Here is a 56,503-nt window from a genome sequence, read left to right on the forward strand (position 1 = left end):
GCAGCTCGGAGAGCACGAGCCAGGCGACGAGCACGGAGAACGGCACCTCGGTGAGGTTGACGAAGCTCGACACGGTCGCCCCGATCATCCGCAGGCCCATGACGCCGGTGAGGTAGGCCCCGGCGGTCGCGGCCGCGAGCAGCCCCACAGCGACCCACCACGGCACCTCGGCCCCGCCGAGGTCGACCGGGACGGAGGTGAAGGAGTACTCGAGGATCCCCGTGGGCCACAGCGCGAGCATGACACCGGCACCCACACCCATGCCGAGCCCGGTCAGGGCGACGGGCGGGATGTCGATGTCGGCCTTCGCCCCGATGAGGAAGTAGGCGCACAGGCACACCGCGGCGCCGAGCGCCAGGAGCACCGCGCCGAGGTGGAGCTCGGCCCCGCGCGGGTCGAGGATGAGCACGAGCCCGAGCATCGCGGTGACCATGCCGGCGAAGGTCGCCGGTGCCGGGCGGCTGCCGGTGCGCATCCACACCCAGAACACGATCATCAGCGGTGCGGTCATCTCGAGCAGCAGCGCGACGGCCACGGTGAGGTGCTCGACGGCGAGGAAGTAGAGGAGCTGCACGCCGACGATCGCGACGACGCCGTAGACGACGACGATGCGCCAGTGCGCGCGCACCGCGCCCCAGCGTCCGCGCATCGCGACGACGGTGGGAACGGCGAGCACGATCGCGCAGCCGAGCAGGCGGAGGAGCACCACCGCGCCGGGCGTCCAGCCGACCGCGTACATCGCCTTGGCCACGGGGCCGGATGCGGCGAACAGGAACGACGACAGGAGGGTCAGGGCGAGACCCAGCGCGACCTGCTGCTTCATGGTGTCCTCCTCACGGGATGATGGGGAGTGATCTGCATCACTCATGAGTGTTCGACATTTGACTCATGACAGAGCCCCGCCGGATCTCAGTAGACACGATCCCTGGCTCATGAGTCAAATGCGTGATGCGCCTGACATCTGCTGCGCCCGGGAAGGCCCGCCCGGTAGACTGGTCCGACCATGACCTTCACCTACGAGGCGCGCTCCAACCTGCTCATGCTCGTCGACCTGGTCAACAGCGGCCGCCGGGACGTCGAGGACCTCCCCGACCCCGCATCGCTCACCGAATTCGTGCGCACCCACGGCTTCTCCGGCCCGCTCACCGGGACCGCGACGGAACTCGAGCGGGTGCACGCGGTCCGCTCGGAGTTCGCCACGGTGTTCGGCGCGGACTCCGTCGAATCGGTCGTCGCCCTCGTCAACGCCACCCTGCTGCGATGCAATGCGCTCCCCCAGCTCGTCGACCACGACGACTGGGGCTGGCACCTCCACGCGGTGGCGCAGACCGCGCCGCTCGCCGACCGGATCGCGATCGACATCGCTCTCGTGCTCGTCGACGTCGTCCGCGACGGGGAGCTCTCCCGCCTCCAGCACTGCGCCGCCGAGGACTGCGACGCAGTGTTCGTCGACTTCTCCCGCAACCGCTCGAAGCGGTACTGCGACGTCGGCAACTGCGGCAACCGGGCCCACGTCGCGGCCTACCGCAGACGGCAGGAGGCCGCCGAGGCCGGTTGAACCGGACGGGCAGGGCGCCTTGTGCCGCACGGTCGGCACCGGCGCGGACCCGGCCCGGTGACCGCGCCGGAGCACCGGCGTAGGCTGGTCCCATGGTCGCCATCGCCGTGTTCGTCGCACTCCTCGCCCTGGTCGCCGCCTCCGTCCTGCTGGCGGTGGTCGTCTCCGCCTGGTGGTGGCTGCTCGCCGGCCCCGCGATCCTCCTCCTCGTCCTCGGCATCATCGACATCACCCAGCGCGAGCGCGCGATCCTGCGGAACTTCCCGGTGATCGGCCGCGGCCGGTACCTCATGGAGACGATCCGGCCGATGATCCAGCAGTACTTCGTCGAGCGGAACTACGACGGCAAGCCCTTCGACCGCGATGTCCGGCTCCTCGTCTACGAGCGCGCCGCCGGCACCCACTCGGTCAAGTCCTTCGGCACCGAGCTCGAGGTGCGCTCCCCGGGATACGAGTACCTCGTCCACTCGGTCCAGCCCGGCCGGATACCCGAGGGCGAGCATCGCGTGCGCCTCGGCGGTCCCCAGTGCACCCTGCCCTACGACGCCTCGCTGCTGAACATCTCCGCGATGAGCTTCGGCTCCCTGTCGAAGAACGCCGTGCTCGCGATGAACCGGGGCGCGGCCAAGGGCGGCTTCCTCCACGACACCGGGGAGGGCGGCCTGACGAAATACCACCTCGGCGCGGGCGCCGATCTCCTGTGGGAGTTCGGCAGCGGCTATTTCGGCTGCCGCGACGCGGACGGGAACTTCTCCCCCGAGGAGTTCGCCGCCAAGGCCCGGCTCGACGAGGTCAGCGCCGTCTCCATCAAGCTCTCGCAGGGCGCCAAGCCCGGCCTCGGCGGGGTGCTGCCCGGCGACAAGGTCACCCCGGAGATCGCCGAGGCGCGCGGTGTGCCCGTGGGCATGGACTGCATCTCCCCACCCGGGCACTCGGCGTTCGGCACCCCGACGGAGATGATGGAGTTCATCGCGCAGCTGCGCGAGCTCTCCGGCGGCAAGCCGATCGGCTTCAAGCTCTGCGTCGGCATGCGTCGGGACTTCCTCGCCCTGTGCAAGGCGATGCTCGCCACCGGCATCCTGCCCGACTTCATCATCGTCGACGGCGCGGAGGGCGGCACCGGGGCGGCCCCGCTCGAGTACGAGGACCACATGGGCACGCCGCTCGCCGAGGGCCTCCACATCGTCCACAACGCGCTCATGGGCTGCGGCCTGCGGGAGCACATCCGGATCGGCGCGGCCGGCAAGATCGCGAGCGGCCACGACATCGTGCGGCTGCTCATCCAGGGCGCCGACTTCTGCATGTCGGCGCGCGCGATGATGATGGCCGTCGGCTGCATCCAGGCCCAGAAGTGCCACACCAACCACTGCCCCACGGGCGTGGCCACGCAGGACCCCAAGCTCGCCCGCGGGCTCGACGTCCCCTCGAAGTCCGAGCAGGTCTACAACTACCACCGGGCGACGATCGAGGAGACCAAGCAGATGCTCTCCACGCTCGGGGTGTCCGGCCCCGAGGAGCTCGACCTGCGGATGCTGCGCCGCCGCATCTCGCAGACCGAGGTGGTGACCTATCAGACGCTCTACAACTGGCTGCGCCACGGCGAGCTCCTCAGCGACCCGCCGCGCGGCTGGGCGGCGGACTGGAACGCCGCCTCGGCCGACCGGTTCGGCCCGGACCCCCGCCTCCGCGGCGCCCGCTACTCCCCCGACCGGAACCGCGACGGGATCCCCGATGTCGGCCTCGACGACGCGCCCGTCGGGACCTCCGGATCGCCGATCGAGGGCCGCGACATCATCCAGGACTCACCGGACGACGGGAGCTACCATGCGTGAATCCCACCCCCGGGTCGCGCATCGTCCTAGATATGACTCACATCACATTCATGCTCAGTCGACATCCAGCCGACTACCAGATTCGGGGAGCATACTCGGACCATGAACACGACTCACCATGAAGCCCAGGACGTCGAGGCGACCCTCCTCGTCGTCGACGACGAGCCCAACATCCGCGAGCTGCTCTCCACCAGCCTCCGCTTCGCCGGATTCGACGTGGTGTCCGCGGCCAACGGCACCGAGGCCCTGCGCCTGGCCGAGCAGACCGAACCGGACCTCCTCGTCCTCGACGTCATGCTCCCGGACATGGACGGCTTCACCGTCACGCGCCGCCTGCGCCAGGCCGGGCGCCACATCCCGGTCGTCTTCCTCACCGCACGCGACGACACCTCCGACAAGATCACCGGCCTCACGGTGGGCGGCGACGACTACGTCACCAAGCCGTTCTCCCTCGAGGAGGTCGTCGCCCGCATCCGCGCGGTGCTGCGCCGCACCCACAGCCTCGAGGAGGAGGAGACCGCCGTCATCGAGGTCGGCGAGCTCGAGCTCGACGACGACACCCACGAGGTGCGCCGCGGGGGCATCCTCATCGACCTCTCCCCGACCGAGTTCAAGCTCCTGCGCTACCTCATGCTCAACGCGAACCGCGTGCTGTCGAAGGCGCAGATCCTCGATCACGTGTGGGAGTACGACTTCGGCGGCGACACCGGCATCGTCGAGTCCTACATCTCCTACCTGCGCCGCAAGATCGACACCGCGCCCACCACGGACGAGGCCGGCAATCCCGTCGAGCTCGCGTGGACGCCGATGATCCAGACCAAGCGCGGCGTCGGATACATGCTCCGCACGCCCGAGCAGAAGTAGGCGACCGAGCCATCTCCGCCCCCGTCAGACACAGCCGCAGGGACCGGACGGTCATCTGGGAGGAGTGGTCGCTCACGACCAAGCTCCTCTCGATCATGATGACCCTCATGGTGCTCGTCCTGTCCGGCACGAGCGCCTGGGTCCTCGAGAACCTCCGCGCGAGCCTCATCGAGCGCACCGACCAGCGGCTCATCCAGGCCTCCGAGGCGCTCGCGATCCAGGCCGCCGACCAGGTGCTCGTGCCCTCCCCGCTGCGCACCCCGGAGTCCACCACGCCCTCGGAGGACTCGCTGCGCAACCTGCTCCCCGGCTCGTACTACGTGCAGTTCTACACCACCGACGGCGAACGGATCTACGAACCGGTGGCCCCGGAGCCGGACAACACCCCGCGCCTGCCGACGATCGACACCGACACGGTCACGACGATGCAGGGACGGCCGTTCACCGTCAACGGCACCGGCTCCCAGTGGCGGGTGCGGGCGCTCACCGTGAGCAACTCCGACCTCCTCGTCGCGATCGCGGTGCCCTTCGACCGCGAGGTCGACGCGATCAGCGAGCGCGCCCGCAACACCATGGTCGGGATCGGCCTGCTCGCGCTCGCGCTCGTCGCCGGGGTCGGGTACTTCGCCATCACCAACACCTTCCGCCCGCTCAAGGCGATCGAGGAGACCGCCTCCCGGATCGCCGCCGGGGACCTCAGCCAGCGCGTGTCGACGTACCCGCCGGGCACGGAGCTCGGCCGGCTGTCCGCGGCGCTCAACACCATGCTCGGCCGGATCGAGGACTCCTTCGACGGGCAGACCCGCTCGGAGAAGCGGATCCGCCAGTTCGTGTCCGACGCATCCCACGAGCTGCGCACCCCGCTCGTGACGATCCGCGGCTACGCCGAGCTCTACCGGCAGGGTGCGGTCACCGACCCGGAGCACATCGCCCAGGCGATGAGCCGGATCGAGGCCGAGGCGAAGCGCATGGGGGTGCTCGTCGAGGACCTCGTGCTGCTCGCCCGGATGGACGAGCTGCGGCAGACTGAGACCGGTCCGGTGGACCTCGGGGCAATCGTCCGCGACGCCGCCGCGGACGCCGCCGCGCAGGACCCCGACCGGGACATCGCCTTCATCGGGCTCGACGGCGAGGACGCCCGCCCGGTGCCGTCGGTCATCGGCTCCGACGCCAAGCTCCGGCAGGTCATCGTCAACCTCGTCGGCAACGCCGTGCGGCACACGCCGCCGCAGACCGCGATCGAGTTCGCCGTCGGCGTCGTCGGCCTGCCCGAGCCCGCCGCCGAGCCCGAGGAGTCCAAGCCGGAGCGCGGCTTCGTCACCGGGCCGGTGCGGATCTTCCGCCGCGAGTCGAGCGAGGAGCGCAAGCAGAGCGCGGAGAAGAAGAAGGCCGCCCGGGCCGAGGAGCGCGCCCGCACCCGCACCGGCGAGCAGGCCATCGTGCCCGATGTGTCGGCCACCGGCGGGGTGAGCGTGAGCGAGAACCTCCGCGGGTTCCCCGCCGGCCGCGTCCGCTTCGAGGTGCGCGACCACGGCGAGGGCATCGACCCGGGCCTCGCGCCGCGGATCTTCGAGCGGTTCTACCGCCTCGACTCCTCGCGCAACCGCGACACCGGCGGCTCCGGCCTGGGCCTGTCGATCGTCAAGGCGATCGTCGAGTCCCACCGCGGAGAGATCTCCGTGCACCCGACCCCGGGAGGCGGTGCGACGTTCCGCGTCGACCTCCCCATCCCCCCGCAGGACACCCCCGATGAGGACAGCGAGCCGATGAGAAAGGACCACCCATGAGCGACGATCCCCAGCGCCCCGGACCCGGAGACCCCCGACAGTCCGGATACGGGCAGCACACCCCCGGGTACGCCTCCGGTCCCGGCCGGCATGCCGAACCGCAGCGCCCGACCTTCGGGTCTCCCACTGCTCCTGCCGGGCCCTCGGGTCAGCAGGGCTACAGTCAGCAGTCCCCGGGTCAGGAGTCCCCGGGTCAGCAGGGTCAGCCCGGCCGGCAGGGCTACGGCCGACCCGGTTCGGGACAGTCCGCACCGGCCGGACAGCCGGGCTACGGACAGCAGGGCGGGGCGCCGGGATACGGCCAGCAGTACAAACAGCAGGGCGGCACCCGGCCGGGCTACGGCTCCGCGGGAGCCCCCGCCGCCGGCACGACCTCCACCGGCACTGCGGTCGGCACCACAGCACACGCCGGACCGGCCGGCTCCGGCCCGGCGTCGCCGGCTCCCGCCTCGGGACCGGGGCGCGGCCGCCGCGGACCGGGCTGGCTCCCGCTCCTCGCCCTCACCCTCGTCGCCGCGCTCATCGGCGGAGCGATCGGCGTCGGCACCGCGTTCTTCCTCGATGCGCAGAACGATCGGCAGTCGCAGGAGGAGGTGACGATCGAGACCCCGGACTGGACCGCGATCTCCGCCGAGGCCACGCAGAGTGTCGTCGCGATCCAGGTGGGCACCAACGGTCAGATGTCCGGTGTGGGCTCCGGGTTCGTCTACGGCGACCAGGGCTACATCATCACCAACAACCACGTCGTCGCCCCCGCCGACACCGCCGGCGGCGAGGTGCAGGTGGTGACGAACTCCGGTGCGATGGTGAGCGCCTCGATCGTCGGCCGTGATCCGGAGACGGACATCGCCGTGCTCCAACTCGACCAGCAGCCCGAGGGACTCACCCCGCTTCCGGTGGGTGATTCCGCGGCGATGCAGGTGGGCGACCCGGTGATGGCGCTCGGCAACCCGCTCGGGCTCGCCGACACCGTGACCACCGGCATCGTCTCCGCGCTCAATCGACCGGTGACCACCTCGAACATCGGGGAGAACCCCTCGGAGGAGGACATCGCGCTGACGATCACCAACGCGATCCAGACCGATGCCGCGATCAACCCCGGCAACTCCGGCGGTCCGCTCGTCAACGGGCAGGGCGAGGTCATCGGCGTGAACTCCTCGACGGCGACCCTGCAGCAGCCGGGCTCCGGCGGGCAGAGCGGCTCGATCGGCATCGGATTCGCGATCCCGATCTCGCAGGCGACGAACATCGCCGACCAGCTCATCTCCACCGGTGAGGCCAAGCACCCGCACCTCGGGGTGAGCATCACCTCCGGCGAGGTCGAGAGCGGCGGCATCTCCCGCGGTTCCGCGGTCGTCTCCGCTGTGGAGGGCGGCTCCGCGGCCGACCAGGCCGGCATCCAGCAGGGCGATCACATCATCGCGGTCAACGACACCCCGGTGAACTCGAGTGTGTCGCTCCAGGCGATCATCCGTGCGCAGGCGGTCGGCGACACCGTCACGCTCACGATCGTGCGCGGCGGCTCGGAGACGAACGTGCAGACGACGCTCGGCGAGGGCTGACGCCGGGACCGGAGGTCACAGGCGCACCCACGCGTGCGAGCCGGGGGCTGTGGACGATATCGCGTCATCCACAGCCCCCGTCCGTGCCTGGCGCGGCGGACCGGTGGGGGACGAACCTGGGAGCACCAGCCCGTCACCCCAGGAGGATCCCATGTCCCTGTTCGAAGTCGATTCCGAGCGCGTCCTCGCCACCGCCGCCACCGCATCCCGGTCGGTGACCGTGCTCGGCGGCGAGGTCGACCAGCTGCTCCATCATCTGCGCACCCTCAACGAGTGCTGGCGCGGCAGCGCGGCGCAGAACTTCACCGCGGTCGTCGACGACTGGGAGGCCGTGCAGCGCCGCGTCCACGAGTCGCTCGCCTCGATCAAGGAGGCGCTCCAGCTCGCCGGCCGGCAGTACAGCGAGGTCGAGGAGGCGAACACCCGGCTCTTCATGCGCTGAGCGCCGGGAGACCCGCGCGGTGGGCGCCGCCGCCTGGTGCCGCGCAGCGCGGGCCCGGCGCGGATCTCGGCGGAAATTTCCAGACTCACGCAGTAGTGTGGACCGGGACAGCACGCGCGACCGAGCGTCGTGGCCGCCGGTGTTCCCCGGCCCGCGCCCACGGCTCTCCGACCGGCTCCGAAGGAGACTCCCTGAGCATGAGCATTTTCAAACGCATCGCCATGATTTTCGGCGCCAAGGCGAACTCGGCCCTCGACAAGGCCGAGAACCCCAACGAGACCCTCGACTACTCGTACCAGAAGCAGCTCGAGCTCCTGCAGAAGGTGCGCCGCGGGGTCGCGGACGTGGCGACGAGCCGCAAGCGCCTCGAGCTCCAGATCGGCCAGCTCGAGCAGCAGCAGTCGAAGCTCCAGTCGCAGGCGCAGAAGGCCCTCGAGGTCAACCGCGAGGACCTCGCCCGCGAGGCGCTCACCCGGAAGTCCGGCCTGTCCCAGCAGATCGCCGACCTCCAGACGCAGCACCAGAACCTCCAGGCCGAGGAGCAGAAGCTCACCACCGCCTCGCAGCGCCTGCAGGCCAAGGTCGACGCCTTCCGCACCCGCAAGGAGACGATCAAGGCGACGTACACCGCCGCGGAGGCGCAGACGAAGATCGGCGAGGCCTTCACCGGCATCTCCGAGGAGTTCGGCGACGTCGGCCTGGCGATCCAGCGGGCCGAGGACAAGACCGCGCAGCTGCAGGCCCGCGCCGGCGCCGTCGACGAGCTCATCGCCTCCGGCGCGCTCGACGACATGACCGGCACCGCGAAGGACGACATCTCCGCCCAGCTCGACGCGCTGTCGAGCGACAACGACGTGGAGATGGAGCTCGCCCGGATGCGCGACTCGCTGCCGAGCGGCAGCGGCGGCGCCCGCCGTCCCGCCCTCGAGGCCGAGGACGCGGAGATCGCCGACCCGGCCCAGGGCACCGCGGAGGGCACCGTCGACGGCCGCGGAGGTGCGCAGTGATCGTCCGCATCATGGGTGAGGGCCAGTTCGACGTCGCCGACGTCGAGCAGGACACCCTGCAGAAGTACGACGCCGAGGTCGAGGAGGCCGTCGAGTCCGGCGATGCCGACCACGTCCACCGGGCGCTCGAGACGCTCCGCCAGTACATCTACGACCACGCGCAGCCGGTCTCCGAGGACTTCCTCGGCGGGTCCGACATCGTCATCCCCTACCCGGATGCCGAGATCGACGACATCCGCCGGCTGCTCACCGGCGAGGGCTTCCTCCCCGACCCCGCCTGAGCCCGCGGCGCGCGGGTCCCTGCGCGCCACCGTCCGCCGCCCCGGCACCGGCCGGGGCGGACCGCAACCACAGGAAGCAGGCCGCTCGTCTCCATGGCCACCTCGCGATTCATCAAGGACCGCGGACTGTCGTTCCGCATGGGCGTCACCGTGTTCCTCAACGGGCTGATCTACGTCGTCCTCATCCTCGCGATCTGGTGGATCCTGGGGCGGAGCACGGCCGGGGCGATCCTGGCGCTCCTCATCAGCGTCGGGATCTTCTTCTTCCAGTGGTACTTCTCCGACTCGATCGCGCTCAAGTCGATGCGGGCGCGCGTCGTCACGCCGGAGGAGGCGCCCGAGCTCCACGTCATGGTCGACCGGCTGTGCCAGCTCGCCGACTCGACGAAGCCGCGGGTGGCGTACTCCGACTCCCCCGTGCCCAACGCCTTCGCCACCGGGCGCTCGCCCCAGCACTCCGTGGTGTGCGTGACGCGCGGCCTGCTCGAGCAGCTCGAGCCCGCGGAGGTCGAATCGGTGCTCGCCCACGAGCTCTCCCACGTCGCGCACCGCGACGTCACGGTGATGACGGTCGCCGGGGTCACCGGTGTGGTCGCCGGGCTGATGATGCGCAGCTTCCTCTACTCCGGCGGGCGCGGCCGGGGAAACTCGAACACCGGCGGCATCCCGATCCAGCTCGCCATGATGCTCGTCGGCGTCGTCGTCTACGCCCTGAGCTTCGTCCTCATCCGGGTGCTCTCCCGCTACCGGGAGCTCGCCGCGGACCGTGCGGCCGCCTACCTCACCGGCAGCCCCTCGACGCTCGCCTCGGCACTGACGAAGATCAGCGGTGAGATGGGCCGGATCCCCGCGCAGGATCTCCGCGCCGCCTCCGGCGCGAACCACCTGGCGCTCGTCCCGGCGATCAACGGCCGCGACGTCGTGCAGCTGCTGAGCACGCACCCCAGCCTGGAGCAGCGCCTCGCCCAGCTCCAGCGGATCTCCGAGGACCTCTCCCGCCCGATGTGAAAGGGGTCCCGATGGGATTCTTCGACGCCCTGCTCGGCCGCAGCACGCCCAAGAAGGCCAATCTCGACGACCTGTTCGCGCTGCCGCCGGCGGTCCTCACGCTCGAGGCGGCGACGGGCATGCGTCCCACCGGCACCGCGGCCGTGGCGTTCCGCGAGGTCGAGGGCGGCGCGTTCGCGCAGGTCGAGCAGGAGAGCCGGGCGCTCATCGCCAAGGACCCCGACTGCACGGTGCGGCAGGAGAACGACGGCTTCGGGTACACGTGGCAGGTCATCAGCGAGGCGCAGGCGAACACCTCGAACCTCGTCACCAACGTCCACGCGGTGAATTCCTCGCTGGAGAACCAGGGGTTCGGGCCGATGCTCCTGTGCTCGGCGCTCTACCTCGCCGATGCCGAGGGCACCCGCGCCGCACTCATCTACCTCTACAAGCGCGGCACCTTCTACCCGTTCGTGCAGACCGGGCCGCACCGGCGCGACACCGCGCTCGAGATCCAGATCCGCGGCATCGTGTCCGGCGAGCTCACCGTCGAGCCCGACCTCTCGAAGTGGTCGCCGGTGTGGGACGCCCCCGGGATGACCGGGCAGTAGCTATTCCGCGCGGACCACGGTGAAGGAGATGCCGAGGACGGACACGGTGTCGCCGGGCGTGATGCTCCGGCCGCGCCGGGTGTCGACCTCGCCGTTGACGCTGACCTCGCCGCCGGCGATGAGCTGCTTGGCGAGCGCTCCGTTCTCGGCCACTCCGTGGAGCTTGAGGACCTGACCGAGGGTGATGCTATCGTCCCGGATCTCGACTGACTCCATGCGGGTGCTGACCTTCCGGACTCGGGTCCGCCGGTGCAGGATGCGTGCGGCGGGGACATGCATGCGGTGCTTCCAGGGTAGCGCCCGCCACGTCTGCGCGCCCGGGGGCTCAGAACCCGAAGTCGAATCCGCCGCCCATGTCGCCCATGTCCTCGCCGAAGCCGCCGCCCATGTCCTCGCCGCCGCCCTCGCCGGCACCGAGGCCGTCCTGGTAGCCCTCGCCGTAGGAGCCGTCCCAGCCGCCGCCGAAGCCGCCGAACATCATCGCGCCCATGAGGACGCCGGGCAGCAGGCCGGAGCCGGCGTAGGAGTTGAAGTAGCCGCGGTTGTACTCGGCGTAGGCCGGACCGGCCTCCCAGTAGGCGCGGCGGGTGCGCCCGTCACCGGTGACGACCTTGCGGACCGCGGGCTCCGCGCCCACGGCGACGCGCTCGGCGTCGGCCGCGCACACGGGCACGGGACGGGGCCGGCCGCCGACGGGCGCCCAGTCGATGTCCTGCATCGAGGGGCCGTGCTGGGGGTTGAAGAAGCAGGGCGGGCGGCGCACCGGAAGGGGCTTGCCCTCGACGCGGGCGCGCACGCACTTGGCGGCGTAGCGGCCGTCCTCGATCGCCTCGGTGACGTGGCGGATGTCCTCCGGGTCGTCGACCCTGTCGAGGGTCTCCTTGGCGGTGTCGTAGGCGTCGATCGCCCGCTGGTAGTCCTGGCGGCCGCCCTCGTCGAGCTCGACCCCGGCGGTGACGATGTCGAGGTCGGCGACCTCCTCGCCGTAGGCGGTGACGTCCTCGGCGGCGGTGCCCCTGACGAGCTCGAGCTCCGCCCTGCGCTGTTCGAGTGCCCGGTTCCGCTCCCGTCGCGAGCCGACGTAGAAGGCCACGCCGACGATGACGAGCAGGGCCACGAACACGTATCCCATTGCGTACCTCTCCATGGTGTTGACGGATCGAGCGGACTGCCTCGATTATCCGTGGTCAACCTGGCAGCGATCTGTGCCCCACCTGCACTGCGGCCCGGTATCGAGCCCCGGGCGGCTCAGCGGCCGGCGAGCTCGGTGAGTCCGATGACGAGCGTGAGGATGCCGCCGCCGAACGCGAGGGCGATCATGATGATCCGGGCGATGTGCACCGGCATGACGCGGGACAGGAACTCCCCGGCCACCTGGCCGAGCACGAGGGCGGCGATGATCGCGGCCCAGATCCCGATCTCGAGCTGCGGCACCGCGTGCGCCCCGTCGAACAGGATCTTCGCCGCGATCGCGCCGATCCCGGCGATGATGAAGTACGGCTGCAGGGTCGCCGCGAAGCTGCGCTGGTCCCAGCGCGTCATGATCGCGTAGACGCTCACGGCCGGGCCGCCGACCCCGGCGGAGCCGCTCATGAAGCCGGAGAAGAACCCGGCCGTCGCGGTCCGCGCGGTGGTGGGCTCGATCGGCGGGGCGTAGCGGCTGCCGAGGAGCGAGGCGGACAGCGCGGCGACGATGAGCAGGCCGATGAACACGTGGACCGCCCAGCCGGGCATCACCGTGGTGAGGAGCGCTCCCGGCACGGTCCCCAGCAGCGCGCCGACGGCGAGCACCCACACTCGCGGCCATCGGATCTCCCGGAAGGTCCGGGCCATGACGATCGAGGAGGACACGACGCCGCAGAAATTGACGAGCACGACGCCGGGCACGGGTTCGAGGAGGACGACGAGGAACGGCCCGGCGACGAGCGCGAAGCCCATCCCGGTGGTCCGCTGCATGAGCGCTCCGACGAACACGAAGAGCACGATGAGCACGACGACGGGATCCACGCTCTCGATGGTAGCCGGGGACGGGGGTAGTCTGGGCGCATGGCTCTCGACAGCTCCGCCTGGTCGTCCTTCAGCGCGGACCCGCGCGCCGAGGGCGGCCTGCGGGCGTCCGACGCGGACCGCAATGCGGTGTTCGAGATCCTCAACGCCGCGCTCGCCGAAGGACTCCTCGACATCGCCGAGCACGGCGAGCGGCTCGACGCCGCCGCCGGCCTGCGCCGGCTGGGCGAGGCCGTGCCGCTCGTCGAGGACCTCATCCGGCCCGACGGCGGACCGCCCGGCAGCGGCACCCTGGTGCGCCCGGAGCTCGAGGCGCTCGACGAGTACTCCGGCACCCCGACCACGCCCGAGGCGATCGACGCCGCGGCGGTCGAGCTGTACCGGGAGGACGTGCGGAAGGCGATCGTCGGAGCGGCCACCCCGTCCCTCATCACCGTGCTCATCTGGGCGGTGACGTGCTTCGTCGCCGGCAGTCTGATCTTCTTCTGGCCGGCCTTCGTCATCCTCGGCACCGGGATCAGCGTCATCACCACCGTGTCCTCGCGGAGCTCGATCATCCGCAGGCGGCGGGAGATGCTCACCACCCGGGCGCGCGCCCGGCTGGGCGATCCCCGTGCGCAGGCCGAGATCGAATCGAACCCGAGCGCGTTCCGCTACGAGCCGCGCTCCACCCGCGCCGACCGCCGCGCGCGCCGCCGGGAGATCGACCGCCGGCTCGAGTGAGCGCGGCCGGTGCAGGTACCGCACCGATGAATGCAGTGGGGGCGAGGTCGCGTGCGACCTCGCCCCCGTGCCGACCGGAGTCAGCGCTGCTGTGCGTGCTGGATCAGAAGTCCATGCCGCCCATGCCGCCGTCGGCTCCCGGCATCGCCGGAGCGGGCTCCGGCTTGTCGGCGACGACGGCCTCGGTGGTGAGGAACAGCCCGGCGATCGAGGCGGCGTTCTCCAGCGCGGAGCGCGTCACCTTGACCGGGTCGTTGATGCCTGCGGCGAGCAGGTCCTCGTACTCACCGGTGGCCGCGTTGAGTCCGTGACCGGGCTCGAGGTGGCGCACCTTCTCGGCCACCACGCCCGGCTCGAGGCCGGCGTTCGTGGCGATCTGCTTGAGCGGGGCGTCGATGGCGACCTTGACGATCTGCGCACCGGTCGCCTCGTCGCCGGTCAGCTCGAGGGTCTCGAACGCGGTCTTGCCCGCCTGGATGAGGGCCACGCCGCCACCGGCGACGATGCCCTCCTCGACGGCCGCCTTCGCGTTGCGCACGGCGTCCTCGATGCGGTGCTTGCGCTCCTTGAGCTCGACCTCGGTCGCGGCTCCGGCCTTGATGACTGCGACGCCGCCGGCCAGCTTGGCCAGGCGCTCCTGCAGCTTCTCGCGGTCGTAGTCGGAGTCCGAGTTCTCGATCTCGGCGCGGATCTGGGCCACGCGGCCGGCGATCTCGTCCGAGTCGCCCGCACCTTCGACGATGGTGGTCTCGTCCTTGGTGACGACGACCTTGCGGGCGGTGCCCAGCAGGTCGAGGGTGGCGTTCTCGAGCTTGAGGCCGACCTCCTCGGCGATGACCTGTCCGCCGGTGAGGATCGCGATGTCGGCGAGCTGCGCCTTGCGGCGGTCGCCGAATCCCGGGGCCTTGACGGCGACGGACTTGAAGGTGCCGCGGATCTTGTTGACCACGAGCACCGCCAGGGCCTCGCCCTCGACGTCCTCGGCGATGATGACCAGCGGCTTGCCCGACTGCTGCACCTTCTCGAGGACGGGGAGGAGATCCTTGACGTTCGAGACCTTCGAGTTGACGATGAGGATGTAGGGGTCCTCGAGCACCGTCTCCTGGCGCTCCGTGTCGGTGACGAAGTAGCCGGAGATGTAGCCCTTGTCGAAGCGCATGCCCTCGGTGAGCTCGAGCTCGAGGCCGAAGGTGTTCGACTCCTCGACGGTGACGACGCCCTCCTTGCCGACCTTGTCGATCGCCTCGGCGATGAGCTCGCCGATCGCGGGATCACCGGCGGAGATGCCGGCGGTCGCAGCGATCTGCTCCTTGGAGTCCACGTCGACCGCGGACTCGAGGAGCTTCTCCGTCACCGCGGCGACAGCCTTCTCGATGCCGCGCTTGAGGCTGAGCGGATCGGCACCGGCCGCGACGTTGCGCAGGCCCTCGCGGACGAGCGCCTGGGCGAGCACCGTGGCGGTGGTGGTGCCGTCGCCGGCGACATCATCGGTCTTCTTGGCGACTTCCTTGACGAGTTCCGCACCGATCTTCTCGTACGGGTCCTCGAGCTCGATCTCCTTGGCGATGGAGACGCCGTCATTCGTGATGGTCGGCGCTCCCCACTTCTTTTCGAGCACGACGTTGCGACCGCGCGGTCCGAGCGTGACCTTGACGGCATCGGCCAGGGTGTTGAGCCCGGTCTCGAGTCCGCGACGTGCTTCTTCGTCGAATGCAATGAGCTTTGCCATAGTGGCTGGGGTCCTCCCTGTAACGGGGTGGATTGTCGATCTCGTCTCCGCAGCGCCCGCGACGGCCGGGCTTCGCTCCGCTGATTCCCTTCCACAGCGGCGCTGGGCCCTCTTCGCGGAGCCGAGTCACACCAGTACTAGATTTAGCACTCTCCCCCACCGAGTGCAAATGCCCCGGTGCGGTTCCCTCCCGGCAGCGTGCGCCGGGAGGGAACCGCACCGGGGCAACAGAAAACCGGAGGTCGAAACCCCCGGTTCACCGTCTGTCGGCCGATCAGGCCAGAGTCACGGACTCCGCCTGCGGACCCTTGTCGCCCTGGCCGACCTCGAACTCGACCTGCTGGCCCTCTTCCAGCGAACGGTATCCGTCCATCTGGATCGCGGACCAGTGGACGAAGACGTCCTGCTCGCTGCCGTCAACGGTGATGAAACCGTATCCCTTTTCGGCATTGAACCACTTGACAGTACCTTGCGCCATTATTTCTCCAAAACAGCTGTGAGCGCGCGTGATGCGCATTGAATCAGCCCCTGAAACTTCGAGATGACGCCGATACTTCATTCACCGCCGGTGCTGTGCACGCGGCTGAAAACTTCTACCGGAAGCCACGACGGGCCTCAGTTGACTGCTCCCCATCCTAGACGCGCACCCGGAGGAACACAAGCCGCCTTGATGAACATTCGGAGAACCGCCGCATCCGGACCCACTTCAGGACAAGCGGGCTTGCCGCGAAACGGACGGAGTCGGCCCAGGTCAGGGCTATGAGCGCGGGGATCCGCGGCTCAGGCGCCGGGGTCCTCCGCGGCCCCATCGGCAGTCGGCGGATCGTTCGCGATGTCCGAGCAGACGACGACGGTGATGTCGTCCGTGAACTCCTCGGACTCCTCGACATCGGTGACCCCGAGCAGCTCGGCGAGCGCCTGCGCCTCGGCCTCGAACTCCGGATCGGAGTAGTGGATCGAGGACACGGTGTCCGCCGTCGTGTGGTTGCCGACCTGCGCCACGGTCCAGCCGGCGCCCTCGGCGGCCTCGCCGAAAGCGGAGCCCGCGCCGGACACGCCCGAGGCGTTGAGGACGGCGACCGCGGCCGTCTTCTCCACCGCGTCGATGTCGACGGAGGGCTCCTCAGTCGTTTCCTCGCTCGTGGGCTCGGCGGTAGCGGTGGGCTCGGCGATCTTCTCCTCCGGGTCGCCGGCCGAGGTGCGGATGATGTTGATCGCACCGAACACGAGGAGCAGCGCGGCGATCGCGAGGATCGCGATGAGCGCGAGCGCCCCGGCCTGCGAGGTAGGGCCGCCGTCGCGCCGATGCGCGCCCTTCCTGCCGGTCGCCGGCAGGTCGTCGAACTCGTCCTTGGGGTAGTCGGCCACGGTTACCTCGCGATCCGGGCCTGTGCGCGGTGGCGCTGTCGACTGTCACGGATCCGCCGCAGTCGCTTGATGAGGATCGGGTCCGCGACGTAGGCCGCGGGGTTCTCGAGCAGGGAGTTCAGCACCTGGAAGTACGACGCGGCGGACATGTCGAAGCGCTCGCGGATCGCGTGGTCCTTCGCTCCGCCGTAGGTGTACCAGCGGCGCTCGAACTCGAGAACCGCGACTTCGAGCGTGCTGAGCTCGCCGTGCGGTGCATCACCGCCGCCGTGCGCGCCCGACTCCACGTGCGCCATGCCACCTGCCTTCTGTTCGGATGCGGCCATTCTACCCGGAATCACATCGATGTGGTTCGCTCCACCGGTGCCCGTGTGCCCGGGTGACCGGGTGACCGGGATGAGCGGCGGTCGCTCGCACACCGCCCGACTCGGGACGAGCGTGCGAGCGGCCCTCGGCTCAGCGGATCTTGACGTTGATCTGCTTGATCTGGGTGAAGCCCTCGAGCATGCCCTCGAGCGAGGCCTCGCGGCCGAACCCGGAGGTCTTGTACCCGCCGTAGGACTGGCCGACGACCTGCCCGCCGCCCTGGTTGATCTGCACCCAGCCGGACTCGATCCGGTCCGCCATCCGCAGCGCCTTGTCGATGTCGCGGCAGAACACGAAGGCTGCGAGCCCGAAGTCGCTGTCGTTGGCCATCTCCACGACCTCGTCCTCGGTGGTCCACGGGATCACCGAGAGGACGGGGCCGAAGATCTCCTCCTGGCTCGTCTTCCACTCGTTCTTCGCCTTCGAGAACACGACCGGCGCGTGGTAGAAGCCGGGCTCGCCGACCTCGAGGTCGTCCGCGCCGTCGTAGGCGATCTCGACACCGTCCATCGACTTGCCGAGCTCGATGTAGTCCGCGATCTGCCGGTGCTGCTTCTCATTGATGACGCAGCCGATGTCGCTCGCCTCGTCGCGCGGGTCGCCGACCTTCATCCCCTTGATCCGCTCGACGAGCCTGCCGAGGAAGTCGTCGTAGATCTCGGTATGGAGGAACAGGCGCGAGCCCATGGTGCACGACTGGCCCTGGCGGGCGAACCGGGTGGCGAGGAGCACCTGGTCGAGCACGTCATCGGTGTTCGAGTCCGGGAAGATGATGTTCGGGCTCTTGCCGCCGAGCTCCATCGAGGAGTGGGCGAGGCGCTTGCCGGCGACCTCCGCGACGTGGCGGCCGACCCCGGTGGACCCGGTGAAGGACACCTTGTCGACGTCCGGATGCTGGACGAGCGCCTCACCGATCACCGAGCCCTTGCCGGTGACGACGTTGAAGACGCCGGGGGGCAGGATGTCGCCGATGATCTCGGCCATCTTGACGATCGTCAGGGGCGCGTCCTCGGCGCTCTTGAGCACGAGGGTGTTGCCGGCGGTGAGTGCGGCCGGGGTCTTGAACGCCGCGATCATCAGCGGTGAGTTCCACGGCAGGATGCCAGCGACCACACCGAGCGGTTCGCGCTTGGTGTAGTGGAGGTCGCCGTCGCCGGCCGGCAGGGTGACGCCCTTGACCTCGCCGGCGACGCCGCCCATGTAGCGGAACAGGTCGACGAGCACGCCGGTCTCCGGGCGGGCCTGGGTGCGGATCGCGTTGCCGGTGTCGAGCGCGGTGAGCTGGGCGAGCTCCTCGGTGGCCGACTCGAGCGCGTCGGCGCAGCGGAGGATGAGCTTCTGGCGCTCCTTGAAGTGGAGGCCGGCCCATGCGGGGAAGGCCGCGCGGGCGGCGGCGACGGCGCGGTCGGCGTCCTCGGCCTTGCCGTCGGGCACGGTGGCGACGACCTGGTTGCGGTCGATCGGGGTGATGACCTCGGTGCGGGAGCCGTCGGCGGCATCGACCCATTCGCCGCCGATGTACATCTTCCAGTCCTTCGGTGCTGGGAAGTCGGTCACAGTGTTCCTCTCGTAGCGTGCGGGCCCGGAGCGCTTCCGGGTGCGGGGCGCGGGTTCAGGACGGGAAGGTCCCGTCGACGATCTTCTTGACGATGGAGCAGTCGCGGTCGCCGGCGCCGGCGTCGGACACCTGCTGGAGCATCTCCTGCACGATGGTGCCGAGGACGAGCGGGGTGTCCGTCTCCTCGGCCGCGGCGAGGGCGAGCGTGATGTCCTTGTTCGCGAGGTCGGCGGTGAAGGTGGGGGCGAAGTCGTTGTTCGCCGGGGAGGAGTCGACGACGCCGGGGTACGGGTACCAGGTGCGCAGCGGCCAGGAGTCGCCCGAGGACACGCTGGCGATCGAGTGGAACACCCGGTGGTCGAGGCCCAGGCGGTCGGCGAGCACCGCCGCCTCCGAGGTCGACACCATGTTGATGAAGAGCATGAGGTTGTTGCAGATCTTCGCCGCCTGGCCGGTCGTCGCCTCGCCGGTGGCGATGATGTTGCCGGCCATCGGCTCGATGAACGGCCGGGCCTTCTCCACCACGTCCGGCTCGCCGCCGACCATGAAGGCGAGCGTTCCCTTCTGCGCCCCGGCGATGCCGCCGGACACGGGGGCGTCGAGGAACTCGAAGCCGGCCGCGGCCGCCTCGTCGTGCAGCGTGCGGGCCGAGGCGACATCGATCGTCGAGCAGTCGATGAGCAGGGTGCCCGGGGCCGCGTTCGCGAAGATCCCGTCGGGCCCCTGGTAGGCGGCGAGCGCGTGTTCCCCGCGCGGCAGCATGGTGAACGCGATCTCCGCACCTGCGAGCGCCTCGGTCGAGGACCCGGCGGCGATCACGCCGTCGGCCGCGGCGGCCTCGAGGGCGGGGGCGGAGAGGTCGAAGCCGCGCACGGTGTGGCCGGCCCCCACCAGGTTCGCAGTCATCGGGTGGCCCATGTTCCCCAGGCCGATCCAGGCGATTGTCGCCATCACATCCATCCTTCCGCAGCATCGGTTCGACAGTGCACTCGCCTCCGAGCATATCCGTCACCGGAGCACCCGGTCACTCCCCTGCGCGGACCGCCTGCGCACAGCCGCTGTGCACGCCGAACGCGAAGAGCGCACCGGCCATGTGCCCTGTGGGTGAGGCACTACCGAGGCACTACCCTGTGAGGCATGCCCGACACCCCGCCCCCGCTCTCGCAGATCATGGCCGCCGACTGGGCCGCCGCACTCGCACCCGTCGCAGGCGACATCCGCCGGATGGGCGACTTCCTGCGAGCGGAGAACGCCGCCGGCCGCCACTACCTGCCGGCCGGCGACCAGGTGTTCCGCGCCTTCGTCGAACCGCTCGCCGACGTCCGGGTGCTCATCGTCGGCCAGGATCCCTACCCCACCCCGGGGCACCCGATCGGTCTGTCCTTCGCCGTCGCGCCCGAGGTGCGGCCGCTCCCGCGGTCCCTGCAGAACATCTACACCGAGCTCGAGGCCGACCTGGGGATCCCGAAGGCGGCCTCCGGCGACCTGCGGCCTTGGGCCGAGCAGGGCGTCATGCTCCTCAACCGCTGCCTCACGGTGGCACCCGGCGCACCCGCCTCGCACCGCGGCAAGGGATGGGAGGCGATCACCGACCGCGCGATCGAGGCGCTCGCCGAGCGCGGCGGGCCGCTCGTGGCGATCCTCTGGGGGCGCGACGCGCAGGCGCTCGGACCGCGGCTCGGCGACGTCCCGATCATCGCCTCACCGCACCCCTCGCCGCTGGCCGCGTCCCGCGGGTTCTTCGGCTCGCGCCCATTCAGCCGCGCGAACGCGGAGCTCGAATCACGCGGCGGGCGCGGGGTCGACTGGCGGCTCTGAGCGGCGCTTGTGCATGCCGAGCGGGCGGGCGAGGAAGTTCCCGAGCACGGCGCCGACGGCGAGCGCGGCGTTCGCGGTGACTGCAGTGAACAGCGAGGACAGGCCGGCGGACAGCGGCACCGCGTCCTGGGACTGCACGATCTCGTAGACGGCGGAGAAGATCGACAGGCCCTGGAGGAGCGGGAAGATCGCCGGGATGAGCATGACGATCGCCGGCGCACCGCGCCACAGCGCGATCGGGCGGCACAGGAAGCCGACGACGGTCGCCGCGATGAGACTCGTGATGATAGTGCCGAGCCCGATCACGCCGAGCCCGGTCAGCGCGAAGAAGCCGATGAGTCCGACGCCGGCGGCCGGCAGGATGATCCGGCGGGCGGCCTGGTTGCCGATCGAGCCGCAGGCGGCGACGATCGAGGCGGCGATGAGCGAGATGATCGTCGACAGCGCCTCCACTCCCCCGGACTCGACGACGATCTCGATCGGCGAGAGTCCGATGAGCATCCCGACCCGGAGCCCGAGCGCGATCCCGGAGACGATGCCGGCCATCGACATGAACACCTCGACGGTGCGGCTGGCGGCGGTGAGCGGGAACTTCGTCAGCGAGTCCTGCACCGCGGAGAACAGGCCGAGCGTGGGCAGCAGGAGCACGATCCCGCTCGCCACGAGGTACTGCGGACCGGCGATGAGGTCGAAGGTCCAGGCCGTCATCGCGACGAGGGTGGTGAACATCGATTGGGCGGCGATGGTGAAGAACGGCGGCATCCCGGTCCGTCCCAGCAGGGCGCCGAACCGGTCGTTGACGATGGCCATGATGAACCCGAGGAACGAGGCGATGTAGCCGCCGCCGAGCAGGAGGACGAAGCACCCGGCAAGGAGGCCCCAGGCGACGGTGACGAACGTCTCGCCGTAGGGGCGGCGCTGCCGGCGGATCGCGTCGATCCGTTCGCGGGCCTCGAGGTAGTCGATCCTCCCGTCGGCCATGTCGGACACGAGGGTGTGGACGGAGGCGAGCTTCGCGAAGTGGATGGACTCCTCACGATTGACGCGCATGACGGTCATGAAGGTGCCGTCGGGGTTCGCGTAGTGCACGGTGAGCGAGTTCGAAGTGAGGTCCACCTCGACGTCGAGCAGCCCGAGCGAGGTGCAGGTGGCGATGACGGACACCTCGACGTCGGCGGACCCGGCACCGGCGCGGAGCATGATCGCGCCGATGTCGACCGCGAGGTCGAGGATCATCCGCGCCTCCTCCTCGGTCTTCACCACGGTGGCGACCGGCGCCTGGTAGGGCGTGCCCTTGAGCGCGGCGATGATCGGGATCGGTTGGGTCGACGGCGAGTTGTCGGTGACGATGCGGCCGACGGCCTTGCGGGCGATCTTCTCCGCGACGCGCTTGGAGTTCGCACCGGCGGGCCGGGTCAGCTCGATGAGCTTCTTCGCCCGCCGGCTCACCGGCTTCTCGTCGGCAGAGCGCGGGGTCTCGGACTCGGCGGGGCGGGAGCCCCGGGGCGCGGAGTCGACGGCGACCTCGACGAACTCCGGCGGCGTCTCCTCGCCGCCGGCGGCCTCGGCCCCGCGCGCCCCTGCGGGCTCTCCGGAGCCGTCGGCGTCCTCGGCCTCGCGGGCGACGGAGGCGGTGACGGAGTCCGCGGAGGACTCGACGGCAGCGCCCCCGGCCCCGGTCTGCGGTTCGGCGACCGGCTGCTCGGAGGGCTGCGGGATCGGCGAGCCGGCGTTCGGCGTCGCGGTCGTCGTGCCCCCGGCCGGGGTCTCCGTCGTCGCCTCGCCGGCCGCACCGGATTCCGTGGCCTCGGCGGCGAGCTGCGCCTCGGCGGCGTCGAGAGCGGCCTCCGCGGCGGCCTCGTCGGCATCGTCCTCCGGGGTCTCACCCGTCACCGTCGAGCCCTCGGAGGCGCGCTGGGTCGGGGCCGGGGGCACCGGGTCGCCGGCGGGTGCCGGGTCGCCGGCGGGCGCCTCGGCGACCTGCGGGATGCCGCGGGCCGGCGTCTCGGCCTCGGGGTCGATGATCGGCACTTCCTGGGTGTCGTCGTCCTCGTTGGTCATGGCAGGTGGATGTAGGTCTTCCCGAACGGGTCCGCGACGCGCGCCTCGCCGGTCTCCCAGTCGTGCGTATAGACCTCGCGGCCGTCGACGAACACGTGGGCGGCGCGGGACTCGAGGGCGAGCGGATCGCCGGACCACACGACGACGTCGGCGTCCTTGCCGGGCTCGAGCGAGCCCAGGCGCTCGTCGAGGCCGAGCATGCGGGCGGGGTTGATGGTGAGCGCCTCGAGCGCGGTCACCGGGTCGAGCCCGGCGCGCACGCACAGCGCGGCCTCGTTGATGAGGAGATCGATCGGCACCACCGGGTGGTCGGTGGTGAGCGCGATCCGCACGCCCGCGGCGGCGAGCACGGCTGGAGTGCTCATCGCGCGGTTGCGCAGCTCGATCTTCGACCGGGAAGTCAGCAGCGGGCCGACGATGACGTCGACACCCTTCTCCGCGAGGTAGTCGGCGATGAGGTGGCCCTCGGTGCCGTGGTTGACGACGAGCCGGTAGCCGAACTCCTCGGACAGCCGGATCGCGGTGGCGATGTCGTCGGCGCGATGGCAGTGCTGGTCGAAGGCGAGCTCGCCACGCAGCACCTGGCACAGGGTCTCGAGCGCGAGGTCCTCGTCGTGGATGACGCCGAGCTCGCGCGCCTCCTCCTTGTGGGCGGCGTAGTTCCGGGCGGCGACGAACGCCTCGCGGATGATCCGGGACACGCCCATGCGCACCGAGGGCGTCTTCTGCTGCCGACCGTAGACGTTCTTCGGGTTCTCGCCGAGCGCGGCCTTGACCGACACCGCCTCGCTGATGAGCATCTCGTCGACGATCCGCCCCCAGGTCTTGATCGCCGCGGTCCTCCCGCCGATCGGGTTGCCGGAGCCGGGCTTGATGACGGCGGAGGTGACGCCGCCGCGCAGGGCATCGCGGAAGCCGACGTCGGCGGGGTTGATCGCGTCGAGGGCGCGCAGCGCCGCCCCGTTGGGGTTCGTCTTCTCGTTGACGTCGTTGTCCGCGTCGGACTCCCCCTCCTCGTGGAGGCCGAGGTGCCCGTGGGACTCGAGCAGGCCGGGGGTGATGAAGCCGCCGGCGGCGTCGACGGTGCGCACGCCCTCGGGGATGGTCACCCGGGCGGCGGGGCCGACGGCGGTGATCCGCCCGTCGGTCACCAGCACGGTGCCGTTCTCGATCGGCTCCGCGCGCTGCTCGCCGGCGGCGACGGGGACGACCGTCCCGCCGGTGATCGCGACGGTCGTTCCGAATCGGACCGGAACAGGCTGGTACATCGCCGTCCTCCTTGGCTAGCGTGGGCGTATGAGCAGGTACATCGTGATCGGCGCCGGCGCGATCGGCGGGGCCATCGGGGCGGCGTTCGCCGACTCCGGCACGGAGGTCGTGCTCGTCGCCCGCGGGGACAACGCCCGGGCGATCGAGTCCACGGGATTGCGGTTGCGGAGCCCGGACCGGACCATCACAGCACATCCCACGGTAGTCCGGAAACCGGGTGAGGTGGTCCTCGGCACGCACGATGTGCTCATTCTCGCCACGAAGACCCACCAGGCACTCAGCGCGCTCCGCGACTGGACCGACGAGCCCGTCCACGACACCGCCGGGGCCGTCGTCGGGACCGCCGGGGAGCGCCTCCCGCTCCTCCTCTTCCTCAACGGCGTCGAGGCCGCCCGGATCGCCCCGCGCTGGTTCGCCCGCGTGTGGTCGACGACGATCTGGCTGCCGGCCCTGCACACCGAGCCCGGCGAGGTCGTCGTGCGCATGCACCCGGCGCTCGGCGGGTTCTTCACCGGCCCCGTCACCGCCGCCGCGCGGACCGACTCGGTGCTCGACGAGGTCGCCGCGGACTTCCGAGGTGCCGGCTTCGAGTTCGTGCCGGTCGAGGACATCGCCGAGCACGCCTGGGCCAAGCTCCTTTCGAACCTCGCGAACGGACTCGACGCGATCCTCGGCCCCGGGGCGGATCTCACCGAGCTCGCCCGGGAGATGCGCACCGAGGCGAAGGCGGTGTACCGGGCGGCCGGGATCGAGTACTTGTCGAACGGCCCGGCACGGTACGGGATCGCCGATCGCCTGCAGATGGGCGAGGTGCCCGGCGTCGAGGAGTTCGGATCCTCCTCCTGGCAGTCCCTGGCGCGGGGCACCGGGTCGATCGAGACCGACTACCTCACCGGGGAGATCGTGCGGCTCGCCCACGCCACGGGCGCTGCCGCTGAGCGCTGCGCGCTCGTCTCCCGCTGGTGCCGTGCGCTCGCCGCCGGCTCCGACCTCGGCGGGGAGATCCCGGCCGGGCAGGCCGAGCGGAAGGCCGCGCTCGAAGCGGCGTTCGCGCGGTTCCCGGACGCCGGGGAGCCTCCCACCCCGAGTAGGATCGCCCCATGATCGAACGCATCACCAGCTACGTCGCCATCGGCGATTCCTTCTCCGAGGGCCTCATGGACCCCTCCCCCGACGGCACCCCGGACCGGTTCCGCGGGTGGACCGACCGGCTCGCCGAACAGCTCGTCACGAGCCCCGTCGGCTCCGAGGACCTGCGGTACGCGAACCTCGCGATCCGCGGCCGGCTCGTCGACTCGATCATCGAGGAGCAGGTGCCGCGCGCGCTCGAGCTCGCGCCGGATCTCGTGTCGATCGTCGGCGGCGGCAACGACTGCATGCGGCCGGGCACCGACATCGACGCGATCGCGGCGAAGTTCGAGGAGGCGGTCGTCGCGCTGCGGGAGGCCGGCATCGCGGTGCTCATGGGCAACGGCTACGACACCCGCCGGGCGACCCCGCTCATCAAGCAGCTCCGGCCCCGGGTCGCGATCTACAACTCCCACCTGTGGTCGATCGCTCAGCGCCACGACTGCACGATGCTCGACATGTGGGGGCTGCGGGACCTCTACGGCCCGGAGATGTGGGCGCCGGACCGGATCCACCTGAGCCCCGCCGGGCACGAGCTCGTCGCCGACCAGGCGCTCGCCGCGCTCGAGCGCGCCCCGCTGCCGAGCGCCGGGGTGCACATGCCCGACCGGCCGAACCGGCCGATCCGCACCGCGGTGGCCGAGGAGGCGCACTGGGTGCGCGAGCATCTGGCGCCGTGGGTGGGCCGCCGGCTGCGGGGCGCGAGCTCCGGGGACTTCGTGCAGGCCAAGCTCCCCGAGCTCGTGCGGGTGCGGCCGGAGGAGTGACGGGTCCCGCGGGGGGATTCAGGGTTCGGGCGTGTCCGGCGGCGCATCGCGCGGCTCGATCCGCACCCGGGCGACCCGGCGGTCGTCCATGGCGACGACGGTGAGCGCGGCGTCGTCGGTGGTGACGGAGTCGCCCTCCTCCGGGATCCGGCCGAGGAGTGCCATGACGAGCCCGCCGACGGTCTCGTAGCCGCCTTCGTCGGGCAGCTCGACGCCGGTCTGCTGGCTCGCCTCTTGGAGGATGAGCCCGCCGTCGACCTCGCTCACCTCGCCGTCGCGGTGGACCGCGTCGTCGACGGTGAGTGCGGCATCGTACTCGTCGTAGATCTCGCCGACGAGCTCCTCGAGCAGGTCCTCCATCGTGACGATCCCGTCCGTGCCGCCGTACTCGTCGACGACGAGGGCGATCTGGTCGCCGCCGGCGCGCATCCGGCTCAGTGCGCTGAGCACCTCGACGGTGCCGGGCAGCGCGGGCATCTCGCGCACGATCTGCGCGGCGGTGATGGCCTCCGGGTCGTCGACGTGGAGCAGGTCGCGGACGTGGAAGAAGCCGAGCACATCGTCGTAGTCCTCCCCGGTCACCGGGTAGCGGCTGTACTGGAGGTGCCGGACCTGGGCCCGCACCTCGGCGATGGTCGCAGCACCCTCGACGAACTCGACGTCGGGGCGGGGCTTCATCACCTCGACGACGGTGCGCTCGGCGGCCTCGAACACGTCGTGGAGCACCTTGCGGTCGAGCGCATCGAGCTCCTCCGAGCTCGACACCATGGCGCGGATCTCCTCGGTCGACACCGCCTCGCGGTTGACGTGCGGGTCGCCGCCGAGGAGCCGGATCACCGCGTTCGTCGACACCGACAGGAGCCAGATCACCGGGCGCATGAGCCGGCCGAAGACGACGAGCGGGGGGCCGACGAAGCGGGTCATCGCCATCGCGTTCTGCATCGCCAGGCGCTTGGGGACGAGCTCGCCGAGCACGAGCGAGAGGTAGGCGATGATCAGCGTCATGACGACGAGCGCGACGGTGGCCGCGGCGGCGTCGGGGATGCCGATCCCGGCGAGCAGCGGGGCGAGGTCCGGGGCGATGGTCGAGGCGCCGTAGGCGGAGGAGAAGAAGCCGGCGACGGTGACGCCGATCTGCACGGCGGACAGGAACTGGTTGGGGTTGCGCACCATCTCCGCGGTGCGCCGGCCGCGCGGTCCGGATTCCGCGAGCCGGGTGATCTGGGATTCGCGGAGGTTGACGATGGCCATCTCGGTGCCGGCGAAGAGTCCGCCGATGAGCACGAAGAGGAGGACGAGCCCGAGGTTGACCAGTGTTGTCGGATCCATGGCTCCAGCCTAGAGGCGGCGGCGCCGGGCCGGGCGCCGCTCAGTCGCCGAGCGCCGCCTGGAGCGGGCCGGAGACGAAGTACACGACGAACAGGGCGGCGGTGACGTACATCAGGGCGTGCACCTCGCGCCCCTTGCCGCGGAACAGCTTGATGACGACGTAGGTGATGAAGCCGGCGCCGATCCCGTTGGTGATCGAGTAGGAGAACGGCATGAGGACGATGGTCATGAACGCCGGGATCGCGATCTCGACGTCGGCCCAGTCGACGCGCACGATCTGCTGCATCATGAGGAAGCCGACGAGCACGAGGGTGGCGGCGGCCGCCTCGGTCGGGATGACGGCGGCGAGCGGGGCGAGCACGATCGTGGCGAGGAACATGATCCCGGTGACGACGTTCGCCAGGCCGGTGCGCGCGCCGTCGCCCACGCCGACGGTCGACTCGACGAAGCCGGAGTTCACCGAGGTGGAGCCCATGCCGCCGCCGATCGCGCCGAGCGCGTCGGCGACCATGATGCGCTTCGACTGCGGGATCTCGCCGTGCCGGTCCTTGATGTCGCCCTCGTTGGCGATGCCGACCATGGTGCCGAGCAGGTCGAAGAAGTTCGCGAGGAGGAGGGTGAACACGGCGAGCGCGGCGGCGACGACGCCGACGTGCTGCCAGGAGCCGAGCAGGTTGAAGCTGCCGAGGAGGGACAGGTCGGGCAGCGTGAACCACTGCTGGTCGAGGGTGGGGACGGTGAGGCCCCAGCCCTGCGGGTTGGCGACCTCGCCGTCGGCACCGGTCTTGGGGCCGATCCGGAACACCGCCTCGAGGACGAGGGCGAGGACCGTGGCGCCGACGATCGAGTAGAGGATCGCGCCGCGGACCCGGGCGGCCCACATGACGAAGAGGGCGAGCAGGGAGATGAGGAACACGAGCATCGGCCAGCCGGTGAGGAAGCCGCCGGTGCCGAGCTCGAGGCCGGCGCCCGAGCCGCGGGAGATGAAGCCGGCGTTGATCATGCCGATGAGAGCGATGAAGAGGCCGATGCCGACGCTGATCGCGGTCTTGAGCTGGCCGGGCACGGCGTTGAAGATCGCGGAGCGAAAGCCGGTGAGGACGAGGATGAGGAGGATGATGCCCTCGATGACGACGAGGCCCATGGCGTCGGCCCAGGTCATGCCCGGCAGCACGACGATGCCGTAGGTGATGAACGCCGACAGGCCGAGGGAGGAGGACACCGCCATCGGGAAGTTGCCGACGACGCCCATGAGGATGGTGAGGAGACCGGAGACCAAGGAGGTGGCGGCTGCGACGGCGGGCAGGTTGGGTTCGGTGCCGCCGCCGAGGAACAGGCCGGTGCTGTCGGCGGCCGCACCGATGATGAGCGGGTTGAGCACGACGATGTAGGACATCGCGAAGAACGTCGCGAGCCCGCCGCGGATCTCCCGGCCGACCGTCGAGCCGCGTGCGCTGATGTGGAAGAAGCGGTCGAGCGCGCCCGTGGGTGCGCCGCTGGGCTCGGTGGTGCGTGCCGGGGTGTGACTCACGGGTGCCGCCTCGTGGATAGTTCGGATGATTCGGTGGTGCGTGTGCTCGGTGGTGCGGGCGTGCGGTGGTGCTGACGCGCGGTGGTGCTGGGCCGGTCGGGTGAGCGAGCCGGTGACGCGGGGATCGGGCAGGGGCACCGATCACGCGTTCAAGAATAGGCGAGGACGAATGCGGCTCGAACAGCGCCCGGCGGAGATGCACAGCACCCAGCGGAGATGCAGTCGACTTCGTTAGGGTGGAGGAAACCGACACCGACACCAAGGGGCACCCACTATGGACGCCGTCATCGGCATCGGCATCGCCGTCGTCGTCATCATCGTCATACTCATCGTCCTCGCCGCGCTGCTGTTCGGCGGCCTGCGCTCGAGCATCTTCTTCACGGTGCGCACGCAGGAGAACGTCATCGTCGAGCGCTTCGGCAAGTTCAAGAAGGTCGCGCGGCCGGGCCTCAACACCAAGGTCCCGTTCGTCGAGACGACCACGCGGCCGATCTCCCTGCGTGTCCAGCAGCTCGAGGTCAACATCGAGACGAAGACCAAGGACAACGTCTTCGTCACCATTCCCGTCGCCGTGCAGTACGTGGTGAGCGAGCAGAGCGTCGTCGACGCCTACTACCGGCTGGCGAACCCGGAGGAGCAGATCCGCTCCTACGTGTTCGACACCGTGCGCTCCTCGCTGTCGACGCTGACGCTCGACTCCGCGTTCGAGTCGAAGGACGACATCGCCTCGAGCGTCGAGCAGCGCCTGTCGGAGTCGATGGCCCGCTACGGCTTCCGGATCATCAACACCCTCGTCACCGACATCTCCCCCGATCAGCGGGTGCGCGATTCGATGAACTCGATCAACGCGGCGCAGCGTGACCGGGTGGCCGCCCAGGCGCTCGCCGAGGCGGACAAGATCAAGCGGGTCACCCAGGCCGAGGCGGAGGCCGAGTCCAAGCGCCTCCAGGGTGAGGGTGTGGCAGCGCAGCGGAAGGCGATCGCGATCGGCATCGCCGAGCAGTACGAGATGCTCAAGCAGGCCGGCATCGAGCGGACCGCCGAGCAGCTGCTCCTCATGACCCAGTATTTCGACACCATGCAGGACGTGGCCCGCAACGGACGGTCGAACGTACTGTTCCTCCCGTCGAACCCGGGCACGATCGGGGACATGACGACCGAGATCCGCAACTCGCTCCTCGCCGCGCAGGAGGTCGACCACGCCCGCGTGGGTGCCGAGGAGGACGAGGTCGATGAGGAGCGTCAGGCCGCAGCGAAGCAGCGCATGCTCGAGGAGCAGCAGCGCCGCCAGCGCGAGCTCCAGCAGGCGCGCGAGGCGCAGCAGCGCGCGCAGAGCCAGCAGGGGCAGCAGGGCCTCGGTCGTTTCGGCGGCCAGCAGGGTGGTCAGCAGGGTGGACCGGCGATCCCGCCCCGCCCGCCGTGGCAGAACCCGAACCAGTGATCGGATGAGGTTCGCGGGGTTGCGGTCGGTGAGCTGATGCCGACGCACTGATACCGACACGATGAACCCCATGGAGTGACCCGCTGGAGCAGAGGCCGTCCACCACCCGGTGGGCGGCCTCTGCTGAGTCCGGTGGTTCGGTGGGAGGCAGGCACCACGGCCGATCGGCGGTGGCTGCGGCAGACGGACGACTTCGATTCTGCTGATCAGCCCTCTCCGCTGATTCGCGCAAGCCTGCAGTCGTGGTCCACCACCGCGCCGGCGGGGTCGGTCGGGCGCGATCATCGGACACGTCGGGTTCGCGGCTGAGGTCGAGGTCGTTCAGCCGGCGAGCACGGGGAACCGATAGGCATCGATGGGCGGGAGCTGCCCGGTGGTGCGAGCAGTCGCGGAGTAGGCGGTGAGGTGCGCCCGCACGGTCTTCTCAACTCCGCTCCCCCGTATGTGTCCGGTCGAACTCGTGCCTGAGCGGATATCCGAACCCCGACCCGAGCGCGAATCCGAACCCGTGTCCGTGGATCGCGGACGGATCAGCCGCACGGCACGGTTGGTCGGCACGGGGACGTTCGACACTGCACCTCGGCGTTCCACCCCTCGGCGCTCCGTGGACTTCCCATCGACCGTCGACCCGTCCTTGGCCGACGCTCCTGGGCTGGTGTCCACACGCGGCCGTGTCGGCTGACCTGCGTGATCTCGGTTCGGCCCCACCCGCTTCGGGTCGTTCCACCCGGACACGACCGGGTCGTCATGTGGTGGGGGTTCCCCTCGGCAGGGAGGCGCGGTCCCGGGCTGCCGGTGCGCTCCCCCGATCAACGGTGGAGTGGGCGCCTCATACCTGGCTCCGGTCGGGGTGGTGACGGCGAGCCGATCGGGGTCCGCTTCGTGCCTCCACCCCGGGTTCTCCTTCGCGTAATTGCACGCCGCGCACACCCCCGAAGCATTCCTGAAATCTGTTGCACCGCCGTCGCGATGTGGCCTGGCGTGGTCGATGTGGCGGATCGGAGCATCGCAGAACGGAGTCCGGCACGTGTCATCCCGCACCACGATCATCCGCCGCAGCAGACCGGAGAACTCCCGCCTCCGGGAATCCATCCCCACCAGACCACCCGACCCCGGAGCCGAGAAGAGCCGCCGCAGGAACACCGAACCCTCCGGATCAGCAAGCATCCGCCGAGCAGCCCCAGCAGGCACCGGACCATGACCGGCAACCCACCCCGGAACATCACCATCAGCCAGCAGAGTGGAATCCGTCATCACGAGGTGCACCTCGACCGGCACCGCATCCGCGGTCTCCTGCCCGGTGACCCGCTCGACGAGCAGATCCGCAGCGACCTGCCCTGCAGTCCGTTCCCCCGCCTCCCCCGTGCCCACCAGGGTGGCGGCAGTCTTCTGGAGGTTCGCGTACGCCGCGACGGCCTGGCGCAGTGGGAGCAGCGCGGTGAGGTAGGCCATCCCGCCCGGTGCCGGCCGGACGCTCACTCGACGCTCCTTCTCACACCGCGCCAGATGCTCGACCGCGGCCTCCTGATCGAGACGCTGAGCATGCGCCCGGGCTTCAGCGGCGAGCCGCCGCACACCCACCCGATCGAGCCGGTCGGCCATGAGCTCGTCGACCAATCGACGTTTCTCTGCCGGCAGCCAAGAGGTCTCGCGGTGCAGGGTGTGGGCCTTCTCCTCCGACACCGCACCGGACTCGAGCCCCGCCAGCGCGCACGGCATGTCGTCGCTAAGTGTGCGGGACAGGGCGAGGAGCCGGGAACCGCGCGTCGGGGACTCCCGGCGGGCCAACCCGACCTCCGCACCCAAGCCCCGGCACCGCTTCTCCGCCGGCACCCCGCGTTCGGCCTCCGCGTCCGTGCGGAGGGAATGCAGGGTGGCCGCGGCGCGGGCCTGCGCGGCCGCGGCTGCGGCCTTGAGCTCCTCGAGAGCACGGACCCGCTCGATCGCATCCGCCTCGGACTCAACAGCCACCATGGTCGTGAGCGCGCCGCGCAGACCGGTGATGTCACCGGTGCGGAAACGGGGCTCCTCGTTCATGCCACCCACGCTATCGGCACCCACAGACACGAGCCCTGTACGCATGAAAGCCCAGGTCACCGGGGCGCCAGCGCGGGAGGCGCACCTTGGCACCCGGCAATGGTGGTGGGTGGGGACCTCGGCGACCGGGTGCTGTTGGAGACACATACCCAGGACGATGGTGCTGCAACAGACACACGCTTGAGCGGAAGCACGAGAGGAAGCAGGAACCTCGCCGGACGAGTTCAGGAACAGGCGGGCACCTCGCCTGCGGGAACCGCCGGAACGGGAGGGGCACCTCGGCGGCAGCCGCGGGCCACAAGGGGGACCCCGCACCAGAGCGGCTCGGCACCTGTTCGTCCTGAGGGCGCACATCGCTCTGAAGGCTCCCGGCGCCCATCGACTTTGCGAAGAATCGCGGAATCGTTCTCAGGAACCTTCGGAAACTGAGGGGTGAATGGCGGAGGGCCCCGACACCGTGGTGGTGTCGGTGCCCTCCGGGTGGATCAGGCCGTCGGATCAGGTGAACCGATCAGATCGGATCAGGCCTGGCCCTTCTTGGTGCGACGGGTGGTCACGTAGACCGCGGCTGCGCCGACCACGAGCAGGCCTGCGCCCACGCCGAGTCCGGTGAGCTCGGTACCGGTGCGCGGCAGGTTGCCGTCACCGTTCTCGTCCTCGCCCGGTGCGGCGCCCTCGTCGGCCACGACCTCGAACGAACCGGTGAGCGGCTCGTCGGCGTCGCCCGCGGCGTAGGCACCGGCCGCCGGAGCGGCCTCGGAGCCGGCGTTCGCGGCGTCGTCGTCAGAGGCGGCGGCCACGCGGACCTCGTAGGTGCCGAGGTAGACGTCGGCGTTGGCGGCGTTGGTGCCGTAGACACCGAAGGTCACGACGCCGTTCTCGTCAGCGGTGCCCTCGAGCGTGAAGTCGTTCACCGAGTCGTTCTGCGGGAACACCTCGAGCTCGACGACCTGGCCCGGAGCGTAGCCGGTGCCGGTGATGTTCACGCCCTCGTCCTCGTTCACGAAGTCCGAGACGGACACGCGGCGCGGGTCGATGGTGAGCTCGCGCTCGGCCGGGGCCTCCTCGGTCGGCTCATCGGTCGGAGCCGGCGTGGTGGGGTCCTCGGTCGGGGTGGCCGAGGGGTCCTCGGTCGGCTCGTCCGAAGGATCGTCGGTCGGAGTCGGAGCCGGGTCATCGGTCGGATCCGGTTCCGGGGTGGGCGGGGTCGGCTCGTCATCGGAGGCCTCGACCACGGTGATGGCGAAGGAGGCCTCATCGGAGACGTTGTACTCGCCCTGGCGTGCCACAGCGGTGTACTCCTGCTCGCCGAGCTCCTGCGGGGCCTCGAAGCTCCAGTTGCCGCTGTCATCCGCGGTGACGGTGATCGGCTCTCCGCCGCCCACTGGGGTGACGGTGACCTCCGCGCCGGCCGGGGCGGTGCCGGGCACGCGTGCGCCCTGCTCGACCTCGGTGGTGGTCACCTTCGGGGCCTCGACGAACAGCGCGACGGTGTAGCCGTCGGTGTGGGGCAGGGCGTGGACGAGCGAGGTGCCCCAGAGGAACGACTCGTTGCCGCCCTCGGCGGGGGTGCCACCGCTGACGACGCCGATCGCGGTGCTGCCCTGGAAGATCGCCCCGCCGGAGTCGCCGGGTGCGCCTTCGAGTCCGTTCGCCGCGAATCCGCGGACCCAGCGGTAGTCGGTCCCGGACACGCCGACCCGGCTCCAGCCGTCGACGATGTCGAGATCGTCGTCGTGGGTGAGACCGGTGGTGCGGCCGCTCTTGGAGACCGGCTGGCCCTCCTGCGGGGCGCCGACGGCGGTGATGTTCGTCTCGATGCCGGCGGCGAGGTCGTCGTCCCCGGCGGTGGACCAGTCGGTCACCTGCGGGAGGAGCTCGAGATCCGGGTTGTCGACGTCGATGACGGCGATGTCGGTGGATTTCACATCGCGGTCCGCACCCTCCGAGTGGCCCGGACCGCCGAACTGCGAGAACCCAAAGGTGCCCATCGGAGCCGGGTCCATGAGCTCGGTCGGCGACTCCTCACCGGCAAAAGCGGTGTCCTTGGACGGAAGGGTGCGCGTGGCGGTGGTCATCGAGTCGTCACCGGTGCAGTGGCCGGCGGTGATGACGGCCGGGTCGCCGTTCGGGTCCCAGGCGGTGAAGCCGACCGAGCACAGGCCGGCGCCCTCCACACCCTCGCCGGTCGTCGCGTAGCCGGCGCCGCCGACGAGCTGGTTCTCCGCGTAGGCCTGGAGCGGCTCGGCGATCTCGATGACCTCGACGTTGGAGTACTCGCCCTGGAAAGCCTCGATCTTCTCGACGCCCTCGTCGCCGAGCTCCGACTCCGGCAGGGTGACGACGACGACGTTGCCCTCGCCATCGGTGCCGTAGGCCTGGATGCCCTCGACGTCGTCGAACTCCTGCACCTGCTTGCTCATGGACTTGACGGACGTGGACGCTTCCTTGGTCGGCTCGGTGGCCGAGGACGGAACCGTGACGAGCACGCCGGTCATTCCCAGCGACGCCGCTGCGGCGAGAGCTGCCGGGCGCGAAAGGAGTCTCTTCCTCATGTGTGCATTCCCTACTTCGATACGAACTGGTCTGAGTGGTCGGGGAGCGGTGTGCTGCTGCACGTGCCGGACCCTCGGGGGAGGTCAACCTCGGTCGACTTTACCGATCCGTGACCATATGACCAATGACGGCGTGAACGTAACGAACGAATCACAGGAAGACGACGGTCGCGCAACGGCTGTGTTCTGCTCAGGCGAGCGGATCGGGCCGGCCGACACCCGTGGCGGCATCGTGGAAGGCGATGACCTCGCGTTCGGTCGCACTGCCTCCGGGCCCGATCTCCTCGAGCAGCCGGCACACCGCGAACTGCGCAGTGCGCTCCCGGTACGCCGCGAGCCACGCGGGATCGTCCTCGCCGCCCTCCCAGAACCGACCTCGGCCCGAAACCGGGAGCGCGTGCCAACCGGCCCGCCAGGGCTTCGGGGTGAGCCGGGCGCGATAGCTCGCGTGACCGCGGGCGAGCGCGCTGTATCGCGGATCGGCCCCGAGCTCGGCGAGCAGCTCCTGGGCTGCCTCCGTGTCCGCGGTCTCCCCGACTCCGGTGAGGATGACCCGCAGCCCGGCCCGCGTGCGGTAGATCCGCACCCCGCACTCCGGGCGACAGGCGGCGAATCCGCGGATGTACCCCACTGCCGCGCCCTCGGTGATCTCGGGCCGCGCCGGTTCCGGCTGGGCGAAGAGCCTGCCGAGCAGACCACGGCGGGGACTCCCGGCGCCCACTCCGGCCGAGGTCCCGGTCGTCGCCTGCCGCGCCGTCTCCTCGGGGACCTCCTCCCAGCCGGGCACATCGATGTCGGCGATGAAGAGCCGGTCGGTGTTGAGCACCTCGGCACCGTAGCGGTTGCGGGTGATGACCGCCTCCACGCCGGTGCGTGCCTCCGACACGAGGGCGAGGACCGACTCCCGGAGCGGGACGCGGGGGTAGTACTCCCCGTGCTCGGGCATCCGGCCGGCGGATTCGGCCGCCGCGACGGCACGGCGCAGGCGGACCTCGGCGACGGCGCGCGCCTCGGCCTCGGAGGTCGACGACCACCCCCAGGCCTCGAGTGCGCGGGGCCGGTCGAGCGCGACGGTGCCGGTGGCCTTGAACCAGAATCGAGGGAACTCCATGTGCCCAGTATTCCCGGAGTCACTGCATCGTCGCAGGTCGACCCGGCATCCCGGGCCAGGCGGTGCATCCCCCGCTCTCCCACGCCGCGCCCAGGGACTTCCCTGTCGGTCCGGAGTCCCGGTCAGTACACTCGGGGCATGAGACGCCGAACGCACCATCCCCTCGCAGTCCTGGCCCTCGCATCCGCACTGCTCCTCACCGGGTGCGGCGGCACCGTGTCATCGACGAACGGAGACGACGTGGAATCCGTAGTGGGCCGCTGGTCCTCCGACGAGAAGGGTGAGCCGCACCTGAACTTCACCGAGGACGGCAAGGTCGGGGGCAGCGACGGCTGCAACGGCATCGGGACGACGTACGAGCAGGACGGCTCCACCGTCACCCTCACCCGCTTCGCCACCACTCTCAAGGCCTGTATGGGCGTCGACACCTGGCTACGCGAGGCGCGGCACCTCGAGATCGACGGCGAGACCATGACGGTGATGAACGGCGACCACGAGGAGATCGGCACCCTCACCCGCGACTGAGGCGCCGAGCCTCCATCACACTCACGAGCCACCACACGTGAGCCACCACCACACGCACGAGGCCCCGGGATCATCATGATCCCGGGGCCTCGCACATCCAGCGGCCTCGCCCGTTCACACACGCGAACCGGTCAGCGGATCACTCGGCCCACTTCGAAGCCTTGATGACCTCGACGAAGTCCGTGCGCTCGAAGCCGGGGAGGAAGTGCTGGAGCACATCGGCCTTGACGTTGCCGAAGGTCGTCTCCGGCCGGTCCTTGAGACCCTCGGTGAAGGCCGCCAGGATCCGGTTCTTGAAGTCGGGGCGCGGGTGGGCCTCGACGACGGCGGCGCGCTGCTCGTCCGTCACCGCGTCGTAATCGATGCCGAGCACGTCGAGCTCGACGCCGCGGGTGACGAGCGCGACCTCCGGGGCCATGTGGAGCGGGATCTCCGGGGTGGTGTGCAGGGCGATCGCGTTCCACACGCGGTCCGCGAGCTCCTCGGCGATGCCGTGCGCGGTGAGGAACCGGCGCGCCTCGTTCGCCGCGTCGATCTCGAAGCGCTGGTCGGTGGTCCGGTACTTCTCGGTCAGCCCGAGGTCGTGGAACATCGCGCCGACGTAGAGGAGCTCGGGGTCGTAGGCGAGCCCGTCGCGCTGTCCGCGCAGCGAGCCGAACAGGAACACGCGGCGCGAGTGGTTGTAGACGAGGTCGTTCTCGACGTCGCGGACGAGCGCGGTGGCCTCCTGGGCCAGGGTGCTGTCGGGGATCCGGATTCCGGCGATGGTCTCGGTCATGTCTGCTCTTCCTCTCGTCGTGGCGGTCCAGGAGCCTCCCCGGTCCGCGCTGCTGGAGTCGTGCTGACTCCAGTCTGGTCGGAGGCATTAGGGTGGAGCCATGTCTTTCCAGACTGAAACCCCACTGATTCGGACATGCTCGTGAGTGCGCACCCCACCACTGCGGACTCCCCTGCGCCCCCGAACCCCGCACCCGCGCCCGTGCGGGTCGGCATCGTCGTGTTCGACGGGGTCACCATGCTCGATGCCAGCGGTCCCGCCGAGGCGCTCCACCTGGCCGGCCGCTCCGGCGGCTCCTACGCCGTCGACTTCCTCTCCCCTCACGGCGGCACCGTCACCACCTCCTCCGGGATGGCGATCGCGGACACCGTCCCTGCCCGGGCCGCGGGGGCGGTCGACACGCTCGTCGTCGCCGGTGCGGAGCACCTCGCCGGCCCGGCCGTCGACCCGGACCTCCTCACCGCGGTCGAGGCGCTCGCCGGCCCCGCGCGCCGCGTCGCCTCGGTGTGCACCGGGGCGTTCGTGCTCGCCGAGCTCGGACTGCTCGATGGGCGGCGTGCGACGACGCACTGGCGCCACGCCTCGGCCCTGGCCCGCCGCTACCCGGCGATCGACGTCGACCCGGACGTGATCCAGCTGCGCGACGGCCGGTTCCTCACCTCCGCCGGGATCACCGCCGGCATCGACCTCAGCCTCGCTCTCATCGAGGACGACCTGGGCGCCGAGGCCGCGCGCAGCACTGCCCGCGAGCTCGTGGTGTTCCTCCAGCGGCCCGGCGGGCAGTCGCAGTTCGCCGCCGCGCCGATGCCGGCCACGCCCGACCCGGTGCTCCGCCCCGTCATCGAGGCGGTGCGCGCGGATCCGGCCGGCGACCACACCGCGCCGGCTCTGGCGGCGCGCGCCGCGGTGAGCCCGCGGCACCTGAGCCGACTGTTCGACCGGGAGCTCGGGATGCCCCCGACCCGGTGGGTGGAGAGCGTGCGGCTCGAACAGGCGCAGCGCCTGCTGCTCGAGGGAGCGAGCGTCACGCGGGCGGCGCAGCGCAGCGGATTCGGCAGCGACGAGACGCTGCGGCGGGTGTTCGCCCGGCACCTGCGGACCACGCCCTCGGAGTACCGGGACCGGTTCAGGACGACCGGACGGGGCACTACCGACCACGTCGACAGCACCACGGCGGTGGCGCCGGGGAAGAAGTGAGCCCCCTGTCAGACTCGAACTGACGACCTTCGCTTTACAAGAGCGGTGCTCTACCAACTGAGCTAAGGAGGCGGGCCGTCCGCGGTCCGGGCGCGCGAGCGCACCGGCCGGACGACGGTTGCAGTGTATTCCATGAGGATCGGACCGGACAAAATGTTCGGACCCGATGCCCGGGTCGCTCAGCCGATCTCGCCGGCGGCGGTGAGGAGCTCGGTGGCGAAGCCCTGCGGGTCCTGCCAGGAGTCGGTGTCCTCGCCGTTGACGAGCACGCGCGGGGTACCCTGCAGGCCATTGCTCAGCGCGTCCTGCGTGGTGTTCTCGACGAACTTGTCGAAGCTCACGTTCTCCACGCACTGCTGGACGGTCGCGCCGTCCTCCACGGTGGTCGCCGCGGAGGTGTCCACGCCGGCCTCCTCGGCGAACCCGAGGAGCTGCTCGTCGGTCATCCCGGTCTGACCCTCGCCGGGCTGGTTCTCGAAGAGGATCTTCGTGAGGTCCATGTAGGTGCCGGCCTGGCCGCTGTCGGCCACGCAGGCCATGAGGTTCGCCGCGCGGGTCGAGTACTCGTTGCCCTGCGACTGAGCGTCGAGGATCGCGACCGGCTGGTACTCGACGGCGATGGTGCCCTCCTCGACGAGCTTGTCGAGGGTCTGTCCGTTCGCCTGCTCGAAGCCGGCGCAGCCCGGGCATTGGAAGTCCATGAAGACGGTGACCACGGGTGCGGTGTCGGGCAGGCCGGACTCGGTGAACGCGGGCGCGTCGGCCGGGGCGTCATCGCCGGAGGCGCCCTTGGCGCCGTAGGCCTGCACCGACTCGCCGTCGCTCGCCAGGGTGATCGAGCCGGCGGAGTAGTTCTTGGGGCCGGGCGTCGGCTGCGCGGCCTGGTAGATGAGGAAAGCGATGACCGCGATCACCGCGACCACGACCACACCGACACCGGTGTAGAGGACGGTCCGCGCGGTCTTCTCCCGCTTGGCCTGCGCCTCTGCGATCTGACGCGCCTTTTCGCGCGCGGCCTGCCGCCGGTCGGCTGCGGACGAGGAGTTCTTCGCCATGTTTCCTCACGTGGGTCTCGCTGATGGTGGATTCGATCCGCGCCCGAGGCGCCCTGCCATGATACGACGCCGGCCACCACGGCCCATTCATGAAGCACGCAGGTTGCCCGACGGGTCGCCCGGCTCACCGGAGGAGCGCGAACTCACCGGGCAGGCGCCTACGGGAACTGCGGTTCGGGGATGAGCCCGAAGGGGTTGGCCGGGGACGGCCACCACGTGACCGCGGCGCCGGTGAGCACGGTGATGACGGCGAGCACCGCGAGGACGGTGAAGATCGCGACCGCGACCCACTCCCCGGTCGAGGTGCGGGTCACCGGGCTGAGCACGACCCGCGAGCCGTGGCGCAGGTTCGTGGACCCCGGGCCGAGCCACAGCACCACGGCGCAGGTGAGCGCCGCCGCCCAGAGCGCGGCGGACTCGGAGAACCCGCGCGGCACGATGCCGAGCACGTCGAGGCGCATGAGCACTGCGATCGCCCCGGCGGCGATGAGCGGCAGGATCATGCAGAAGAGCGAGGTGAAGACCGCGCCGAGGAGCGCACCGGGCATCGACCCGACCGAGGACCACAGGCTCACCGAGCCGGGCCCGCGCTCGAACTGCCGCCAGTTGCGGGTCCGGGCCATCGACCCGGCGGTGCGTGCGATGACCTGCCACAGGTACATCGCGATCATCATGATGAACGGTCCCAGCGGGGTGAGCGCGATCGCCAGCAGGTTGAGGGCGAGCACGGCCCAGGGCCCGCCGAGGCGCGGCGGCCGGGGCGGGCCGGGCGGCATGAGCCGGCCCTGCATGCCCGGATGCGGCCCGGGCGCCTGCATCTGCCCGCCGGGCGCAGGGCCCTGCTGATGCTGCTGGGGGCGGCCGTCGATGCCGAGCGGGCCGTAAGGACGCGGCCCGCCGGGCTGCACCTGCTGCGGGGGCATCCCCGACTGCGGGTGCCCGGGCTGCATGGGCCGACCGTCGCGGTGCTGCGCGGCGTACGGATGGAGGGCGGAGTGCCCGGGGTGCGCGGGGTTCGACTGCCGGGGCACCCCGTGGGCGGCGGGCTGGTGTCCGGGGAAGCCTCGTCCGGGGGCGTCTCCGGGTGCGCCCGGGTAGCCCGTGGGACCGGGCACCGCGGGCATGACCGAGGTGCCGCCGGGACCGGTCGCGGCATGGGAGCCGCCCGCGGCGGCCACCCCGGCCGCAGCACCCGCCGCACCCGCGGCGGCGGCACCGGCGCCGCCGGTCGACGGGCCCTGGCGCACCGGACCGCCGAGGGTCGGCATGCGTCCGGACTCGATGTCGACGAGCGCGTCGAGGATCATCGTGCCGGAGGGCCGGCGCTCGGGCTTGGGGTCGAGGCAGGCCCGCAGCAGCGGGACGAACAGCGCCGGGGCGCCCTCGAGGTTCGCCCGGCCCATCGCCACCCGGCCGAGCACCGCCTCGAGCGGGCCGGAGCCGTAGGGGTTGCGGCCGGTCGCGGCGAACGCCATCGACGCCGCCCAGCCCCACCAGTCGGTCTTCTCGCTCGAGGCCTTGCCGTCGGCGATCTCCGGGCTCAGGTAGCCCGGGGTGCCCATGACGAGTCCGGTCGCGGTGACCTTGACCTCGTCGGCGGCCTGCGCGATGCCGAAGTCGATGACCATCGGCTCGCCGTCCATGATCATGATGTTCGCCGGCTTGAGGTCGCGGTGGATGACCCCGGCCTCGTGCACGGCGTTGAGGGCGTCGAGGAGCGCATGGCCGAAGTGCACGAGCTCGTCCTCGGCGAAGGGCCCGTTCTCCTTGACGTCCTCCGACAGCGTCATCCCGTCGACGAACTCGGTGACGATGAAGGGCTGCTCGGACTCGAGCTCGGCGTCGAGCACCTCGGCGATCCGCGGGTGCTTGATCCGGCGCAGCGTGCGCACCTCGCGCGCCAGGCGCTTGCGGGAGGTCTCGTCGTTGGCGATGTGGGAGTGGAGGACCTTGACGGCGACGGGGTTGTTCTCCCCGTCCACCGCGAGATGCACGACGCCCATGCCGCCGGAGCCCAGCTGCTCGAGCAGGCGGTAGCCGCCCAGTTCTTCCATAGCCACCTCATCCACATTACGCGAGAGAGTAGAATCGCACGTGACCGAGGTTCGACCCGAGGAGCACCGCGACACGCAGGAGCACTGTGACCCGCACACCGCCCGACCAGGACACCCGCACCTCGCCCCTCCCCCCGCCGCCCGACGGCGCGGACTTCGTCGTCGTCGCCAACCGCCTGCCGGTCGACCGCGACGATTCGGGCCCGGAACCGGTCTGGACCACCTCACCCGGGGGTCTGGTCACCGCGCTCGCCCCGGTCATGCAGGCCAACGACGGGGCGTGGATCGGCTGGGCCGGGATCCCCGACGAGGACATCGAGCCCTTCGACATCGACGGCATGCACCTCGTCCCGCTGACCCTGAGCTCCGAGGAAGTCGTCAGCTACTACGAAGGCTTCTCCAACGCCACGCTGTGGCCCCTCTACCACGACGTCATCGTCGCCCCCGAGTTCCACCGCACCTGGTGGGAGCGCTACCTGCGGGTCAACACCCGGTTCGCCGAGGCGGCCGCGACGACCGCCGCGGCCGGCGCCACCGTATGGGTCCACGATTACCAGCTGCAGCTCGTCCCGGCGCTCGTGCGCGCGCTCCGCCCCGACGTGTCGATCGGCTTCTTCAACCACATCCCGTTCCCGCCCGCCGAGCTCTTCGCCCAGCTGCCGTGGCGCTCGCAGATCCTCAACGGTCTGCTCGGCGCGGACCTCATCGGCTTCCAGCGCCCGGCGGACGCCGCGAACTTCCGCCGCGCCGCCCGCGTCCACGCCGGCTTCACCACGAAGTCGAGCCAGATCCGCGTCCCGGAGAACCCGGAGTCCGGCACGGGCGCCCACATCGCCGAGGCGCGCGCCTTCCCGATCTCCGTCGACACCCCGACCCTCGACGCGGCCGCCCGGGACCCGGAGACCATCGCACGGGCGCAGGAGATCCGCTCCGACCTCGGCGACCCGGAGACGCTCATCCTCGGGGTCGACCGCCTCGACTACACCAAGGGCATCAGCCACCGCCTCAAGGCCTACGGGGAGCTGCTCGCCGACGGCTCGATCGACCCCGAGCAGGTCACGCTCGTGCAGATCGCCACCCCGAGCCGCGAGCGGATCGAGCAGTACCAGCAGATCCGCACCGACGTCGAGCTCGCCGCGGGCCGGATCAACGGCGAGCACTCCGACCTCGGCACCACCGCGATCCACTACTTCCACCACTCCTTCCCGCGCGAGGAGATGACGGCGCTCTACCTCGCCGCCGACATCCTCCTCGTCACCGCGCTGCGCGACGGCATGAACCTCGTCGCCAAGGAGTACGTCGCGTGCCGCACCGGTGAGGACGGCGTGCTCGTGCTCTCCGAGTTCGCCGGCGCCGCCGACCACATGAACCAGGCGGTGCTCGTCAACCCGCATGACATCGACGGTCTCAAGGCGAACATCCTGCGCGCCATCGAGATGGAGCCCGCCGAGCGCCGCCGCCGGATGCGCGCCCTGCGCCGGCGCCTCATCCGCGACGACGTGCAGTCCTGGTCGCGCTCCTTCCTCGACACCCTCGAGGCGCTCGACGACGACAAGGACCTGCGCCGCTGGGAGGCCGCCGAGGCGAAGGAGCCGCCCGAGCCCACGGAGCCGACAGAGACCGAGCCGGCGGAATCCGGGCAGCCGACGTGAGCGCGCTCGTCCCTCCCCTGCAGGCGCCGGACCGGATCGACATCACCGCCCTGACCGGGGCCGCCCGGCTGCTCGTCGCCCTCGACTTCGACGGGGTCATCGCCCCGCTCCGCGACGACCCCGCGCAGTCGACCCCGGTCCCGGAATCCGCCGCCGCCGTCGAGTCACTCGCCGCGCTGCCGGACACCGCGGTGGGCTACATCTCCGGGCGCAACGTCGCCGCGCTCAAGGACCTGAGCCGGGCCCCGGAGCGGGTGCTGTTCGTCGGCTCCCACGGGGTCGAGCAGGACTTCTCCGGACTCACGGCCGGCACCCCGGCCGGCGTCCCGGCAGGCGGCCCGGCAGGCGGCCAAGCGGGCACCTCGGCGGATGCTGTCGATCCCGACGATCCCTTCCGCTACTCCGCGGCCCCGGACGACGGCGAGCGCGCGCTGCTCGCGCGCCTCGACGCGGAGTTCGAGCGGATCGCCGCCGCCACCCCGGCCGCCGGGCACGGCGAGCTGCGGATCGAGCGCAAGCCGCTCGGCGCCACCTTCCACACCCGCGGCTGCTCGCCGGAGCGCGCGGAGTTCTTCACCGCCGAGCTGCGCCGCTTCGCCGCCGACCACCCCGAGCTGCGCTCGCTCGACGGCCACGACATGGTCGAGTTCGGGGTGCGGATGCACACGAAGGGCGACGGCCTCGACACGATGATCGAGCGCACGGAGGCCACGGCGGCGCTCTACATCGGCGACGACACCACCGACGAGGACGCCTTCGTCCACCTCGCCGCCCGGCAGGAGTCCGGGTTCCCGGGGCTGAGCATCCGGGTGGGCACCGCCGACACCCGCGCGCAGGCCCGGATCGGGTCGACCGACGACGTCGCCGCATTCCTCACGCGGCTGGCCCGGGAGCGGGCCGCGCACGTGCGCCGCTGAGCCCGCCGGCCACGATGCCGCCGCGCCCGCCGCGCTACCGGGTGCGGACCGGCAGCTCGGAGGAGCGGAGCACGAGCTCCGGGGTCACCGAGTAGTCCGGCAGGGTGCGCGCGCCGGCGATGAGCCGCTCGAGCTCGCCGATCGCCGTCTGCGCGAGCTGCGACCAGTCGAAGGTCACCTGGGACAGCGGCGGGTGGACGACATCGGCATCCGGCATCTCCCCCACGGTGAGCAGCGAGAGGTCGCGCGGCACGTCGAGCCCGGCGCGGCGCGCGGACTCGAGGACGCCGAAGGTGATCGCCGGGGAGCAGCTGATGACCGCCGAGCAGTTCGCCTGGAGGAGGCGCTCGGCCGCCTGGGAGCCGGCGAGGATCCCGGGACCGGCCTGCGCCACCGGCGCCTGGTCCCGGGTGGCGGGGATGTGGAGCAGATCTGCCATCGACCGCCGGTACGCCGCCACCCGGCTCGCCGCCGCGGAGTCCTCCGGCACCGCGATGCCGATCCGCCGGTGCCCCAGGTGCACGAGGTGCCGCACGGCGGTGTCGATCCCCTGGGTGGCGTCGAGGACGATCTGGCCCGTCCCCTCGTGGCGGGCGTTCGACACGCGCATGACCGGGATGTTGAGCGCCGCGAGCCGCTTCGCCTCGGGCCCGGCCGACTGCCCGCCGAGCACCACCGCGCCGACGATCCCGAACTCCTGCAGCCGGGTCGCCGAGGATTCGAGCTCGGGCCCGGTGGTCACGCGCAGCGCCACCCGGCCCACGCGGTAGATCCGGCGCACCATCTCGAGGAACAGGGACTCGAAGGCGTCGACGTCGGCGCCGAGCACGACGGCCTGGACCACGGCGATGATCCCGCGGTCGCTCGGTGCGGCCTCCGCACCGCTCACCCCGAGGGTGCGCAGCGCCACCTCGACGGCGCGGCGCGCCTCGGCCGACACCCCGGGCGCCCGACGCAGCACCCGGGACACCGTCGACTCCGAGCGGCCGGACACCTCCGCGATGCGGGCCAGCGAGACGTCCGTGCGCATCACGAGCGGGCCGCCGCGGTCGAGGCGCGGGCGAGGAGCACGGGCCGGAAGTTCGGGGGCACGGAGCGCATGCGCTCCCCGGGGAGGTCGAGCACGGTGCGCACCCCGGCGGCGAGCGCCCGGATCATGCCCGGGCTGTCGAGCCCGAGCACCGTCGCCGGCGGGGCGGTGTAGCGCATGGTCGAGGAGTCGCCGAAGCCCACCACCGACAGGTCGCGGGGCACGACGAGCCGCCGCTGGCGCATCGCGGCGAACACGCCGTAGAGCTGCAGGGCGCTCTGCACGATGACCGCGGTGCAGGTGGCGTCGCGCAGCCGCACCGCGGCCTCGATGCCGCCGGAGTACGACTTGGGGACGGCGGCGATCCAGCCGTCGAGCCGGGACGTCAGACCGCGCGCAGGGTGCTCGGCGAGGAACCGCTCCTGCAGCTGCTCGGCGAGCGCCCCGGCCTCGTTGCACACGAGCCCGATCCGCCGGTGCCCGAGCGCGGTGAGGTGCTCGAAGGCGAGCGTGAGGCCGCCGGTGAGGTCGATGCGGGCAGCGATCCACTCCCCGCCCACCCGCGGACCGCCCGCCGGCGCGGAGGCCGGGGACTTCACCGTCGCCTCGGCGAAGCGCACCACCGGGACGTCGACGTCGAGGGCGGTGAAGGTCGGGGTGACGACGGTGGCGGCACCGGCCTCGGCGCCGGCGCGGACGTCGGCGAGGTCGGGCTGGAGGAACGCCGAGGCGGTGAGCACGCCCTCCGCCTGGAGGCGATCGGACACGCCCCGGCACACCTCGAGCTGCCAGTGCTCAGGCGATTCCGGGGCGCCCACGACGACGAGCCGGGCCACGCTGCTGTGCAGCAGGGTCGAGCGGGTGTAGCCCACCCGGTCGAGTGCGCGGAGCACCCGGTCCCGGGTCGGAGCGGCCACGGGACCGCGTCCGGAGAGCACGCGCGACACCGTGGTGACCGACACCTCGGCGGCGGCCGCGACGTCTTCCAGGCGAACTCTCATACGCCTATCCTACGGTGGGGATGTTCCGCACCACATACCGATCCACCTGCAACGATGCCTGTCGGAGACGAGCAGGCCCCCGCTCGTGCCACCTGCTGAAGGAGACCCGCCTGCATGTCCACGGTCACCCTGACCGACGTCGCCCACCGCTACCCGGCGACCGCGCACGCCTCGGTCGACGGTGTGTCCTTCCATGTGCGCGACGGCGAGTTCTTCGTCCTCCTCGGCCCCGCCGGTTGCGGGAAGTCGACCGTGCTGCGGATGATCCACGGCACCGAGCGGCCGGCCGGCGGCACGATCGAGATCGGCGGCCAGGACGTGTCGAAGGTCCCGACGAGCGACCGCGACGTCACGCTCGCCTTCGAGAACTACGCCCTCTACCCGCACATGGACGTCGCGGAGAACATGGGCTTCGCGCTCCGGCTCACCGGGATCAACGAGGACGAGATCGACCGACGGGTCACCGATGCCGCCGCCCGCCTGGGCCTCAGCGGGCTGCTCCGCGCCCGCCACGACGAGCTCGACGGCCTGCAGCGCCAGAAGGTCGCGCTCGCCCGGGCGCTCGTGCGCAATCCGCGCGTGTTCGTCATGGACGAGCCGCTGGCCAACCTCGCCCCCGAGGTGCGCGACACCACCCGCGACCAGATCCGCACCCTGCAGCAGGAGCTCGGCATCACCACTCTGTACGCCACCACCTCGGCGGCGGACGCGGTGGCGGTGGCCGACCGGATCGCCGTGCTCGACTCCGGCCGGCTCGTCGCGGTGCACGGTCCCGAGGAGTTCGGGCAGCTGCGCTGAGCCGCGCGGCCGGGGACAGGGCAGTGCCCCACCTGCTCGCACGGCCTCGCCCCTGGACTCCTGCACTGAGATGATGGCCCCATGAACATCACCGCCGACCGGCTCGGCAGCGCGATCGCCACGCTGCCGTGGCGCGTCCCGCTCGCCGACTGGCCGCGCGAGCTGCTCGTCGGCCTGCCGCGGGGCATCTCCCGGCACGTCGTGCGGTTCGTCGAGCTCGCCGGCGTGGTCGTCGCGGTCAAGGAGACCGAGGACCCGATCGCCGAGCGCGAGCACGACCTGCTCCAGGTGCTCAGCCAGCTCGACGTCCCCGCCGTCGCACCGCTGGGCTACATCACCGGGCGCTGCACCCCCGACGGCGAGCGCCTGCCCGGCGCGCTGCTCACCCCGCACCTGCGCTACTCGCTGCCGTACCGGGCGCTGTTCAGCCAGGACCTCGCCGCCGCGGTCGCCCGCCGGCTCGTCGACGCGCTCGCCGTGCTCCTCGTCCGCCTCCACCTCGCTGGGTTCTTCTGGGGCGACGTGTCCCTGTCCAATGCGCTGTTCCGGCGCGACGCCGACGCCTTCGCCGCCTACCTCGTCGACGCGGAGACCGGGGAGCTCCACGCGCAGCTGTCCGACGGGCAGCGCGAGCACGACCTCGAGCTGGCGCGCACGAATATCGCCGGGGACTTCCTCGACCTCCAGGCCGGCGGGCTCGTCGACGCCTCGGTCGACCCGCTCGCGGTGAGCAACCGGCTGCTCGAGCGCTACCGGGAGCTGTGGGAGGAGCTCACCGGACCCGAGGAGTTCTCGATGGACGACCGGTGGCGGGTCGACGACCGGGTGCGCCGGCTCAACGAGATCGGCTTCGATCTGGGTGAGCTCACCGTCACCACCGACCTCGACGGGGTCACCACCCGGATCGAGCCGAAGGTGGTGGAGCCGGGCCACCACACCCGCCGCCTGCGCCGGCTGACGGGGATCGGCGCGCAGGACAACCAGGCCCGGCGCATGCTCAACGACCTCGACAGCTACCGGATGGCGACCGGCCGCACCGATGAGGACGAGCACGACTCCGCGACGGCGTGGATGACCGATGTGTACCGGCCCGTGCTCGACGCGGTGCCGGCGGAGTACGCCGACCGGCTCGAGCCCGCACAGCTGTTCCACGAGTTCCTCGACCACCGCTGGTACCTGTCGGAGAACGCCGGGCACGACGTCTCCACGCCGGAGGCGATCCGGTCCTACGTCGACACCGTGCTGCCCGCGCACCCGCGCGAGGAGGCCTACCTCCGCGAGCCGAGCACCGGAGCCCTCCAGGCACTGCGCACCGCCGACCCCGACTCCCCCACCCCGTAGACTCCCCACCCCAGACGTCAATTTCCGAAGGTTCCTGAGAGCGGATCCGCCGGAGTTCGCGATCTCGGCAGAAGCGGGCCGGGGCCGGGCCGGCGGCCCGGAATCGTACTGCGCGGTATCCCACCAGCGGCGCGCAATGATGCGTGCATCACGGGATACCGCGCAGTTCGGTACGCCGTCCACCGCCGGGCGGGGATACAGTGCAGATTGGATTCCGCACCACCCTCTTCCACACCACACCACTTCAGCAGCACCGCACCTCATCAGCACCACCATCCCGGCAGCACCACTCCGACGAAAGGCAGACCATGACCGACGCACCCGAATTCCCCTCCATCCCCGCCCTGTTCGACCTCGGCGGCCGCACCGTCGTCGTCGTCGGCAGCGCCTCCGGGCTCGGACAGTCGTCCGCCCTCGGCATCGCGGATGCCGGCGCCCACGTCGTCTGCGCCGACCTCGACGAGGCGGGGGCGCAGAGCACCGTCGAGCTCATTGCCGCCCGCGGGGGTTCGGCCAAGGCGGCCGCGCTCGACGTCACCTCGACCGAATCGGTCGAGGCCATCGTCGCCGCCCACGCCGACGCCGCCGCGCTCGTCATGACCCCGGGTCTCAACATCCGGAAGCGGATGCTGTCGACCACCGACGAGGAGTTCGACCGCGTCATCGACATCAACCTCAAGGGCACCTACCGCCTCATGCGCGGCTTCGGGGCGGAGATGGCCGAGCGCGGACGCGGCTCGATCGTCACCTTCTCCTCCTTCCGGGCGATCGTCGTCGAGCCTGGCCAGGGCCTCTACGCTGCGGCCAAGGCCGGCGTCGTGCAGCTGACGAAGACGCTCGCGAGCGAGCTCGGACCGTCCGGGGTGCGCGTCAACTCGATCCTCCCCGGCCCCTTCGAGACCCCGCTCACCGTGCAGATCAAGTCCGACGAGGAGTGGTGGAACGCCTACGCGGAGAAGACCGCACTCGGCCGCTGGGGGATCCTCCACGAGATCGCCGGGCCGGTGCTGTTCCTGTGCTCGGACGCCTCGAGCTTCGTCACCGGCCACTCGCTGCTCGTCGACGGCGGCTGGATGGCCCAGGACGGACGCTTCTCCCCGCGGGTGTGAGGCCGTCGGCCCGGTCCGCACGGCGGGCCGGGCCCCGGATCGCCCCCGGACCCGAGGCGGGGGCACCTCCCCGGGCACCGCCGATTCTCCGCCCCGCACCGGAGCCGGGATCTCACGATTCGGACACAAGCTGTGCATACGCTGGACACGGAGTGGCCGGACGTGTAGACCTGACACAGTTCTGACCGAATCTCACTGCTGAGCTCGTGGCCCGAGCCCCTCACCGACGAGACGCGGTCCATCGCACGCAAGGAGATCCGGTGTCCTCATCCACCCCCGCCGCCCCCGCGGATCCGGCAGCGAATGCCGAGCTGCGCAAGCGCACACTGCGCAAGGTCGCGCTGCGACTGACCCCGTTCCTCGGGCTCCTCTACTTCATCAACTACCTCGACCGGACCAACATCGGATTCGCCGGCCCCAACGGCATGAACGACGAACTGGGCCTGACCCAGACGATGTTCGGACTCGCCTCGGGCATCTTCTTCGCCGGCTACCTCCTGCTCGAGGTCCCGTCGAACCTCGCCCTCCACCGGTTCGGAGCCCGCCGCTGGATCGCCCGCATCCTCGTCACCTGGGGTGCGATCGCGGCCGCGATGGCCTTCGTGCCGACGACGAGCTGGATGGGCATCACCGGCGAGTGGTGGCTCATCATCCTCCGCTTCCTCCTCGGCATCGCCGAGGCGGGCTTCTTCCCGGGCATCATCCTCTACCTGACCTTCTGGTTCCCCAAGTCCGAGCGCGCCAAGGCCGTCGCCTACTTCATGGTCGCGATCCCGCTGTCGAGCGTGATCGGCGCCCCGGTGTCCGCGCTCCTCATCGAGCACGGCCACGAGATGCTCTGGGGGATGTCCGGCTGGCGCTTCATGTTCCTCATCGAGGGCCTCCCGGCGATCCTGCTCGGCATCATCTGCTGGTTCTTCCTCACCGACCGGCCGCAGGACGCGAAGTGGCTCGCCGACGACGAGCGGGAATGGCTCAAGGCCGAGATGGAGCGCGAAGAGTCGGACACCGCTGCCCGCTTCCACGTGCCGCTGCGCAAGTCGCTGACCTCCGGCCGCGTGTGGGCGCTCGCCTTCGTGTACTTCGGCGTGGTCTATGGCCTCTACGCGATCAGCTTCTTCCTGCCGACGATCATCGAGGGCTTCCAGGAGCGCTTCGGCGTCGAGTACTCGATCTGGGAGAAGGGCCTCCTCACCGCAGTGCCCTTCACCTTCGCCGCGGTCTTCATGATCTTCTGGGCGCGCCACGGCGACCGCACCGAAGAGCGCGTGTGGCACGTCGCCGCTCCGGCGATCATCGCCGCGATCACCATCCCGATCACCGCCTACGTCGGCTCGCCCTTCCTCGCCATGGTGTTCGTGTCGATCTTCGCCTGCGGCGTCATGGGCTCGCTCGCGACCTTCTGGCCGCTGCCCACCGCGTTCCTCTCCGGAGCCGCGGCGGCCGCGGGCGTGGCGCTCATCAACTCGGTGGGCAACGCCTCGGGCTTCTTCGCCCCGTACATCACCGGCTTCCTCGCCGATGCGACCGGTTCGCAGACCGCGGGCATGTGGGTGATCTCCGCGGCGATGGTCATGGCGGTGATCATCACCGTCTCCCTCGGCGCGCTGCCGAAGGAGAACCGGGCTGCCGGCACGACGGACGGAGCAGACCCGGTGCTCCCGCGCGACGTGCGCTGAGCAGTCGCCCGGCTGCGCGCCCCCGCTCAGCTCTCCCGGGAGCGCGTGCGGGCGACCTCGTAGAGGGTGACGGCGGCGGCGATGCCGGCGTTGAGCGATTCGGTGCTCGCCTGGATCGGGATCGACACGATCTGGTCGCAGAGGTCGCCGACGAGTCGCGACACGCCCTTGCCCTCCGAGCCGACGACGATGCACACCGGCGAGCTCGCGAGCTCGAGCTCCGGCAGTTCGACGTCGCCGTCCATGTCGAGTCCGAGGACGAACACGCCCTGCTTCTTGAGGTCCTGGAGCGCGCGGGCGAGGTTGACCACGCGGGCCACCGGGATCCGCGAGGCCGCCCCGGCCGAGGTCTTCCAGGCCGCCGCGGTCATGCTCGCCGAGCGGCGCTCGGGGATGATCACGCCGTGGCCGCCGAACGCCGCGGTGGAGCGGACGATCGCCCCGAGGTTGCGCGGGTCGGTGATGCCGTCGAGCGCGACGAGCAGCGGGGTCTCGAACCGGTCCGCGGCGAGCGCGAGCAGGTCGTCGGGGTGGGCGTAGTCGTAGGACGGCACCTGCAGGGCGATGCCCTGGTGGATGGCGTCGTCGGTGAGCCGGTCGAGGTCGGGCTTGCTCGCCTCGAGCATGGAGATGCCGCGTTCGGCGGCGAGTGCGATCGACTCCTTGACGCGGTCGTCGGCGTCGATCCGCTGGCCGACGAACAGCGCGGTGGCGGGCACGCCCTCGCGCAGCGCCTCGAGCACGGAGTTCCGGCCTGCGACGACGTCGGCCCCGGCCTCGCGCTTCTTGCGCTTGGCCTGCGCGGTCTGGCGCGCCTTCTTGGCCTGCGCCTCCTTGTGCGCCTTGTGGTAGACGCGGTCCTCGGCGCGCGGGGTGGGGCCCTTGCCCTCGAGCTTGCGCCGGCCCTGGCCGCCGGAGCCCTTCGTGGGGCCCTTGCCGGGCTTGCGGATCGCTCCGCCGCGTGACTTCGGTGGCATATCGGGGGTCCTGTCTGTTCAGCGGTGCCGGATCATTGGTGTCGACCGTCCCGGTAGCGGGATCGGCCGGTGGTGGTGGGAGATCGGAGCGGGGTCGGCGCCGTCAGTCGGCGAGCGCCCAGCGGAATCCTCCCGGAGTGTCCTCGATGGCGATCCCGGCTGCGGTGAGCCGGTCGCGGATGGCATCGGCGCGAGCGTAGTCCTTCTCCCCCTTCGCCGCCAGCCGTTCGGCGGCGAGCTCGGAGACGAGGGAGTCGAGGGCACGGGTCGCGGCGTCGTCCTGGGCCGAGGCGCTCGCCCAGACCGGCGAGGTCGGGTTGACCCCGAGGATGTCGAGCATGAGCTCGATCTCCGCGACGATCCGTGCGAGGCCGGCCCTGGTATCAGCGTCCGGCGCGGTGCCGGCCGTCTCGAGCTGCCGGTTGCCCTCGCCCACCCGGTCGAAGGCGACGGCGAGTGCGCGCGGGATCGACAGGTCCTCGTCCATCGCGGCGGCGAACTCGTCCGGCACGTCGACCACCCGGTCGCGGTAGCCGGCGGCGGCCTCGGGCACGGGCGGCGCGTCCTCACCGAGCAGCCGCCGGGCGCGGTCGAGGAAGTTCGTGAACCGTTCGAGCGCGGCCTGCTGCTGGGCGACGAGCCCCTCGGAGAACTCGAGCACCGAGCGGTAGTGGGCGGTGGAGAGGAAGTAGCGCACGGTGATCGCCGGGAAGCGGTCGAACAGCGCGTGGGCGAAGATCGAGTTGCCGAGCGACTTCGACATCTTGTCCCCGCCGACGTTGAGCAGCCCCGAGTGCATCCACACCCGGGCGAAGGGGTCCCCGGCGGCGCGGGACTGGGCGAGCTCGTTCTCGTGGTGCGGGAAGCGGAGGTCGAGGCCGCCGCCGTGGATGTCGAACTCGGCGCCGAGGTACTTCGTCGACATCGCCGAGCACTCGATGTGCCAGCCCGGCCGGCCGCGGCCCCACGGGGTGGGCCACGAGGCGGACTCCGGGTCCTCGGGCTTGTGGGCCTTCCACAGCGCGAAGTCCCGCGGGTCCTTCTTCCCGCGCAGTGGGGCGTCGGCGGCGTCGGACATGTCCTCGAGCCGCTGGTTGGTGAGTGCGCCGTACTCCGGCCAGGCGCCCGCGGCGAAGTAGACGTCGCCGGAGCCGTCGAGCGCCTCGTAGGCCAGCCCGGCTTCGAGGAGGCGGGAGATGAGTTCGACCATCTCCGTGATGTGGCCGGTGGCGCGCGGCTCGTAGCTGGGGCGCAGTACGCCCATCCGGTCGTAGGCGGCGGTGAAGACCTGCTCGTAGTGGTAGGCGTGCGCCCACCAGGACCGGCCCTCCTCGACCGACTTGCTGAGGATCTTGTCGTCGATGTCGGTGACGTTGCGGACGAGCGTGACGTCATAGCCGCGGTAGCCGAGCCAGCGGCGCAACTGGTCGAACACCACGGCCGAGCGCATGTGCCCGATGTGCGGTGCGCCCTGCACCGTCGCCCCGCACACGTAGATCCCCACCCGGCCGTCGACGACGGAACGGAAGGGCTCGATGGTGCGGGTGGCGGTGTTGTACAGCTGAATGGTCACGCTCAGAGTCTAGCGAGAACCGCGGACAGGTCCGTGCGGGCGGTCCGGGCCCGAGGCACATGCCGGGGCCCGGCGCCGGCCCGCACCGCGCGCACGACTATTCGTCCTCGCCGCGCGCGCAGGCGTCGGACAGGAGCAGGAGCCGGTGCCGGGGCGCGAAGCGGAGGCTGTACCGGGCGACGAGCGCCCACAGCCGCGCGGTGCGGCCGTAGGTGCGCCGCGCGGTCTCGTAGAGCACGACCGTCCCGCCGGGGACCGGCATGAGCTCGAAGCGCTCGTAGCCGGTGACCTGATCGGCCGGACCGGGGACCTTTCCGTCGACCTCCTCGCCGCTGAAGACCACCCTCCAGGCGATGGCCCCCAGCGGGTCGGGCTGCCGGTCGACGCGGAAGACGCCTCCGCCGCCGACGATCCGCCGGATCTGCTCGGGGTCCTCGAGAACGGCCCGGACGCGCGCGGGGTCGGCGGACACGAAGTGGCTCTGCGCGATCGCCGCGGCGGGTTCGCCGCCGGGCCAACACCCGGGCAGCACCCGCGCCGGACGCGGGACGCCGGGGGACGCGCGACGAACGCCGCGCCCGGTCCCGCTCACGGGACCGCCCGTCGCGTCGGCCCGGAGTGCTGCGACCGATGCCCCGCAGTGTTCGATGATCGCAGCGATCCGGCCGGAGGGCTCGGCGAGGAGATCGCGGAGGATCCCGGTCTCGAAGTCGGCGCCCCGGAGGCGTCGCCGTCGGCGGCGCTCCCCGGAGGAGAACGGGTTCCAGCCGGGACCCTGGGACAGCACCTCCCGGGCCGCTCGGGACATCGGCAGGTCCCCCACCTCGCGGGCGGTGAGCCCCGCCATGTCGCGGACGTCGCGGACGGGCACAGTGGTGGGGTCGATGCCGATGTCGCCCAGACGCTCAGCCCTCACCGCGGTCACCGCCCGACGTGCACGCGCGAGGGTGACGCCGTGCGCGGCGAGGGTCTGGGCCGGTCCGCCGCCGGCGCCGAGGAGGCCGAGGAGCAGATGCTCGATGTCGAGCTCGGCACGGTGCTCGCGCATGGTCTCGAACCAGGCCGCGCCGCTGATGGACATCGCACGGTTGAAGGAGTTCATCTCTTGCCTCCGGATCGTCTGAGGAGTGCGGGGGCGACCCGCGAACGGTACTTGCGGTGAACCGCCTGCTTGGACACGCCGAGCGCATCGGCGATCTGCTGCCAGGTCATGCCCTGCCCGAGGGCGGACTCGACCTGCGCGAGCTCGAGGGAGTCGGTGAGGGTCCGCAGCTCGGCGACCGCCCGCAGACCCCGGATCGGGTCCGCGGTGTCGCCGGCGACGGCGGTGAGCGTTCGATCTGCCATGCTGTCAATATATGTTGACAGCTGTCGTTCGTCAACATCTGTTGACGCGTTGTCCTCCTCGCCGTCGTGGCGCCCGCTCCCATCCGGCGGTCACCGCACCTTCCGCGCCCCCTCACCAGTGCGCCTCGGCTCCGCACCTTCCGCGCCCCTCCCACGGCCCCTAGACTGGCGACAGACACATCATCGACCGCGCATGCTTGCGCGAACGGAGGCCCCATGCCCACCACAGTCAAGGGAATCGTCGCGATGTCGAAGGGAGCTCCGGTGGAGGTCACGGACATCGTGATCCCCGATCCCGGTCCCGGCGAGGTCGTCGTCGACGTCAAGTCGTGCGGTGTCTGCCACACCGACTTCCACTACCGCGAGGGCGGGATCAGCGACGACTACCCGTTCCTCCTCGGCCACGAGTCCGCCGGCGTCGTCTCCGAGGTCGGCGAGGGCGTCGATTCGGTCGAGGTGGGCGACTTCGTCGTCCTCAACTGGCGAGCGATCTGCGGCGACTGCCGCGCGTGCCGCCGGGGCGAGCCGTGGTACTGCTTCGACACCCACAACGCGACCCAGAAGATGACGCTCACCGACGGCACCGAGCTCGAGGCCGCCCTCGGGATCGGCTCCTTCGCGGAGAAGACACTGGTGGCCGCCGGCCAGTGCACCAAGGTCGAGGAGTCCGACCCCTCCGTCGTCGGTCTGCTCGGCTGCGGCGTCATGGCCGGGATCGGCGCGGCGATCAACACCGGGCAGGTCACCCGCGGCAAGTCCGTGGCGGTCATCGGCTGCGGCGGCGTGGGCAACGCCGCGATCGCCGGCGCGCACCTCGCCGGCGCCTCGCCGATCATCGCGATCGACTTCGACGAGAAGAAGCTCGCGGCGGCGAAGGAGCTCGGCGCCACCGACACCATCGTGTCGAAGGACCTCGACGAGGACGGCGTGGTGAGCGCCGTGCAGGAGCTCACCGGCGGCTTCGGCGCCGACGTCGTCATCGACGCCGTCGGCCGCCCGGAGACCTGGCGGCAGGCGTTCTACGCCCGCGACCTCGCCGGCACCGTCGTGCTCGTCGGCGTGCCGACCCCGGAGATGGAGCTGTCCGTGCCGCTCGCGGACGTGTTCGGCCGCGGCGGCTCGCTCAAGTCCTCGTGGTACGGCGACTGCCTGCCGGACCGCGACTTCCCCATGCTCGTCGACCTCTACAAGCAGGGCCGCCTGCCGCTGGAGAAGTTCGTCACCGAGCGCATCTCGATCGACGGGGTCGAGGACGCGTTCGCCAAGATGGGCCGCGGCGAGGTCCTGCGATCGGTGGTGGAGTTCTGATGAGCGCGCGCATCGATCATCTCGTGACCTCCGGGACGTTCTCGCTCGACGGCGGGACCTGGGAGGTCGACAATAACGTCTGGATCGTCGGGGACGACTCCGAGGTCATCGTGTTCGACCCGGCGCACTCCCCCGAGGCCGTCGTCGAGGCGGTCGCCGGTCGCACGGTGAGGGCGATCGTCCTCACCCACGGCCACGACGACCACATCCGCGCGGTCGCGGAGACGCAGCGGCTGCTCGGCGGTCCGCCGGTGCTCCTCAATCCGGAGGACCGGGTGCTCTGGGACATGGTGTACCCGGACACGGAGCCCGACGAGGACCTCTCCGACGGCCAGGAGCTCACCGTCGCCGGGGTCGCCCTGCGGGCGATCCACACCCCCGGCCACTCGCCGGGCTCGACGTGCTTCTACGCGGAGTCCGGGCTGTCGGCCGC

The 56,503-nt window shown here is 71.0% G+C and carries 51 protein-coding genes and 1 tRNA gene (2 of these 52 running past the window's edge); 25 read left to right on the forward strand and 27 right to left on the reverse strand.

The window, feature by feature from the left end:
* A protein-coding gene (locus MTQ12_RS01260; RefSeq protein WP_247423319.1) for an EamA family transporter crosses the window boundary here: on the reverse strand, positions 1-823 show its 5' portion. It extends 209 nt beyond the left edge of the window; the window shows 823 of its 1,032 coding nt (coding positions 1-823); its start codon is at positions 821-823; its stop codon lies off the left edge, out of view.
* A gap of 180 nt (positions 824-1,003) precedes the next feature.
* Between MTQ12_RS01260 and MTQ12_RS01265 the strand changes: the two genes are divergently transcribed.
* The 10 genes from MTQ12_RS01265 (at position 1,004) to MTQ12_RS01310 (ending at position 10,931) form a co-directional block, all read left to right on the forward strand.
* Entirely contained in the window at positions 1,004-1,558 is a 555-nt protein-coding gene (locus MTQ12_RS01265) for a CGNR zinc finger domain-containing protein (RefSeq protein ID WP_247423320.1), read from the forward strand.
* Positions 1,559-1,650: 92 nt separating this feature from the next.
* Complete coding sequence (locus MTQ12_RS01270) at positions 1,651-3,390, forward strand: FMN-binding glutamate synthase family protein (protein ID WP_247423321.1); 1,740 nt, start codon at positions 1,651-1,653, stop codon at positions 3,388-3,390.
* A gap of 102 nt (positions 3,391-3,492) precedes the next feature.
* On the forward strand, positions 3,493-4,254 hold the full coding sequence (locus tag MTQ12_RS01275) for a response regulator transcription factor (protein ID WP_137318917.1): 762 nt from the start codon (positions 3,493-3,495) through the stop codon (positions 4,252-4,254).
* A gap of 98 nt (positions 4,255-4,352) precedes the next feature.
* Positions 4,353-6,041 carry an ATP-binding protein gene (locus MTQ12_RS01280; protein ID WP_247423642.1) on the forward strand — a complete coding sequence of 563 codons (1,689 nt, stop codon included), beginning with the start codon at positions 4,353-4,355 and terminating at the stop codon, positions 6,039-6,041.
* Complete coding sequence (locus MTQ12_RS01285) at positions 6,038-7,603, forward strand: trypsin-like peptidase domain-containing protein (RefSeq protein WP_247423322.1); 1,566 nt, start codon at positions 6,038-6,040, stop codon at positions 7,601-7,603. The genes MTQ12_RS01280 and MTQ12_RS01285 overlap by 4 nt, the downstream gene beginning before the upstream one ends.
* Before the next feature lie 151 nt (positions 7,604-7,754).
* Complete coding sequence (locus MTQ12_RS01290; protein ID WP_247423323.1) at positions 7,755-8,045, forward strand: WXG100 family type VII secretion target; 291 nt, start codon at positions 7,755-7,757, stop codon at positions 8,043-8,045.
* A 197-nt stretch (positions 8,046-8,242) separates the two neighbouring features.
* Positions 8,243-9,052 carry a PspA/IM30 family protein gene (locus tag MTQ12_RS01295; protein WP_247423324.1) on the forward strand — a complete coding sequence of 270 codons (810 nt, stop codon included), beginning with the start codon at positions 8,243-8,245 and terminating at the stop codon, positions 9,050-9,052.
* A complete protein-coding gene (locus tag MTQ12_RS01300; RefSeq protein ID WP_247423325.1) occupies positions 9,049-9,333 on the forward strand; it encodes a hypothetical protein in 285 nt (94 codons plus the stop codon). The genes MTQ12_RS01295 and MTQ12_RS01300 overlap by 4 nt, the downstream gene beginning before the upstream one ends.
* A gap of 93 nt (positions 9,334-9,426) precedes the next feature.
* The gene (gene htpX, locus MTQ12_RS01305; protein ID WP_247423327.1) at positions 9,427-10,341 is read left to right on the forward strand and encodes a zinc metalloprotease HtpX; all 915 of its coding nucleotides are present in this window, start codon (positions 9,427-9,429) and stop codon (positions 10,339-10,341) included.
* Positions 10,342-10,352: 11 nt separating this feature from the next.
* Positions 10,353-10,931 carry a hypothetical protein gene (locus MTQ12_RS01310; protein ID WP_247423329.1) on the forward strand — a complete coding sequence of 193 codons (579 nt, stop codon included), beginning with the start codon at positions 10,353-10,355 and terminating at the stop codon, positions 10,929-10,931.
* On the opposite strand, the gene MTQ12_RS01315 is transcribed toward MTQ12_RS01310, so the two are convergent.
* From MTQ12_RS01315 to MTQ12_RS01325, 3 genes are all read right to left on the reverse strand, one after another.
* Positions 10,932-11,147 (reverse strand): RNA-binding S4 domain-containing protein, encoded by a 216-nt coding sequence (locus MTQ12_RS01315; RefSeq protein ID WP_247423331.1) that lies wholly within the window; start codon positions 11,145-11,147, stop codon positions 10,932-10,934.
* A gap of 109 nt (positions 11,148-11,256) precedes the next feature.
* The gene (locus tag MTQ12_RS01320; RefSeq protein WP_247423334.1) at positions 11,257-12,063 is read right to left on the reverse strand and encodes a hypothetical protein; all 807 of its coding nucleotides are present in this window, start codon (positions 12,061-12,063) and stop codon (positions 11,257-11,259) included.
* 116 nt (positions 12,064-12,179) lie between these two features.
* Positions 12,180-12,938 carry a sulfite exporter TauE/SafE family protein gene (locus MTQ12_RS01325; RefSeq protein WP_247423336.1) on the reverse strand — a complete coding sequence of 253 codons (759 nt, stop codon included), beginning with the start codon at positions 12,936-12,938 and terminating at the stop codon, positions 12,180-12,182.
* Positions 12,939-12,977: 39 nt separating this feature from the next.
* Here MTQ12_RS01325 and MTQ12_RS01330 point away from each other — a divergent pair, with 39 nt between their 5' ends.
* Complete coding sequence (locus tag MTQ12_RS01330) at positions 12,978-13,661, forward strand: DUF1707 domain-containing protein (protein ID WP_247423338.1); 684 nt, start codon at positions 12,978-12,980, stop codon at positions 13,659-13,661.
* Positions 13,662-13,764: 103 nt separating this feature from the next.
* Here MTQ12_RS01330 and groL read toward each other — a convergent pair whose 3' ends face one another.
* The 6 genes from groL to mmsB form a co-directional block, all read right to left on the reverse strand.
* Positions 13,765-15,390 (reverse strand): chaperonin GroEL, encoded by a 1,626-nt coding sequence (gene groL, locus MTQ12_RS01335; RefSeq protein WP_247423340.1) that lies wholly within the window; start codon positions 15,388-15,390, stop codon positions 13,765-13,767.
* Between the two features lie 274 nt (positions 15,391-15,664).
* Positions 15,665-15,868, reverse strand: a complete 204-nt coding sequence (locus tag MTQ12_RS01340) for a cold-shock protein (RefSeq protein WP_137318905.1) — start codon at positions 15,866-15,868, stop codon at positions 15,665-15,667.
* Between the two features lie 302 nt (positions 15,869-16,170).
* Positions 16,171-16,758, reverse strand: a complete 588-nt coding sequence (locus tag MTQ12_RS01345) for a LytR C-terminal domain-containing protein (protein ID WP_247423341.1) — start codon at positions 16,756-16,758, stop codon at positions 16,171-16,173.
* A gap of 2 nt (positions 16,759-16,760) precedes the next feature.
* Positions 16,761-17,054, reverse strand: coding sequence for a DUF3263 domain-containing protein (locus MTQ12_RS01350; RefSeq protein ID WP_137318903.1), 294 nt, complete (start codon positions 17,052-17,054; stop codon positions 16,761-16,763).
* Positions 17,055-17,214: 160 nt separating this feature from the next.
* Positions 17,215-18,681: an aldehyde dehydrogenase family protein gene (locus MTQ12_RS01355; protein WP_247423342.1), complete on the reverse strand. Its 1,467-nt coding sequence runs from the start codon at positions 18,679-18,681 to the stop codon at positions 17,215-17,217.
* Positions 18,682-18,736: 55 nt separating this feature from the next.
* On the reverse strand, positions 18,737-19,633 hold the full coding sequence (gene mmsB, locus MTQ12_RS01360; RefSeq protein WP_137318902.1) for a 3-hydroxyisobutyrate dehydrogenase: 897 nt from the start codon (positions 19,631-19,633) through the stop codon (positions 18,737-18,739).
* Positions 19,634-19,819: 186 nt separating this feature from the next.
* On the opposite strand from mmsB, the gene MTQ12_RS01365 reads away from it, so the two are divergent.
* Positions 19,820-20,500: a uracil-DNA glycosylase gene (locus MTQ12_RS01365; RefSeq protein WP_137318901.1), complete on the forward strand. Its 681-nt coding sequence runs from the start codon at positions 19,820-19,822 to the stop codon at positions 20,498-20,500.
* Here MTQ12_RS01365 and MTQ12_RS01370 read toward each other — a convergent pair.
* Both MTQ12_RS01370 and MTQ12_RS01375 read right to left on the reverse strand, forming a co-directional pair.
* Positions 20,465-22,561 (reverse strand): threonine/serine exporter family protein, encoded by a 2,097-nt coding sequence (locus MTQ12_RS01370; protein WP_247423343.1) that lies wholly within the window; start codon positions 22,559-22,561, stop codon positions 20,465-20,467. The two genes, MTQ12_RS01365 and MTQ12_RS01370, sit on opposite strands and share 36 nt — an antisense overlap.
* A complete protein-coding gene (locus tag MTQ12_RS01375) occupies positions 22,558-23,829 on the reverse strand; it encodes an amidohydrolase (protein ID WP_247423344.1) in 1,272 nt (423 codons plus the stop codon). The genes MTQ12_RS01370 and MTQ12_RS01375 overlap by 4 nt, the downstream gene beginning before the upstream one ends.
* 28 nt (positions 23,830-23,857) lie before the next feature.
* Between MTQ12_RS01375 and MTQ12_RS01380 the strand changes: the two genes are divergently transcribed.
* A complete protein-coding gene (locus MTQ12_RS01380) occupies positions 23,858-24,934 on the forward strand; it encodes a 2-dehydropantoate 2-reductase N-terminal domain-containing protein (RefSeq protein ID WP_247423345.1) in 1,077 nt (358 codons plus the stop codon).
* Complete coding sequence (locus MTQ12_RS01385) at positions 24,931-25,725, forward strand: SGNH/GDSL hydrolase family protein (protein WP_137318898.1); 795 nt, start codon at positions 24,931-24,933, stop codon at positions 25,723-25,725. Before MTQ12_RS01380 ends, MTQ12_RS01385 begins: the two co-directional genes overlap by 4 nt.
* Before the next feature lie 18 nt (positions 25,726-25,743).
* Here MTQ12_RS01385 and MTQ12_RS01390 read toward each other — a convergent pair whose 3' ends face one another.
* Positions 25,744-27,054, reverse strand: a complete 1,311-nt coding sequence (locus tag MTQ12_RS01390; protein WP_137318897.1) for a hemolysin family protein — start codon at positions 27,052-27,054, stop codon at positions 25,744-25,746.
* Positions 27,055-27,094: 40 nt separating this feature from the next.
* Entirely contained in the window at positions 27,095-28,585 is a 1,491-nt protein-coding gene (locus tag MTQ12_RS01395; RefSeq protein ID WP_247423346.1) for an NCS2 family permease, read from the reverse strand.
* A gap of 274 nt (positions 28,586-28,859) precedes the next feature.
* Between MTQ12_RS01395 and MTQ12_RS01400 the strand changes: the two genes are divergently transcribed.
* On the forward strand, positions 28,860-30,026 hold the full coding sequence (locus MTQ12_RS01400; protein WP_247423347.1) for an SPFH domain-containing protein: 1,167 nt from the start codon (positions 28,860-28,862) through the stop codon (positions 30,024-30,026).
* 321 nt (positions 30,027-30,347) lie between these two features.
* Here MTQ12_RS01400 and MTQ12_RS01405 read toward each other — a convergent pair whose 3' ends face one another.
* The 3 genes from MTQ12_RS01405 to MTQ12_RS01415 form a co-directional block, all read right to left on the reverse strand.
* On the reverse strand, positions 30,348-32,063 hold the full coding sequence (locus MTQ12_RS01405; RefSeq protein WP_247423348.1) for a DUF222 domain-containing protein: 1,716 nt from the start codon (positions 32,061-32,063) through the stop codon (positions 30,348-30,350).
* Positions 32,064-32,584: 521 nt separating this feature from the next.
* The gene (locus MTQ12_RS01410) at positions 32,585-34,618 is read right to left on the reverse strand and encodes a trypsin-like serine protease (RefSeq protein WP_247423350.1); all 2,034 of its coding nucleotides are present in this window, start codon (positions 34,616-34,618) and stop codon (positions 32,585-32,587) included.
* A gap of 190 nt (positions 34,619-34,808) precedes the next feature.
* Positions 34,809-35,729: a hypothetical protein gene (locus MTQ12_RS01415; RefSeq protein WP_247423352.1), complete on the reverse strand. Its 921-nt coding sequence runs from the start codon at positions 35,727-35,729 to the stop codon at positions 34,809-34,811.
* A gap of 138 nt (positions 35,730-35,867) precedes the next feature.
* Here MTQ12_RS01415 and MTQ12_RS01420 point away from each other — a divergent pair, with 138 nt between their 5' ends.
* Positions 35,868-36,254 (forward strand): META domain-containing protein, encoded by a 387-nt coding sequence (locus MTQ12_RS01420; RefSeq protein WP_247423353.1) that lies wholly within the window; start codon positions 35,868-35,870, stop codon positions 36,252-36,254.
* A gap of 139 nt (positions 36,255-36,393) precedes the next feature.
* Here the strand turns inward: MTQ12_RS01420 and MTQ12_RS01425 are convergent, their stop codons facing one another.
* Positions 36,394-37,032: an HD domain-containing protein gene (locus tag MTQ12_RS01425; RefSeq protein WP_247423355.1), complete on the reverse strand. Its 639-nt coding sequence runs from the start codon at positions 37,030-37,032 to the stop codon at positions 36,394-36,396.
* A 141-nt stretch (positions 37,033-37,173) separates the two neighbouring features.
* Between MTQ12_RS01425 and MTQ12_RS01430 the strand changes: the two genes are divergently transcribed.
* Positions 37,174-38,229 (forward strand): helix-turn-helix domain-containing protein, encoded by a 1,056-nt coding sequence (locus MTQ12_RS01430; protein ID WP_247423357.1) that lies wholly within the window; start codon positions 37,174-37,176, stop codon positions 38,227-38,229.
* On the opposite strand, the gene MTQ12_RS01435 is transcribed toward MTQ12_RS01430, so the two are convergent.
* The 3 genes from MTQ12_RS01435 to MTQ12_RS01445 form a co-directional block, all read right to left on the reverse strand.
* Positions 38,229-38,301 (reverse strand) — tRNA-Thr (locus tag MTQ12_RS01435). The two genes, MTQ12_RS01430 and MTQ12_RS01435, sit on opposite strands and share 1 nt — an antisense overlap.
* A 107-nt stretch (positions 38,302-38,408) precedes the next feature.
* Positions 38,409-39,284 (reverse strand): thioredoxin domain-containing protein, encoded by an 876-nt coding sequence (locus MTQ12_RS01440; RefSeq protein ID WP_247423359.1) that lies wholly within the window; start codon positions 39,282-39,284, stop codon positions 38,409-38,411.
* Positions 39,285-39,442: 158 nt separating this feature from the next.
* The gene (locus tag MTQ12_RS01445) at positions 39,443-41,338 is read right to left on the reverse strand and encodes a protein kinase (protein ID WP_247423361.1); all 1,896 of its coding nucleotides are present in this window, start codon (positions 41,336-41,338) and stop codon (positions 39,443-39,445) included.
* Positions 41,339-41,514: 176 nt separating this feature from the next.
* Between MTQ12_RS01445 and MTQ12_RS01450 the strand changes: the two genes are divergently transcribed.
* Positions 41,515-42,990: a trehalose-6-phosphate synthase gene (locus MTQ12_RS01450; protein WP_247423644.1), complete on the forward strand. Its 1,476-nt coding sequence runs from the start codon at positions 41,515-41,517 to the stop codon at positions 42,988-42,990.
* Positions 42,987-43,907, forward strand: coding sequence for a trehalose-phosphatase (locus MTQ12_RS01455; RefSeq protein ID WP_247423363.1), 921 nt, complete (start codon positions 42,987-42,989; stop codon positions 43,905-43,907). Before MTQ12_RS01450 ends, MTQ12_RS01455 begins: the two co-directional genes overlap by 4 nt.
* A 34-nt stretch (positions 43,908-43,941) precedes the next feature.
* Here MTQ12_RS01455 and MTQ12_RS01460 read toward each other — a convergent pair whose 3' ends face one another.
* Together MTQ12_RS01460 and MTQ12_RS01465 are read right to left on the reverse strand one after the other, a co-directional pair.
* On the reverse strand, positions 43,942-44,937 hold the full coding sequence (locus tag MTQ12_RS01460) for a LacI family DNA-binding transcriptional regulator (protein ID WP_247423365.1): 996 nt from the start codon (positions 44,935-44,937) through the stop codon (positions 43,942-43,944).
* On the reverse strand, positions 44,937-45,938 hold the full coding sequence (locus MTQ12_RS01465; protein WP_137318885.1) for a LacI family DNA-binding transcriptional regulator: 1,002 nt from the start codon (positions 45,936-45,938) through the stop codon (positions 44,937-44,939). Before MTQ12_RS01465 ends, MTQ12_RS01460 begins: the two co-directional genes overlap by 1 nt.
* A gap of 114 nt (positions 45,939-46,052) precedes the next feature.
* Here MTQ12_RS01465 and MTQ12_RS01470 point away from each other — a divergent pair, with 114 nt between their 5' ends.
* The 4 genes from MTQ12_RS01470 (at position 46,053) to MTQ12_RS01485 (ending at position 50,865) form a co-directional block, all read left to right on the forward strand.
* Entirely contained in the window at positions 46,053-46,736 is a 684-nt protein-coding gene (locus tag MTQ12_RS01470) for an ABC transporter ATP-binding protein (RefSeq protein ID WP_137318884.1), read from the forward strand.
* Positions 46,737-46,817: 81 nt separating this feature from the next.
* Positions 46,818-48,077 (forward strand): DUF4032 domain-containing protein, encoded by a 1,260-nt coding sequence (locus MTQ12_RS01475; RefSeq protein ID WP_247423367.1) that lies wholly within the window; start codon positions 46,818-46,820, stop codon positions 48,075-48,077.
* Positions 48,078-48,385: 308 nt separating this feature from the next.
* Entirely contained in the window at positions 48,386-49,186 is an 801-nt protein-coding gene (locus MTQ12_RS01480; protein WP_247423369.1) for an SDR family oxidoreductase, read from the forward strand.
* Positions 49,187-49,446: 260 nt separating this feature from the next.
* Positions 49,447-50,865, forward strand: coding sequence for an MFS transporter (locus MTQ12_RS01485; protein WP_247423372.1), 1,419 nt, complete (start codon positions 49,447-49,449; stop codon positions 50,863-50,865).
* Between the two features lie 26 nt (positions 50,866-50,891).
* Here the strand turns inward: MTQ12_RS01485 and rlmB are convergent, their stop codons facing one another.
* From rlmB to MTQ12_RS01505, 4 genes are all read right to left on the reverse strand, one after another.
* Positions 50,892-51,842 carry a 23S rRNA (guanosine(2251)-2'-O)-methyltransferase RlmB gene (gene rlmB / locus MTQ12_RS01490; protein ID WP_247423375.1) on the reverse strand — a complete coding sequence of 317 codons (951 nt, stop codon included), beginning with the start codon at positions 51,840-51,842 and terminating at the stop codon, positions 50,892-50,894.
* 103 nt (positions 51,843-51,945) lie between these two features.
* Entirely contained in the window at positions 51,946-53,415 is a 1,470-nt protein-coding gene (gene cysS, locus MTQ12_RS01495; RefSeq protein ID WP_247423377.1) for a cysteine--tRNA ligase, read from the reverse strand.
* A 97-nt stretch (positions 53,416-53,512) separates the two neighbouring features.
* Positions 53,513-54,517, reverse strand: a complete 1,005-nt coding sequence (locus MTQ12_RS01500; RefSeq protein ID WP_247423379.1) for a Clp protease N-terminal domain-containing protein — start codon at positions 54,515-54,517, stop codon at positions 53,513-53,515.
* On the reverse strand, positions 54,514-54,762 hold the full coding sequence (locus tag MTQ12_RS01505) for a hypothetical protein (protein ID WP_101653266.1): 249 nt from the start codon (positions 54,760-54,762) through the stop codon (positions 54,514-54,516). The genes MTQ12_RS01500 and MTQ12_RS01505 overlap by 4 nt, the downstream gene beginning before the upstream one ends.
* A gap of 216 nt (positions 54,763-54,978) precedes the next feature.
* Between MTQ12_RS01505 and MTQ12_RS01510 the strand changes: the two genes are divergently transcribed.
* Both MTQ12_RS01510 and MTQ12_RS01515 read left to right on the forward strand, forming a co-directional pair.
* Positions 54,979-56,070, forward strand: a complete 1,092-nt coding sequence (locus MTQ12_RS01510; RefSeq protein WP_137318878.1) for an S-(hydroxymethyl)mycothiol dehydrogenase — start codon at positions 54,979-54,981, stop codon at positions 56,068-56,070.
* Positions 56,070-56,503 carry the 5' portion of an MBL fold metallo-hydrolase gene (locus MTQ12_RS01515; protein WP_247423381.1) on the forward strand. It continues 244 nt past the right edge of the window, so only the first 434 of its 678 coding nucleotides appear in the window; it begins with the start codon at positions 56,070-56,072; the stop codon falls past the right edge of the window. Before MTQ12_RS01510 ends, MTQ12_RS01515 begins: the two co-directional genes overlap by 1 nt.

This window comes from Brevibacterium sp. R8603A2 (assembly GCF_023072605.1).
Classification (GTDB): Bacteria; Actinomycetota; Actinomycetes; order Actinomycetales; family Brevibacteriaceae; genus Brevibacterium; species Brevibacterium pityocampae.

What these genes read in the sequence shown, in the direction of transcription:
- MTQ12_RS01315 (WP_247423331.1), bottom strand. Translation starts at nt 11,147, where the DNA reads ATGGAGTCAGTCGAGATCCGGGACGATAGCATCACCCTCGGTCAGGTC.
- MTQ12_RS01505 (WP_101653266.1), bottom strand. Translation starts at nt 54,762, where the DNA reads ATGGCAGATCGAACGCTCACCGCCGTCGCCGGCGACACCGCGGACCCG.
- MTQ12_RS01500 (WP_247423379.1), bottom strand. Translation starts at nt 54,517, where the DNA reads ATGAACTCCTTCAACCGTGCGATGTCCATCAGCGGCGCGGCCTGGTTC.
- MTQ12_RS01380 (WP_247423345.1), top strand. Translation starts at nt 23,858, where the DNA reads ATGAGCAGGTACATCGTGATCGGCGCCGGCGCGATCGGCGGGGCCATC.
- MTQ12_RS01320 (WP_247423334.1), bottom strand. Translation starts at nt 12,063, where the DNA reads ATGGGATACGTGTTCGTGGCCCTGCTCGTCATCGTCGGCGTGGCCTTC.
- MTQ12_RS01420 (WP_247423353.1), top strand. Translation starts at nt 35,868, where the DNA reads ATGAGACGCCGAACGCACCATCCCCTCGCAGTCCTGGCCCTCGCATCC.
- MTQ12_RS01265 (WP_247423320.1), top strand. Translation starts at nt 1,004, where the DNA reads ATGACCTTCACCTACGAGGCGCGCTCCAACCTGCTCATGCTCGTCGAC.
- MTQ12_RS01330 (WP_247423338.1), top strand. Translation starts at nt 12,978, where the DNA reads ATGGCTCTCGACAGCTCCGCCTGGTCGTCCTTCAGCGCGGACCCGCGC.
- MTQ12_RS01445 (WP_247423361.1), bottom strand. Translation starts at nt 41,338, where the DNA reads ATGGAAGAACTGGGCGGCTACCGCCTGCTCGAGCAGCTGGGCTCCGGC.
- MTQ12_RS01290 (WP_247423323.1), top strand. Translation starts at nt 7,755, where the DNA reads ATGTCCCTGTTCGAAGTCGATTCCGAGCGCGTCCTCGCCACCGCCGCC.
- MTQ12_RS01410 (WP_247423350.1), bottom strand. Translation starts at nt 34,618, where the DNA reads ATGAGGAAGAGACTCCTTTCGCGCCCGGCAGCTCTCGCCGCAGCGGCG.
- MTQ12_RS01340 (WP_137318905.1), bottom strand. Translation starts at nt 15,868, where the DNA reads ATGGCGCAAGGTACTGTCAAGTGGTTCAATGCCGAAAAGGGATACGGT.
- MTQ12_RS01295 (WP_247423324.1), top strand. Translation starts at nt 8,243, where the DNA reads ATGAGCATTTTCAAACGCATCGCCATGATTTTCGGCGCCAAGGCGAAC.
- groL (WP_247423340.1), bottom strand. Translation starts at nt 15,390, where the DNA reads ATGGCAAAGCTCATTGCATTCGACGAAGAAGCACGTCGCGGACTCGAG.
- MTQ12_RS01475 (WP_247423367.1), top strand. Translation starts at nt 46,818, where the DNA reads ATGAACATCACCGCCGACCGGCTCGGCAGCGCGATCGCCACGCTGCCG.
- MTQ12_RS01415 (WP_247423352.1), bottom strand. Translation starts at nt 35,729, where the DNA reads ATGGAGTTCCCTCGATTCTGGTTCAAGGCCACCGGCACCGTCGCGCTC.
- mmsB (WP_137318902.1), bottom strand. Translation starts at nt 19,633, where the DNA reads ATGGCGACAATCGCCTGGATCGGCCTGGGGAACATGGGCCACCCGATG.
- MTQ12_RS01375 (WP_247423344.1), bottom strand. Translation starts at nt 23,829, where the DNA reads ATGTACCAGCCTGTTCCGGTCCGATTCGGAACGACCGTCGCGATCACC.
- MTQ12_RS01270 (WP_247423321.1), top strand. Translation starts at nt 1,651, where the DNA reads ATGGTCGCCATCGCCGTGTTCGTCGCACTCCTCGCCCTGGTCGCCGCC.
- MTQ12_RS01480 (WP_247423369.1), top strand. Translation starts at nt 48,386, where the DNA reads ATGACCGACGCACCCGAATTCCCCTCCATCCCCGCCCTGTTCGACCTC.
- MTQ12_RS01425 (WP_247423355.1), bottom strand. Translation starts at nt 37,032, where the DNA reads ATGACCGAGACCATCGCCGGAATCCGGATCCCCGACAGCACCCTGGCC.
- MTQ12_RS01385 (WP_137318898.1), top strand. Translation starts at nt 24,931, where the DNA reads ATGATCGAACGCATCACCAGCTACGTCGCCATCGGCGATTCCTTCTCC.
- MTQ12_RS01440 (WP_247423359.1), bottom strand. Translation starts at nt 39,284, where the DNA reads ATGGCGAAGAACTCCTCGTCCGCAGCCGACCGGCGGCAGGCCGCGCGC.
- MTQ12_RS01460 (WP_247423365.1), bottom strand. Translation starts at nt 44,937, where the DNA reads ATGCGCACGGACGTCTCGCTGGCCCGCATCGCGGAGGTGTCCGGCCGC.
- MTQ12_RS01280 (WP_247423642.1), top strand. Translation starts at nt 4,353, where the DNA reads ATGACCCTCATGGTGCTCGTCCTGTCCGGCACGAGCGCCTGGGTCCTC.
- MTQ12_RS01510 (WP_137318878.1), top strand. Translation starts at nt 54,979, where the DNA reads ATGCCCACCACAGTCAAGGGAATCGTCGCGATGTCGAAGGGAGCTCCG.
- MTQ12_RS01405 (WP_247423348.1), bottom strand. Translation starts at nt 32,063, where the DNA reads ATGAACGAGGAGCCCCGTTTCCGCACCGGTGACATCACCGGTCTGCGC.
- MTQ12_RS01365 (WP_137318901.1), top strand. Translation starts at nt 19,820, where the DNA reads ATGCCCGACACCCCGCCCCCGCTCTCGCAGATCATGGCCGCCGACTGG.
- htpX (WP_247423327.1), top strand. Translation starts at nt 9,427, where the DNA reads ATGGCCACCTCGCGATTCATCAAGGACCGCGGACTGTCGTTCCGCATG.
- MTQ12_RS01390 (WP_137318897.1), bottom strand. Translation starts at nt 27,054, where the DNA reads ATGGATCCGACAACACTGGTCAACCTCGGGCTCGTCCTCCTCTTCGTG.
- MTQ12_RS01470 (WP_137318884.1), top strand. Translation starts at nt 46,053, where the DNA reads ATGTCCACGGTCACCCTGACCGACGTCGCCCACCGCTACCCGGCGACC.
- MTQ12_RS01400 (WP_247423347.1), top strand. Translation starts at nt 28,860, where the DNA reads ATGGACGCCGTCATCGGCATCGGCATCGCCGTCGTCGTCATCATCGTC.
- rlmB (WP_247423375.1), bottom strand. Translation starts at nt 51,842, where the DNA reads ATGCCACCGAAGTCACGCGGCGGAGCGATCCGCAAGCCCGGCAAGGGC.
- MTQ12_RS01275 (WP_137318917.1), top strand. Translation starts at nt 3,493, where the DNA reads ATGAACACGACTCACCATGAAGCCCAGGACGTCGAGGCGACCCTCCTC.
- MTQ12_RS01285 (WP_247423322.1), top strand. Translation starts at nt 6,038, where the DNA reads ATGAGCGACGATCCCCAGCGCCCCGGACCCGGAGACCCCCGACAGTCC.
- MTQ12_RS01310 (WP_247423329.1), top strand. Translation starts at nt 10,353, where the DNA reads ATGGGATTCTTCGACGCCCTGCTCGGCCGCAGCACGCCCAAGAAGGCC.
- MTQ12_RS01465 (WP_137318885.1), bottom strand. Translation starts at nt 45,938, where the DNA reads ATGAGAGTTCGCCTGGAAGACGTCGCGGCCGCCGCCGAGGTGTCGGTC.
- MTQ12_RS01370 (WP_247423343.1), bottom strand. Translation starts at nt 22,561, where the DNA reads ATGACCAACGAGGACGACGACACCCAGGAAGTGCCGATCATCGACCCC.
- MTQ12_RS01350 (WP_137318903.1), bottom strand. Translation starts at nt 17,054, where the DNA reads ATGGCGCACGTGGAGTCGGGCGCGCACGGCGGCGGTGATGCACCGCAC.